Genomic DNA, 56,133 nt, shown 5'->3' with positions numbered 1-56,133 from the left:
GACGCCGGGCATACGCACGTCGAGGAGCAGGACGTCCGGCCGGCACTCCCGCACCCGCGCGAGCGCCTCCGCGCCGTCCGCGGCCTCGCCACACATCTCGAACCCGTCCTCGGTCTCCAGCAGCACCCGCAGCCCGGAACGGATCAGCGGCTGGTCGTCGGCGACCACGACCCGGATCGGGGTGCTCACCGGGTCGCTCCCGCCGACAGGGTGGCCTCGACGACGAACCCGTCGGCGGTCGGCTCCCAGTGCAGCGACCCGCCGTGTCCGGCCGCCAGCTCGGCGAGCCCGCGCAGGCCCTGCCCCGCGCGCGGCGGCGGCACCGGGGTGCCGTCGTCGGCCACCCGGACCCGCACCGACCCGTCGTCGTGCCGGTCGATCCCGACCTCGACGTCCGTCGCGTCCGGGGCGTGCCGCACGACGTTGGTGACGGCCTCGCGCACGATCCGCGCGATCGCGCCGTCCACCGCCGGATCGCCGATGGGCTCCCCGGTGCACCGGACCGTGAGGCCCGCCAGCGTCGCGACCCGGACGACGTCGTCGATCCCCGCCGGCGCCGGGGTGGCCGCGTCACCGTCGCGCAGCACCCGCAACGTGGCCCGCAGTTCGGTGAGCGCGGACGACGAGGCCGCACCGATCGCGCGGAGGGCGGCCGCCGCCTCGTCCGGACGCCGCTCGGCGACGTGCGCGCCGACCCCGGCCTGCACCGCGATCATGGAGAGGCTGTGGGAGACGATGTCGTGGACGTCGCGGGCGATCCGGAGCCGCTCGGCCTCCACCCGGCGGCGCAGGTCGTCCTCGGCACGCTGGGCCGCGACCTCCCGCACGGCGCCCACCGCGATCCCGCACGCGACGGTCCCGACGATCCAGAGATAGCCGTCCGCCGGTGGCAGGCCGGGTCCGTCCCACAGCCAGAGGCTGAGTCCGGCCCACGTCACGACGAGGACGGCGCCGATGCCGATCGCCCGGGTCCGGCCGGTACGGCTCGCGACGGTGTAGATCGCGACCGCCACGAGGAAGCCGGCGGGCCCGTCGGGCTGGGCGAGCCAGTAGTAGACCGCGACGGGCAGCACCACCGCGACCAGCACCGTCACCGGGGCCCGCCGGCGCCACACCAGGGCGACGGCGCCGAGCGCGATCAGCGCGATCCCGATGGCGTCCGGCCACCGGCCCGTCGTCAGCGGGGTGGCCCCGAGCGCCGCGAGGCCGGCGCCCAGCCCGACCAGCACGTCGCGGCGGGTGGGCGGGGCCATGGGGGCAGGCTAGGGCGCGGCGACCCGGTCGGCGTCCGCCTCTCGACGTAGACGGCGGCTACCGCACCGCCGCCACCGGCTCGGAGCGGGCCTGCTTCAGCGAGTCCTTGTACGGGTCCGGCGACAGGAACGCCGTCACGATCGTGATCAGCACCATCGCCGACATGTAGATCGCGATCCAGTCGTAGCCGCCCGTCGCGTCGAGCAGGGCGGTCGCGATGACCGGGGCCAGGCCGCCCGCGAACACGCTCGCGCCCTGGGCCCCGATCGAGGCGCCGCTGTAGCGGACCTCCGGCTCGAACAGCTCCGAGAAGTAGGCCGGCTGCGGGGCGTACACCGCGGAGTTCCCGACGTTCACCGCGATCACGGTCGCGAGGACGATCAGCGGCAGCGAGCGGGTGTCCAGCGCCCAGAAGTACGGCCAGCTCATCGCGAGCAGCACGAACGAGCCCCAGAGTACGACCGAGCGGCGGCCGAATCGGTCGGCGGCCCAGCCGTAGAAGGGGATCGTCAGCAACCCGATCGCGGAGGCGACGATCACCGCGATCAGCAGGTCGCCGCGCGCCATCCCGAGCACGACGGTGCCGTAGGTCAGGACGAACGTGGTGTGGATGTAGAAGGTGCTGTTCTCGGCGAAGCGCAGGCCCGCGGCCCGCAGGACGTTCAGCGGCTGCCGGCGCAGGACGGCGAGCACCGGCTGACGCTCGATCCGGCCCTCCTGTTTCGCCGCCTCGAACACCGGCGACTCGGCGACCTTGAGCCGGATCGCGATCCCGACGACGACCAGCACGATCGAGGCCAGGAACGGCACCCGCCAGCCCCACGACACGAAGGCAGCGTCGGACATCAGCGCCGACATCGCGAGCAGGGAGACGTTCGCGGTCAGCATCCCGGCCGGGACCCCGATCTGCGGGAAGCTGCCGAAGAACCCGCGCCGGTGCGGCGGCGCGTACTCGACGGCCATCACCGCGGCCGCGCCCCACTCCCCGCCGAGCCCGATGCCCTGGATGATCCGCAGCACCACCAGCAGGATCGGGGCCGCGACCCCGATCGCCTCGTAGGTCGGCAGCAGGCCGACGACGAACGTGCCGCCGCCCATCATCAGCACCGACAGCACGAGCATCGACTTGCGGCCGATCCGGTCGCCGAAGTGCGCGAACACCACGCCGCCGAAGGGCCGGGCGACGAAGCCGACCCCGAACGTCGAGAGCGCGAGCAGGGTCCCGGTGAGCGGGTTCGCCGTCGGGAAGAAGACCTTGTTGAACACGAGGGCGGCGGCCGCGCCGTAGACGAAGAAGTCGAACCACTCGATCGACGTCCCGATCAACGTCGCCGACGCGACGCGGCGGGTCTCCTTGGCCGTCGGCTCCGGTCGTGCGTTCGGGGCAGGGTGCATCGGCGAACTCCTGACCGTGAGGAGGCGGTGAGGTGTGACGCGCACCATAGGGAGCTTCCGCCCGAGAACGCCAGGTTCGTCCCGCTGGGTGGGAGGAGGATGGCCGGCATGGGCGGACGGGTGACGAGCGATCTGCTGCTGGTGGGCAGCCTGCCGACGCCGTCGGCGGACGAGGCGTTCCGGGCCGGCGCCGGCCTCGTCGGGGACCTCGTCCCTGCCCTTCCCGACGGCGAGTCCGGTCCGTTGGGCGCGTGGGTCGCCTTCGACCGGACCCGGTTGCTCGAGCCGCACCCGGACGTCGAGGTCCTGGAGCCGACCGCCTCCCCCACGGGCCGCGCGCGGCACGCCTACGAGACCGCGCGGCTGACCGTGCGCGACGGGGTGGAGGCCCTGCGGTTCGACTCCTGGCCGCGGGTGCCGGTGATGCTGGAGTCGTACGAGCTGTTCACGCGGCTGCGCGCCGAGGGCGTGATCCCCGGGCACCAGCGCTTCCAGGTCAACTTCCCGTTCCCGTCGAGCGTGTTCACCGGCGCGTTCAAGGACCACTACGCCCGCGACTGGGCGGTCGTCGGGCCGGCGCTCGAGGACCTGGTGCGGCGCTCGGTCGACGAGGTCCTGGCCGTGGTCCCGGCGCACGACCTGGCGCTGCAGTTCGACCTCGCCTACGAGGTGCTCGACAACGAGCAGGTCCTGGGCTGGACCGAGGGCGGCCCGGACGGCGCGTGGGACCGGTTCGCCGGGCCGTGGTCGCGGCTCGCCCCGCACGTGCCCGAGGAGGTCCTGCTCGGCCTGCACCTCTGCTACGGGACCTTCCCCGAGTGGCCGATGTTCGAGGCCCGCGACATGGGGCTGCTCGTGCGGATGGCGAACCACGCGGGCGCGCACGCCGGCCGGCCACTGGACTGGCTGCACCTCGCCGGCCCGCGCTACCTGCGCAGCGAGGACCAGGCGTTCTTCGCGCCGCTCGCGGACCTCCGCGTGCCCGACACCCGGGTGTTTCTCGGCATCGTCCTGCCGATCGACGGCCTGCCCGGCCTACGCCGTCGGCACGCGACGGCCTCGCGGTTCCTCTCGGACTTCGGCGTTGCCATGTACTGCGGGTTCGGCCGGCAGCCGGGCCAGGACCCGGCCGAGACCCTGCGCGAGCACGCCGAGGTGGTCACGGGTCTCGGGCGGTCCTGAGCTGCTCGTGCAGGGTCGGCTCCGTCGCCGGCAGATCAGGTCTGCGCGACCGTCTCGCCCTTCTGCTCCGCCGCGTACTTGTCGGTCCAGGCCTGGATGGCCGCGCCGTTCTTGGCGTCGAGCTCGCCGTGGCGGCTGCGGGCCCACGCCTGGGCTGCGAGCAGCCGGCGCTGGGAGGGCTGGAAGGCCGGGATGACGTGGCGGGCGAACAGCTCGTAGTGCCGCTGCGTCGCCTCCCAGTTGGCCCAGTCGTGCTGCATCATCATGTAGCAGCCGAACCCGCCGTCGCTCTGGTCCATCAGCCGCTGGATCTGCGTGATCGCCTGGTCCGGGGTCCCGATGACTCCCAGCCCGGTCTCGTTGATCCAGGCCACGCGCTCCTCGAAGGTCTCGCCCTCCGCGCGGAAGGTCGGCAGCGCGAGGGTGCGCTGGGTGTAGTCGCAGAAGGTGTCGAAGCCGTACCGGACGTCCTCGATCGCCTGCTCCTGGGTCTCGGCGATGTGCATGGGGCCCACGAGACGCCACGACGCGCGGTTCGTCGTCTGGCCGGCCTTGGCGGCCTCGGCCTCCACCACCTTCCAGTGGTGACCGAGGACGTCGAAGCCCTCTCGGGTCGTGGCGCCGAGCGAGAGCAGGCCGAGGCCGTGCTTGCCGGCCAGGATCGGGCCGGCGGGCGACACCGTCGCCGCGACCGCGATGTCGAACACCGGGTCCGAGTAGGGCGCGAGCTGGGTGGCGGCCTCGACGAGGTCGTAGCGATCGGTGTGGTGGGTGACCCGGCCGTCGCCGTGCAGGAGCCGCAGCAGCACCTCGAGGTCCTCGCCCAGGGCCGGGCGCAGCGCGCTCGGCTCCAGCCCGATCATCGCGGCGTCGGTGGGCAGCGAGCCCGGCCCGACACCGAGCATCAGCCGTCCGCGCAGCAGGTGGTCGACGAGGATCGCGCGGTCCGCGGTCCACAGCGGGTGGTGGTAGGGCAGCGAGACCACGCCCGTGCCCAGCTTGATGTTGCGGGTCACCGCACCGACGTGGGAGATGAAGGTCAGCGGGTCCGCGATGATCTCGGTGCCCGCGCTGTGGTGCTCGCCGACCCAGGCCTCGTCGTACCCGAGCCGGTCCATCAGCTGGATCGTCTCGATGTTGCGCTGCAGCGACGTCGTCGGGTTCTGCGTGGGCGGGGAGTTGAACGGCGGCATGAAGATGCCGAAGCGCAGCTTGTTGACGGGGTTGGACACGGTTCTCCTCCGGGGGTCGGGGACGGGGATCGTCAGAGGGCGCGGGAGGTGTCCGGCGCCCAGGCGATCCGGTAGCGGCGGAGCTTCTGGTAGAGCGTGGCCCGCGAGATCCCGAGCGTGGCCGCGGCGACGGACTTGTTGCCGTGGCACTCCGCGAGGGTCCGCGCGACCACGTCGGCCTCGGCGGCCTCCAGCGGGCTGAACTCAGGGGTCGGCGCTACCGCGGCCGAGGTCGGGTCCGGGTGCAGGGTCAGCAGGGCACCGTCGACCCCGTCCAGCGGATGCACGCGCGCCCGGAGGCCGTCGCGCACCACGACGTCCGCGGACGGGCCCGCGTGACGCACCAGCTCCCAGACGGTCCGGTGCTCGAGCCCCCACGCACCGGCGACGTCGTCGGCGAACATCAGGGTGCTGGTCACGGCCACGACGGGAGCCGTGGTGCGGACCCGGCCCGACACGAAGGCGTCGAGGAGCGCCCGCTCCTCCCGCGACCCGTGCTCGGCGATGCGGCTCGACACGGTGTCGGCGAGGGACCTGGTCAGGGCGCGCAGGAACTGGTTGGCGTCCTCGGCGAAGCAGGTGACGTTGACGGCGCCGTGCATCCGCCCGGTCACCGGGTGCACCACCGGCGCGGCCACGCAGGCCCAGCGGTGGAACGCCTCGACATAGTGGTCGGGGCCGAACACGGTGGCGAGCTCACGGCTCTCCAGCGACGTCCCGATGCCGTTCGTCCCGACCCGCTGCTCGGCGAAGATCGAGCCGTGCTGCATCCCCTGCGCATCGAGCGCCCGCCCGATGGCCGGCTCGGAGACCCACCTCCACACGACGTGGCCCTGCGCGTCGGCCAGAGCCAGGCAGGCCGGGCCACCGGTCAACGAGTCCGCCGCCCGCAGCACCACCGGCGAGGCGATCCGCACGAACTCGCTGTCGGTGTCCACGTCGACGATCGGGATCTCCGTGCGAGCGGGGTCGACACCGCTCCACCGCGAGCGCCGCCACGACGTCAGCACCTGGCCGGAGACCCCGACGGGCTCGTGGCCCGACTGGAACACCTCCCACGCACGCCGCGACCGCCTCATCGTCACCTCCCGCCGGGTCGCCTGTGACCACTGACGCGGCGAGTATGCAAGCCGACGTCGACCCGTGGACTGTTCAGTTCCTGAACACCGCGCGACGTCGACCGGGACACGGCTCCACGCTGCAGCGGGTGACCGCGACGCCTCCCCGATTCAGCTGGGACCAGACCCGAGCAGCACTGGAATGGTCAGCCCGCCGCTTGCGCGGCAGCCTCCTCCAACACCCGACCGGGCACCGACCCAGCGACGGGTTCGGCCTCGGCCGTCGTGACCAACGGACCGTCGATGTCGGACTGGTAGCGCTGCCCGGTGAGCGTGACACGGCGATCGAGCGGACGGATGCTGCCAGTGCCCGGCGAGTCCACGACCTCCTTCAGACCCTCGGCGTCCTCGACCGAGCCCATCTCGACCCAGGCCACCACGACGACCGCGCGGTCTCGCCCGTAGGACACGCTGAATGTCGCTCGCTGCAGCGCCTCGCAGCGGTGCTGGATCAAGTACTGCCGAACGGCGCCCGTCGCGAGGTCGGCGCAGTCACGGGTCTCTGCCTGTCCGGTCGCTTTCGCCGTTGGATTCTGCAACGCCAACCGGGCTCGGGTCCTGGTCGACTTCTGCCTCGCGCTCCGCGCCGAGCGGACACTGACCGACGCCTGCTCGGTCAGCGCGGTCTCCGCCCCAGTCGAACTCCCTGCACCCGTTCCGACTCCACCGGCACCGACTGCTGTCACTCCGATCGCGCCGACGAGAACGACGGGCCCCCACGTGCGGGCGAACCTGCCTCTCGAGTCCCTTGGCTGGGGCATCCGTCCTCATCGTGTGGCCGCACCCGACGCGTCTCCGCAAACGCTAGATCCCGCGAACACGATCGGGTGGCTGCACGATCAGTCGGTCGCAAGATCCCTCGGATGGCCCATCAGCTGCACCTGCCCACAGCCCGGCGTTCTCGAGCCCGGCTGTGGCCGTCGGACATCTGCAGAACTCGGCATTCCGATCGCGGTGCAGACCGCCGGAGTGCGAGGTGCTGACAGTGGTCGATGCCGGGCTCGGAGCCTCGCCGCGCCTACGTGCCCGGCGCGAGCAGCAACCGCGTCACCGCGGATCGGGCCACAGTGGCGAGGTCCTCGCGGTCCATCCCGGTCCGGCCGAGCGCGACGATGCCGAGCTGGGCGGCGAGCACGGCGCGGGCGGTCTCCCCGGCATCGACGGCCGGATCGAGGTCGCCCTCACGCCGGGCCCGTCCGAGCGCCGCGGCGAGGAGCTCGGTGATCGCCGCGTAGGTGCGGCGGGCCTCGGCGGCGACGTCGGGGGTACTGACGGCGAGCTCCGCGTTGCTGTTGGCGAGCAGGCAGCCCCGGCGCGCGGCCGCGCCGGTCGGGTCGTCGGCGGGCCCGAGGAGGAACTCGCGGACCAGGTCGATGCCCCGCTCGGCGTCGTCGAGCCGCTGTCGGAGCGCCTGCAGGTTGGCGTCGTCGTACTCCCGCAGGACCCGCAGGAACACGCTGCGCTTGTCGCCGAACGCGCCGTAGAGGCTGCCCTTGCCCAGGCCGCTCACCCGCAGCAGGTCGTCGGTCGACGTCGCCGCGTAGCCCTTGTCCCAGAACTCGTCCCGGATCGCGAGGACCACGCGGTCCTCGTCGAACTGCCGAGGGCGAGGCATGCCGCCACGATATCTGTTCTTGACCGATCGGTCCAGATGCGGCACGTTGTGGACCGTACGGTCAACAACGACGCACGGAGGAACTCATGGCAGCGCTCGACGGCAAGGTCGCGGTGATCACGGGAGGGAACTCGGGGATCGGGCTGGCGATCGCGCGGGCCTACCGCGCGGAGGGCGCGCGGGTGTTCGTCACCGGCCGTCGTCAGGAACAGCTCGACGCCGTCGAGGCCGAGCTCGGCCCCGAGGTGACCGGGGTCCGCACCGACGTGGGCCGGCTCGACGACCTCGACGCGCTGTACGCGACGGTCGCCGAGCAGGCGGGGCGGATCGACGTCCTCGTCGCCAACGCCGGCATCGGGATCGCGGCCCCGCTCGGCGAGATCACCGAGGAGCAGGTCGACGCGATGTTCACCACCAACGTCAAGGGCACGGTCTTCACCGTGCAGAAGGCGCTGCCGCTGCTCACCCCGGGGGCGTCGATCATCCTCACCGGCTCGACCGCGGCGTCGCTGCCCCAGACGGCCCTGCCCGTCTACGGGGCGACCAAGGCCGCGATCCACAACGTGGCCCGCGGATTCGCCCAGAGCGCCGGGGCGCGCGAGTTCCGGATCAACGTGCTCGCTCCCGGCGGCACCCGGACCCAGGGCCTGCTCGACCTCGTTCCCGCCGACGACCTCGCCGCCCTCGGGACCATGGTCCCCCTCGGGCGCCTCGCCGAGCCCGACGAGATCGCGACGGCGGCCGTCTTCCTCGCCTCGGACGCCTCCAGCTACGTCAACGGCACCGCCCTCGCCGTCGACGGCGGGGTCATCGCGGCCTGACACCGCTAGCGCGGGCGAGGGTGCACCACCAGGCGGTCGCGCAGCTCGGTGACCACCTCGTGCAGGGCCTGGGGCGCCGACCGGCAGACGCCGGGCAGGCTCAGGTAGCCGTGCGGCATCCCGACGTACTCGGTGAACCGCACCGGCACGCCGGCGGCCCGGAGCGCCTCGGCGTAGCGCGACCCGTCGTCGCGAATGGGATCGTGCTCCGCGACCTGGACGAGTGCCGGCGGCAGACCGGCGTGGTCCGTCGCGAGCAGCGGGGAGGCGCGGGGGTCACGGGCCGCGGACGCGTCGTCGCCGAGGTAGTGACCGCGGAAGGCGCGGACCTCGTCCGTGGAGAGGACCGGCTGGTCGGCGTTGCTCGTCAGGGACGGGCTCGACAGGGTCAGGTCGGTCGCGGGATAGATGAGGATCTGGCTCGCGATCGCCGGCCCGGAGCGGTCGCGGGCGAGCAGCGACACCACCGCCGCGAGGTTGCCGCCGGCGCTGTCGCCCATGACCGCGAGGGGCCCGGCGTCCCCGCCGAGCTCGTCGGCGTGCTCGGCCACCCACGACGTCGCCTCGTAGCAGTCCTCGACCGCGACCGGGAAGCGGTCTGCCGGGGCGAGGCGGTAGTCGACCGAGACCACCACCGCGTCCACGTCCGCGGCGACGTTCGAGCAGAGCCAGTCCCCGCCCTCGACCGAGCCGAGCACCCAGCCACCGCCGTGGAAGTTCACGACGACGGGTCGGTTCTCCCGGCTCGCAGCGCTCGGTCGGTAGACCCGGAGCCGTCGTCGGCCGCCGGGCAGGTCGACGACCCGGTCGTCGACCTCGACGCCTCGACGGCGACGCCCGAACAGCCGGCCCAGGACGGCGGGCGGAGCGCCCTGCTGCTGGGCCCGCTCGATGTCCTGCGGGCTCATCGACGAGATCGAGGCGGTCCGCCGCATCGCACGCCCGAGCAGCCGCACCCTGCGGTCCATCGCCACCATCGGCCCGCTCCCCACGTCATCGTGTGTCCGGACGCCACGATAGGCGGGCGCCGGAGCCCATCGTGCCGCCCACGAGCCGTCCTCGTGATACTTATGGGACGTGCGTCCCGAAAGGCTCGTCGGCCTGGTGCTCCTGGCGGCTTCCATCCTCTGCGAGGTCGGCGGCACGCTGCTGCTCCACGCCTCCCGGGGATTCACCGAGCCCCTGCCGTCGGTGGGGGTGCTGGCCGGGTACGCGACCTCGATCCTGCTGTTCTCCCGCGCCCTCGGGTACGGGCTGAGCCTGGGCATCGCGTACGGCACCCTGACCGGGTGCGGGCTGGTGGTGGCCACGGTCTCGAGTGCGGTGATCTTCGGGGACCCGCTCGCCGAGTGGCAGGCCGCCGGGCTCGCGCTGATCCTGCTCGGCGCCCTGACCCTGCAGTCCGGCCCGCGGGCCACTGCGGAGCCCCGGCCGTGATCGAGGCGCTCCTGCTGGCGGGCTCGGTGATCGCGCAGGGCCTCGGGATCGCGGCGACCCGCGCGTCCGACGGTCTACGACGACGCGGCTGGGTGGCCGCGGCGTTCCTCGGGATGGCCGTGTCGGTGGTGCTCATGTCCCAGGCGCTCGCGCGAGGGCTCTCCCTCGCGGTCGGCTACGGCGTCTGGAGTGGCTCGGGCATCGTGCTGGCCGCGGCGGCCGGCGTCCTGGTGTTCGGCGATCACCTCCCCCGCCGCCACGCCCTGGGGCTCGCGATGGTGCTCGTCGGGGTCGTCGTGGTCTACGGCGCCGCCCCGTGACCGCCCCAGGCGACGAGAGCGTCGAGAGCGTCGAGACCGACGGGCGCCGACGACGGGGCCTGCGACGGCGGGCCGCGCTGATCGAGGCGGTCCTCGCCGTCGTCGCCCGCGACGGCGTAGCCGGGGTGTCCCACGGGTCGGTCGCCGCCGAGGCCGGGCTCCCCCGGAGTGCGGTCTCGCACCACTTCGATTCCCTCGACGACCTCCTGGCCGCGGCGCTGCGCTCGGGGACGGAGCAGCTCGTCGCCGCCGTGCCGCTCGTCCCGGTCGGCAGCGACCTCACCTGGTTCGCGACGGAACTTGTCGGTCTCTTCGGAAGCAACCGGGGCCGGGTCGCCGCCGGCTACGAGCTCTACGCGCTCGCGTCGCGACGTCCTGCGCTGCGCGATGCGGTCGGGCTCTGGACCGGCCTGCTCGCCGACCTCGCCCACCACCACACCGACGACCCCGACCGGGTGCGCGGCTTCGCGGTCGCGGTCGACGGCTACTTCCTCCAGGCTCTCGCCACCGGGACGACGCCGCGGGCCGACCAGCTCGAGACCCTGCTGCGAGCCGCGCTCGGCTGGCTCGACACTCCCCCCTGAGCGAGTGGATGCAGAATGCATCATTGCCCCGTTCGGCCCTATATGTGATCTACCTCGCTCCTTAGCGTCGGTGGTGCGGGTCACCTGACCTTGCGCTCGACGATGAGAGGTGATCAACGGATGGCTCTCGACGACGCGACCACCGCCTTCCTGGCGACGATGGCCGAGAGCGGCATGCCGCCGTTGCACGAGATGAGCCCCGCCCAGGCCCGCGGTCTGGGATCGGCCCTGCTCGAGATGTACGGGCCCGGCCCCGAGGTCGGGCAGGTCGTCGACCACACCGTCCCGGTCGAGGGCGGCACGATCACCGTGCGGGCGTTCACCCCGCGCTCCGACCCCCGTGCCGTGATCGTCTACTACCACGGCGGCGGCTGGGTGATCGGTGCGCTGGACGAGTTCGACACGCTGGCCCGCCAGCTCGTGGACCGCACCGGGGCGACGGTGATGCTGGTGGACTACCGGCTGGCCCCGGAGCACCGCTACCCCACCGCCGCCGAGGACGCCTGGGCCGCGCTGCGCTGGGTCGAGGCGCAGACCGTCGAGCTCGGGGTCCCGCTCGTCGTCGCCGGCGACAGCGCAGGCGGCAACCTCTCCGCGATCGTGACCCAGCGGGCCAAGGCCGAGGGCGGCCCGTCGCTCGCCGCCCAGGTCCTGGTCTACCCCGTCACCGACGCCGACGTGGACAACGCCAGCTACACCGACCCGGCCAACCAGCTCATGCTCAGCCGCGAGTCGATGGTCTGGTTCTGGGACCACTACGCCCCCGACGCCACCACCCGCTCGAACGTCGACGCCTCCCCGCTGCAGGCCCCGGACCTGTCCGGGCTCCCGCCGGCGATCGTGCTGACCGCCGAGCACGACCCGCTGCGCGACGAGGGCGAGGCCTACGCCGAGAAGCTGCGCGCCGCCGGCGTCCCGACCGTGCACCGGCGCTTCGACGGCCAGATGCACGGCTTCTTCACCATGGTCACCCTGCTGCCCGGGGCCGCCGCCGGCATGGACTACGTCGTCGAGCAGCTCGAGCAGTACCTCCCGGCGCGCACCGGCGCAGCCGTCTGATCCCGGGGTCCGTCCCCACTCCCCCACCCATCCCTCGCTGCGAGGGCGCTGCCGCGCGCCCGGAAACGGAACGATCATGACCGACCCACGGACCGTCGACGCCGTCGTCGTCGGGGCCGGCTTCGCCGGGATGTACCAGCTCTACCGCCTGCGCGAGCTCGGCCTCACCACCCGCGTGTTCGAGGCCGGCGACGGCGTCGGCGGCACCTGGTACTGGAACCGCTACCCGGGCGCCCGCTGCGACGTCGAGAGCATGTCGTACTCCTACTCGTTCTCCCCCGAGCTCGAGCAGGAGTGGAACTGGACCGAGAAGTACCCGGCCCAGCCCGAGATCCTCCGCTACGCGGACCACGTCGCCGACCGCTTCGACCTGCGCCGCGACATCACCTTCGACACCCGCGTCACCGCCGCGGTCTACGACGAGGCCCGGGAGCGCTGGACGGTCACCACCGACGGCGGCGAGAGCGTCGACACGCAGTTCCTCATCATGGCCACCGGCTGCCTGTCGCACTCGAAGCTGCCCGAGGTCCCCGGACTCGAACGGTTCCAGGGCCCGACCTACCACACCGCGCACTGGCCGAAGGAGGGCGTGGACTTCACCGGTCAGCGGGTCGCCGTCATCGGGACCGGCTCGTCGGGCGTGCAGTCCATCCCGATCATCGCCTCGCAGGCCGCCGATCTCACCGTCTTCCAGCGCACCCCGGCCTACTCGCTCGCCGCCAACAACCGCCCGCTCGAGCAGGGCGAGATCGACGAGATGAAGGCCCACTACCGCGAGTGGCGCGACGCCCAGCGCACGTCCGGCTTCGGGGTCCCGATCGAGCCGGCCACCCGGTCCGCGCTCGAGGTCAGCGACGAGGAGCGCCGCGCCAAGTACCAGGGCGCCTGGGACACCGGCACGCTGACCGCGATCATCGGCGGCTACACCGACACGCTCTCCGACCGCGCCGCCAACGACACCGCCGCGGAGTTCGTCCGCGAGAAGATCCGCGAGCGGGTCACCGACCCCGAGGTCGCGGAGACGCTCTCGCCGCGCAGCTACCCCATCGGCACCAAGCGGCCGTGCCTGGACACCCGGTACTACGAGACCTACAACGAGCCCCACGTCCACCTCGTCGACCTGCGGAAGACCCCACTGGTCGGGCTCACCGAGACCGGGGTGCAGACCTCGGAGAACGCCTACGACGTGGACGCGGTGGTGTTCGCGACCGGGTTCGACGCCATGACCGGCGCCCTGAGCGCCATCGACATCCGCGGGCGGGGCGGGGTCGCGCTGAAGGACAAGTGGGGCGAGGGTCCGCGGTCCTACCTCGGCCTCGGCGTCGCCGGCTTCCCGAACCTGTTCACGATCACCGGTCCGTCGAGCCCCAGCGTGCTCTCGAACATGATCGTCTCGATCGAGCAGCACGTGGAGTGGATCACCGACGCGGTCGGGCACCTGCGCGAGCACGGCCTGACGACGATGGAGGCGACCGTCGAGGCCGAGGACGAGTGGGTCGCCCACGTCGCCGAGGTCGGCGACGCCACGCTCTACCCGCAGGCCGACTCCTGGTACATGGGCTCCAACGTGCCCGGCAAGCCACGCGTGTTCCTGGCCTACATCGGCGGCGTCGGCGCGTACCGCGAGCTGTGCACGCAGATCGCCCGGGACGGCTACCGCGGCTTCACGCTGCGCGGCGCGCTCACCCCGGCGTGACCCGAGGTCGGAGTGCGTGCTCCTGGCATCATCATGGGCCTCGCCAGTCAGGAGCACGGACCCGATGACCTACACCGTCCCGCCCAGCCGCCGGGAAGCCATCGTCCGCCAGCTCCGCGACGAGATCGTCACCGGCCTCCTCGCGCCCGGGACCGTGCTGAAGGACGCCGAGCTCGCCCGGCGCCTCGGCGTGAGCATCACCCCGGTCCGCGAGGCGGTCGCCCAGCTCACCACCGAGGGCCTGGTCGACCTCGCCCCCAACCGGATCCGCCGCGTCAGCGTGGTCACCCGCAAGAACGCCCTCGACCTCATGGACGTCATGGGCGTCCTCGCCTGCACCGGCGTCGCCTGGGGCGTCCCGCACCTCACCGACGCCGACCTCGCCCGCATGCGGACGCGGCTCGACGACGCGACGTCCGCTCTCGAGCGGGGCGACACCACCACCGCGGGCGCCGCCGGGGCCGACGTCAGCACCATCATGATCACCGCCGCCGGCAACGAGGAGCTCCAGGCCCACGTCGACCTCACGGTCACCCGCACCCTCCGGCTGCTCGCCCTCACCGCCGACGACGACCTCTGGCGCATCTGGAACGACGGGTACCGCGACATCATCGAGCTGCTCGGGATGGGCCGACCCGACGACGCGGTCGAGCGCTACCGGCGCATCTTCGTCGAGGCCCGCGCCTACGTCGCGCGCATGCCGTTCGACTCCTGACCTCCCGGCCGGGCACGCCGCCCGACACGAGCGGCCCGTCCGCTCAGCCGCGGGAGCCGACGACCGTGCTCGCTCCGACGACCGTGCGGTCGACCGTGACGTAGGCGCCGGGCGCCGGGACCCCGGCCGTCGGGTCGTCCTCGGGCGGAGGCCACGCCACGGGAGGCGCTGCGACGGGGACCCCGCTCGTGCCGTCGAGGAACGTCGGCGGGAGACCCCCGATCCCGACGACGTCGAAGCCGGGTACGGCGCCGACGGTGGGCGGCAGGGTGATCACCGGGACGGGCCCGAAGCGCCATCGCTCGTCTCCCGTCCGCCCGTCCAACCCGACGATCCGCCGCTCGAGACTCCGCGACCCGTCGTCCGGTCGGCAGTCCGACCAGGCGAGGACGGTGGTCGGCAGCCGCAGGTCGAGCGGGACCTCGCGGGTCGCGCGCATCCCGAGGCAGTCCCCGGCCCGGATGTCCGACTCGTCGGTCGGGGACCAGTCCCACCGGCGGGAGCCGTCGTGCAGGTCGTGGGCCACGAGGGTCTCCTGGGAGAGGTCCGTGCGGGGCTCCCGGACCACCAGCACGTCGTCGGTGACGTCGACGAGGGAGACGCCGTCGCCGACCGCGAGCTCGGTGCGGACCTCCCCGGTCCGGGCGTCGACGACGGACAGCAGATCGGGGCGACCGAGCGAGCGGGACCCGGTGGGGATGGTCTGGGAGATCACCACGGTGCCACCGTCGGGCGAGACGTCCTGGAGGCTGAACGCCACGCCGGGGTGGATGAAGGTCCACCGCACGGCACCGGTGGCTCCGTCCAGCGCGACCGTCTCGTCGCCGTCCTCGGTGTCCCGGTCCAGCACCACACCCCCGACGATCGGCTGGACGTACCCCACGTTGCCGCCGGCCGCCCACCGCCATCCGACGGCCCCCGGGCGGGTCACCACCGGGAGGTCGGAGACGGGCCCGCCCGACACGTTCGTCCGCGGCGCCCGGGCCCAGGCCGTGGCGGTCACCGTCAGGACGATCATCCCGACGACCGCCGCCCCGAGGACGACCCAGCGACCGATGCGGCCGAGACGGACCCGTGGGAGCGCGTGCTGGACGGCGATCAGCACGGTGCCGGCGACCGCGACCAGCGCGCCGAGGACCGTCGTCATCAGGGCCGGCGCCACGAGGCCGTCCTCCACCGCCGGGACCACGAAGAGGAGACCCAGGCCGCAGCCGGCGACACCCATGACGACGGTGCCCACCCGGAACGCGACGCTCCGGTAGCCGACGAAGGACGCCACCAGCGCGCCCAGCACACCCAACAGCACCAGCGAGGCGGGCCGTGCCGACGACAGCGTCTCGTAGGGCCAGACGAGGAGCCCGGTGGGGCCGAGCACGATACCGACGATCATGACGACGAGCCCCAGCACGGCCGGGACGTACCGGAGCCGGACGGCGGCGAGGCCCCGGAGCAGGCGGCCGATGCGCCGGCCGAACGCGGTGTCCCGGGCCCACGTCGTCCTCACCCCCGGAGTGTCCCCCGCCGCGCGGGCGCCGCGCGCTCGAGTCGGACGCCGTCGTCACGAGGATGACGAGGACGTGCTCCGGTGCAGCGTGGGCCGGTAGACGAGCTCCTGGATGTTGCCGTCGAGGGTCCGCTGCTCGAGCAGCTCGAGGTCGAGGTCGGCGTCCACCGCGAGCACCGGGTCCGTCCCGCTCCGGCCCGTGAGCACGGGGAAGACCGTCACCTGGAGGCGGTCGACGAGCCCGGCGGCCAGCAGCGCCCAGTTCACCGACAGGCTGCCGTGCGAGCGCAGCGGGACGTCCGACTCCTCCTTGAGCCGGGCGACGACGTCCACGGCGTCACCGGACACGACCGTCGCGTCCGGCCAGTCGAGCGGGCCCTCGAGGGACGACGAGAGCACCGTCATCGGCATCTCCCGCATCCGTGAGACCCACGGGTCCCGGACGTCGGCGCCCTCGTCGCTCTCCGCCAGCATGTCCACGAACTGCCGGAACGTGGTGGCGCCGAAGACCATCCGCTGCTCGGTGTCGAAGGAGCGGAGGCGGTGCCCGAGCAGCTCGGGGCCCTGCTTGCCCCAGTAGCCGCCCCAGTCGCCGTCCCCGCCGTAGGAGCCGTAGCCGTCGAGGCTGGCGAAGACGTCGAAGGTGTACGTGGCGGTCATGGCGGTCTCCCGTCGGACGGTGGGCCGGTCCGTCGCCGGCCCCTCATTCCGACGACGAACGGGACCGGTCCCGTTTCGACATCCCGGGGACGCGCCGGCCCGTCAGAGGGTGAGCAGGTCGCCCTCGGCGTGCCAGGGCAGCACCGCGATGACGACGTCGGGGAGGTCCGCGACGTCGAACTCGAGCCGGCGCCACTCGGCCTGCCCGTGCGCCGCACCGGCCTCGAGGTACGGGCCGTAGCAGTCGCCGTGACCGGTCACCGGGTCGACCACCAGCACCACGAACCCGTCGGCGTCGTCGTCGAGCCCGTCCTCGGCGGACGGTCTCGCACCGTCCCCGCCCAGCGTCATCGCGGTCTCCCTCCTCGTCGCGACGGACCGTCCGGCCCGCCACGACGAGGGTCGTCCCCGGAGCTGCTCCGCGGTGTCCGCCGGTCGGAGGGGAACCGGGAGGACGTCCGTGTCCCCCGGTCGCCGGACGCCGTCCGCTCAGCCGCGGCGCGGCACCGGGTCACCTCGCCTCGACGTCATCGGTCGGCGAGTTCTTGGGCGAGGCGGTCGCGGTAGGCGCGGACGGCCTCGGAGAAGGTCCACCCGGCGGTCCAGCCGAGGTCGCGGGCGGTGGCCGTCGGGTCGAGCGGCCCGGGCCATCCGGCCGCGGCCGCGGGGTCCGCCGGGGCGAGCTCCGCGTCGACCCGCGGCTCCACGGCGCGCACCGCGTCGACGATCTCCGCGGCGGTCGACCGGCCGCCCCCGGTGATGTTGTAGGCGCCGACGCTCTCCGGGTGCCCGATCGCCGCCACGACCGCGTCCGCCGCGTCGTCGACGTACACGTACTGCTGCGGCGCGTCCGCCGGGAGCCCGGTCCGTGTCCGCCGACCCTCGGCGGCGTCGACGAGCAGCGTGCGGATCAGACAGTCCGTGCTCCGCCGCGGGCCGAACACCGCGACCAGGCGCAGCGCCACCGTCGGGAGGCCGAACTGGTGCCGGTAGGCCTCGAGCAGCTGCTCCCCGGCGGCCTTCGTCGCCCCGTAGACGTTCGTGGGATGCAGCGGGGTCTCCTCGACGACCGGGCCGTCCCCCGCGATCCGCCCGTAGGCCGCGACCGAGGAGCAGTACACGACCCGGCCCACGCCGTGCCGTCGGGCGGCGTCGAGCAGGTTGGCGGTGCCGTCCACGTTGACCCGCACGATCCCGACCGGGTCGTCGGTGCGCACCATCGGGCCGGAGACGCCGCCGGCGTGCACGACGACGTCCGGGCGGGTCGCGGAGAACACCTCCTCCAGCCGGTCGGTGTCGAGCAGGTCGGCCGCGACCTGCTCGACGCCGTCCCCGCTGCGCGCCACCACGTCGAGGGGTACCACCGGCGTGCCCGAGGCCTCGAGCCGGCGGCGGACCGCGTGCCCGACCAGCCCGGCGGACCCGGTGACCAGCACCGTCACCGGCGGTCGCCCCGGGGGACGACCCAGTCGGACGCCACCGCGAGGTCGTGCTCCGCGCGGGCGATCCGCTCGTGGTCCACCCGGGCCCGACTCGCGGCGAGGACGGGGTCGGTGACCCCCGCGTGGCAGGTCAGGGACTCCACCGACCAGCCCGCACGGGACGCGCCGGCGCGGTAGGCGCTCTCGTAGAACCCCAGGACCGTCGCGCGCGGGTCCGCCGTCGCCCGGGCCGCCTCGTAGGTCAGCACTGCCAGGTGCGAGCCGTTCTGCTCCTGCCAGCGCGCCTGTCCCGGGTGCAGGGGCGACTCGGCGAGGCCGGCCGGTTCGGGCGCGGTGTAGGAGTAGAAGGCCGGCTCGGGCGTCGTCGGGTCGCCGAACCAGAACCCGAAGCTGACCACCTCCCGGGAGTACGCCTCGCGGGTCACCGGGTCCGTGCCCTCGTCGTGCGGGACGGACCGGTCGGAGAAGCGGGTGAGCGCGATGTCGAAGGTGTGCCAGAAGTGGTGTACCGGGCTGGTCTTGCCGCTGTAGCGCCCCGCGAACTCCTCGAGCAGCAGGTTGACCTGCCCCAGGATTCGCCAGTAGCGGGTGACGGCGTCGCGGTCGTACGACGCGTGCTCGGTGTCGGCGGCGAACGGGCGGTCGCGGTCGGGGAGGTCGAACGGCCGCGGGTCGGCGACGACGACGGGCAGGTCGAGTGCGACGAGACCGGCCGTCAGGTCGGCGTGGAACGCGGCCACCGAGCGGTCCGCGAGCCCGAAGGACCAGCGCCCGCCGTCGGAGGTCGTCAGGTCGAGGCGGTGGTCGAGCAGGTCGAGGTCGATGCAGAACGATCGCGCGCCGTCGACGCTCATCGGCCGCGTCGTCAGGCCCCGCCCGGACAGGTGCAGGGGCACGTTCCACCAGTGGTTGCGGCGCGGGCTGGCCGCGAGCCGGATCTTCCCCACGATCTGCCAGAACCGGTGCACCGTGTCGCGCGTCGGGCGCCAGTCCTCGTAGCGCAGCTCGGGGAACAGCTCGGTCATGCGGGGCCTCCCGGGGTCGCGGCGTCCGGTGCGCCATCATCCGATCCCGGACGGGGTAGCACCACCGTCAGCCCGGCTCGCGACGCGCCAGGCAGCGGAGCGTGATCCGTCGACCACGATCGGCAACCTCCGGCTCGGCACCGTGCCCGAGAACCGATTCCGGCGGAATCGGTTCTCCGGCATGTGCGGAGGTCGGAGCTCACGCCGCGCGACACCGGTTCCGCCGAAACCCTCCGACCACGGCTCGGGATGGGGCAGAGTGCCCTCCCGGGGGGCGACAGGTCCGGTCGACCACGGGATCCACGGGGGGCGTGCATGTCGGCAGAACTCCTCGCGTTCGTGCTGGTCGCCCTCGTCGTCGTCGCTCTGGTCGTGTGGCGCTCGGCAGTCGCGGACCGACCGCTGCGACCGCTCGCCGACGACCGGCTCCGTCCGTCGCGGGACACCGTCCGCCGCATCCGGGAGCGCTCCGCCGCGCGCCGCCCCGGGACACCCCACGTCCACCGCCTGCGCGAACGTCTGCGGCTCGAGCACCACCTCCACGACGACGAGATCGATCGGCGCGTGGCCGTCGTGCTGACGTGGTGGACCACCGAGCTGGCGGTGCTCGAGGACGGCGAACGCACGGTCGCGACCCTGGTCGCCGCCGCGAAGGAGGCCCGGGCCGTCGGAGCCGCGACGGCACCCGCGCCGATGACCTCCTCGGTCCTGCTGGACCCGCCCGAGCTCGCGACGGCCGTCCGGGGCGTGGTCGACGACGTGCTCGACGAGCGCAGCGCCGTTCCCACCGGCTACGCAGCCGGCTTCGCCGACGGCCACCGCGCGGTCGGCGACCTGCTGCGGGCCCGGTGCGAGCTCGTGGCCGAGCGTCGTCGGGAGGCCGAGAAGGGCGTCGTCACCCGCCTCGAGGCGATCGAGCGGTTCAACGCGCGCCGCGCGGCGGCGAAGGATGCCGGGGAGCGGGCCGTCGAGTCGGCCTCCTCGGTCGCGGCGACCCTCGCGGACGTGCATCCCCGTCCGGCCGCGAGCTCTCCGCGGACCGGCTCCGACGGCGTGCCCGCCGAGCTCCGGGAACACGACCTGTACGCCGTCTCGGTCAGCTGGATCACGCGCGAGCTGAGCAGCGTGGACGACACCGTGAGCCGGTGGCGCGACAACCTCACCCGGGCCCTCGCGCGTCTCCCCGAGCGGATCCCGGAGCCCCGACGCGACGTCCGTCCCCTGGAGCGGACCCTCGTGCGCGACCTCGACGAGGTCGCCGTCCACCCGTCCGTGCCCGGCGGCTCGGGGGACTACCTCAACGCCTACGACTTCGCCTACCGCGGCGTCCTCGACCGCCTGCGGAAGCGGATCGAGGCCCTCGAGAGCCGATCCACGCGCTGATCCGGACAGGAGGACCGACCCATGGCCCGAGTCGTCATGCAGGCGGTCGTGTCGGTCGACGGTTTCGTCGCCGATCCCGACGACCAGGTCGGCCCGCTGTTCGACTGGTACGGCAACGGCGACACCGAGCTGCTCGCCCGGCCCAGCGGGTGGCGGTTCTCCGTCTCGGCCGCCTCCGCCGGATACGCGCAGCCGTTCTGGGACGCCATCGACGTCCAGGTGATCGGCCGGCACCTGTTCGACCTCACGAACGGCTGGGACGGCAAGGCCGCCGCGGCCGAGCAGCTCGTCGTCGTCACCCACCGGCCGTTGCCCGACGAGTGGCTCGCGGCGCACCCGGACGCGCCCGTCCACGTCGCCGACTCCGTGGAGGCCGGGATCGGCCGGGCCCGCGAGCTCGCCGGCGACGGCCTCGTCTGCGTCAGCGCCGGCGACCTCGGCGGGCAGGCCTTCACCGCCGGGCTCGTCGACGAGGTGGCCATGGACGTGGCCCCCGTCGTTCTCGGACGCGGCAAGCGCTTCTTCGGCGAGCACGCCGGAACGGTCCTGCTGGACGACCCCGACCGGGTGGTGCCGGGCGACCGGGTCCTGCACCTGCACTTCACCGTGCGGAGGTGACCGCCGTCGCGGCGCCTTGACCGTGCCGCCACGGCACGGTGTCGGCTGCTCCTCGTCACCGCACGACGACCCCTGGAGCACCGAGAGATGACCAGCACGGGCAAGCACCGCGAGGGCACGAAGCGGCCCCTCGTCCGCTGGCGCAGCGAGCACTACACCGCCGAGGAGCGCGCGGAGGCGCGGGAGGCCCTGCGCAAGGTCGTCCCGTGGGACGGTCCGATGCGCGGCGGGGACTGGTTCCTCATCATCGCGACCTTCGGCATCGTCGCGCTCAACCTCGCCTCGATGCCGTTCCGGCCGTTCCTGATCGCCTCGCACCCCGTATCGCTGGCGGCCGTGACCGGCAGCCTCTCGGCGGTCGGGACGGGAGCGGCGTTCGCGCGGATCGGCGAGACCTCGCTGTGGCTCGTCGTCGCGGCCGGCGTGTTCGGGATGATCAAGTTCGACTGGCTGTTCTGGCTGGCCGGACGCCGCTGGGGCGAGAAGATCATCCAGCTGTGGGCGCCCGGGGAGACCGCGGGACGCTTCGTCACCTGGGTGCGCTCGGCCCCGCGCTGGGTGCTGGCGCTGGCGGTCGTCGCCGCCGCCCTGCCCGGCGTCCCCGCCCCGGCCGTGTACGCCGTGGCCGGGCTGGGCCGGGTGCGCCTGCTGCCGTTCATGGTCCTCGACGCGATCGGCGCCGCGATCACGGCCGGCCTGGTGGCCGGGCTCGGGTTCGCGGTCGGCCAGCACGCCGTCGACGCCGTGCTCGTCGTCGAGAAGTACGCGCTGTGGATCACGCTGAGCCTCGTCATGGTGATCGCCGTCCGGGCGAGCATGCAGGCCCGGCGGGAGCAGAAGGCACGGGAGGCGGCGCGGGTTTCGGAGGAGGAGGCGGCGGCGACGTGACGGCCCGCCGCTCCACGACGGCGAGGACCGCGGCGACCAGGCCCGCGGCCACCGCCGCCGCGACCAGCAACCCCCAGCCCGCCTGCACCGAGCCGAACTCCTCGGGCCGCCCGGTCGTGTGGGCGCCGATCACCGACACCAGCAGGGCGACCCCGAGCACGGAGCCCACCTGGCGGGCGGTGTTGATCAACGACGATCCCGACCCCCACTGCGCGGCCGGCAGCGCGGATCCGACGACCGAGGACAGCGTGGGCAGGATGAGCCCGACGCCGAGCCCGGTCAGCAGCTGGCCCGGCAGCATGCCGGCGGCGTAGTCCGGGGTCGGCCCGAGCCGGAGGAGCCACCAGGTGGGCCCGGCGGCGAAGGCCAGGGCGCCGAGGGCCGCGGTGGCTCCGATCCCGATCCGCGCCGACAGGTGTCCCGCGAGCCGCGACACGACTACCACGACGGCCGGCCCCGGGGCGAGCGCGAGCCCCGCCAGCGGCGCCGGGAAGCCCCACGTGCCGGTGAGATAGAGGACGTTGACGACGAGCATCCCGGCGAACCCGCAGGTGAAGGCCACCATCGTGGCCGCGGCGAGGCCGACGGCGGGAACCCGGACGACGGCGAGGTCGAGCGCGGGGACCGGGTGGCGTCGGGATCGGAGGACGACGGCGACGAGACCGCCGACGGCGACCGCGAAGCCGACCAGGACCTCCGTCGAGACCCACCCGACGTCGGGGGCCCGCACCAGGGCGAACGCCAGGGCGCCGACGCCGACGATCAGGGTGACGGCGCCCAGCAGGTCCGGGATCCCGGTGCGGGCGACGTCGGACTCGCGCAGCAGCACCGCACCCGCCACGAGGGCGACCAGGCCGACGGGGACGTTGACCAGGAACACCCAGTGCCACGAGAGCTCCACCAGGAGACCGCCCAGCGGCGGGCCGAGCGCGGCGGCGACCGCGCCGATCGAGGCCCAGGCACCGACGGCGTGGCTCCGCCGCTCCGCGGGGTAGGCCGCGAGCAGCAGCGAGAGCGAGGTCGGCATGACGAGCGCCGCGCCGAGCGCCTGCACGGCGCGAGCGGCGACGAGCAGCCAGACCGTCGGGGCGCCGGCGCACGCCGCGGACGCCGCGGTGAAGACGGCCAGCCCGACGAGGAAGACCCGCTTGTGCCCGACGCGATCGGCGAGCCGGCCCGCCAGCGCCAGGAAGGCCGCGAAGACCACGGTGTAGCCGTTGAGGATCCACGACATCTGGCCGAGGTCGGTCCCGGGGAAGTCCGCGCGGATGTCGGGGAACGCGATGTTGACGATGAACAGGTCGAGGCTGGACAGGAACGCCGCGGCCGACGTGATCGTCAGGACCACGCCTGGGGACGGTGTGCGCACCATGGCGCCACCGTAGCGGACCGATCGGTCCGGGACCAGGTCAGGCGAACCCGTTGGCCGCGACCCACTCCGCGAGCAGGGCCCGGTCGCCGGTGACCGTGAGCGGCCTCTCGTCGGCGCGGCGGTAGAGGTACAGCAGCAGGTCGGGCGCCGGGCCGTCCACGGTCACCGCGACCTCGTCGTCGGGACGGGCCTGCCGGTGCACCATGACCTCGCCGGTGAGGTCGACGAACCACTCCCCCACCCGCAGCGTCCGTCCCGGGCCGAGGAGCTCGCGCCGGTGCGGATGGAACACGAGCATCTCGGGCAGGCCCCCGAGCTCCATCCACTCCGCGAGGGCGTCCCGAGCGACCTCGGGCGCGATCACCACGGTCGCCCCGAGCGGCAGGGCCGCGTCGGTCCGGTGCATCAGGGTCTCGTGGGCGAAGCGCCGCGCGAAGAAGGCCACCGTGCCGGGCATCGTCGGGAGCGGATTCCACATCGACGCGTCCGGCCCCGCCTCGCGCAGTGCCTCGACCAAGGACGACGCGTTCCCGACGATCCACGCCCCGGTCTCGGCGCCCGACCGCGGGGTGGTGGGCGCGAGATCGCGCATGGCGGTGTCGTCGGCCATCGCCGAGGCCCGCGAGCGCACCATCCCGTCCAGCCAGATCAGCTCCTCGCCCACGTGCTGGGTGAGCTACGCGAGGTTCCACCCCGGGCACGAGGGGACGTCGACGGACAGGTCGGCGCCATCGAGGGCGGCGGCGAGCAGGGCGGCCTGGTCCTCGATCTGCGCGCAGTACTGCGCGTGGGTCAGAGTCACGCGGCTGACGATGTGGCCTGTCTGGCGTCCAGTGCAAGCAGCGACGCATTGCCGGCACCGCGAGGTGCCGTCCTCCCGCCGTATCCAACGGTATAGCGGACCCGGGGGCTTGCCACAAGACCCGTCACCTGCTCCACACTCTCCCCTCGCAATCCGCTGACCAGCGGGAACGACGAGGGGGACCGTGAGCAGAGAGCACGAGCTGGCGGCCGAGCGCGAGCACCTGGCCGAGCTGTACGGGCGGCTCGACACCGAACGCGGGAGGGTGCAGGACGAGTACACGGCCGCGCTGCGCGGAGAGGACGGCGAGGCCGCGATGGACCGGGACGTGCGCGTGCGCGAGACCGCCGTCCGGATGCGCCGTCTCGACGTCGCCGACCAGGGGCTGTGCTTCGGCCGGCTCGACGACGTCGCCGGCGAGCGCTCCTACGTCGGCCGGATCGGGCTGCGCGACCGCGACACCGACGAGCCGGTGCTGATCGACTGGCGGGCCCCGGCCGCGCGGCCGTTCTACGTCGCCACCGGCGCGCACCCGGAGGGCGTCCACCGGCGGCGACAGTTCCACGCACGGGGACGGCGGCTGGTCGACTTCACCGACGAGGTCCTGGATGGTACCGGCGAGCCCGGGTCGGACGCGGCCCTGCTCGCGGCGGTCGACGCGCCCCGTGGTGAGGGCATGCGGGACATCGTCGCGACGATCCAGGCCGAGCAGGACGAGATCATCCGGCTCGACCACGGCGGCGTGGTCGTGATCGAGGGCGGCCCGGCACGGGCAAGACCGTCGTCGCGCTGCACCGCGTCGCCTACCTGCTCTACACCCACCGCGAGCGCATCGAGCGCCACGGCGTGCTCGTCGTCGGGCCGAACCGGGCCTTCGTCCGCCACGTCGAGGCGGTCCTGCCCGCGCTCGGCGAGTCCGACGTCGTCTTCGCGACGCCGGGCGGTCTCGTCCCGGGCCTGGACGTCACCCGGGAGGACACCGCCGCGGCGGCGGTCGCGAAGGGGTCGCTCGCGATCCTCGACGTGCTCGCGGCCGCGGTCGCCGACCGGCAGCGCCTGCCCGACGAGCCGGTGCCGGTCGAGCTGACCGACACCACGGTGCACCTCGGCGCGGACGTCGTCGGGTGGGCCCGCGACGAGGCGCGGACGAGCGGCCGACCGCACAACGAGGCCCGGGAGGTGTTCGTCGAGATCGTGGCCTGGGCGCTCACCGAGCGGGCGGTCAGCCGCATCGGGCGGGGCACGCTCACTGCGGCCGACCGGGCGCCGCTGCGGGTCGACGTCGCCGCGGAGATCGCGGCGCACGAGGACCTGGCCCGCGTGGTCGACGACCTGTGGCCGGTGCTGACGCCCGAACAGCTGCTCGCGGGGTTCTACGCGTCGACCGACGATCCGGTGCTGCACCGCGACGACGGCGCGGCGTGGACGGTGTCCGACGTGCCGCTGCTCGACGAGCTCGTCGACCTGCTCGGCCGCGACCCGCGCGCCGAGCGCGCCGCCGAGGCCACCCGCCGTCGGGAAGAGCAGGCGGACCGGGAGTACGCGGCAGGCGTGATGGAGGTGATGACCCTCGACCGCGAGGAGCTCGACGAGGACCTGGGTGTGACGGTCCAGGACCTCACCGACGCCGGGGTGCTGGCCGACCGGTTCGTCGAGCGGGACACCCGCGAGCTCGCCGAACGCGCGGCGGCCGACCGCGACTGGACCTACCGGCACGTCGTGGTCGACGAGGCGCAGGAGCTCTCGGCGATGGACTGGCGGGTGCTGATGCGGCGGTGTCCGAACCGGTCGTTCACGGTGGTCGGGGACCTCGCGCAGCGCCGCTCCCCCGCCGGCGCCCGGACGTGGGGCGCGATGCTGGACCCGTACGTGCCGGGGCGCTGGGCCTACCGGGCGCTGACGGTCAACTACCGCACCCCGGCCGAGATCATGGCGGTGGCGGCGGAGGTGCTCGCGGGGTTCGCGCCGGAGGTGGTGCCGCCGGAGTCGGTCCGCTCGACCGGCGTGGCGCCGTGGGCGGCGCCCGTCGGGAACCTCGCGGCGCAGGTCGCCGCCTTCCGGGCCGACGAGGACAGCCGGGAGGGCACCAGCACCGTGATCGGCCCGGTGGGCGTGCCCGGCACGGTGCGCGCGGCGGAGACCAAGGGCCTGGAGTTCGACGCGGTGCTCGTCGTCGACCCCGACCGCATCCTCGCCGAGAGCCCGGCGGACCTCTACGTGGCGCTGACCCGCGCCACGCAGCGGCTCGGGGTGCTGTACTCCGGCCCGGTGCCCGCCTACCTCTCGCGGGCGGAGGCGAGGACGACCGCGAGCGCCACCAGCCCGACGACGGGGGCGAGGACGGTCCAGGGCGCGCGCTCGAGGTAGCCCTGGGCGGCGGCGAGCATGGCGCCCCACTCCGGGGAGTCGGGCGCCGCGCCGAGGCCGAGGAAGGAGAGCGCGGCGAGGGCGAGCGCGGCGTGCGGGACGCGGGCGAGCGCGTGGCGGGTCACCGGGCCGAGGACCGCGGGCAGCACGTGCCGCCGCGCGACCCGCCACCGCGACGCCCCGACCAGCTCCGCGGCCCGCACGTACCCGGACGCGCGGGCCTCGGCGGCGAGGGTCCGGGCGTGCACCGCGAGCGGCACCCAGCCCACCAGCGCCACCGCGACCGCCGCCCCGACCAGCCCGGGCCCGGCGACCGCGGCGACCAGCAGCCCGACGAACACCGGTGGCAGTGCGTTGAGCACGTCGGCGGCCCCGGCCCGGGCCGAGCGCGCGCCGACACCGACGGCCAGGCCGACGACGAGGCAGACCGCCACGACCACGACCGCGCTCCCCACGGTGAGCAGGGCGCCGTGCGCGAACCGGGCGTAGAGGTCGCGGCCGTTCGGGTCGGCCCCGAACGGCAGCGCGAGCGACGGCGGGGCCAGGCGCCGGGCCTCGTTCCCCGACGACGGGTCACGGGGCAGCCCGGCGGCGACGGCGACGAGCAGGAGCACGGCCACGACGACCGAGGTGCGGGAGGCCGGCCGCGAGGCAGTCTCCGCGGCACCGGTCAGTTCGCGGCCGCTCAGGGCCGGTCCGAGCAGCGCCCGGTGGACGAGCACTCCGAGTCCGCCGAGCGCGAGGCCGAGCAGCACGAGCAGGGTGACCGCGGCCTGCACGGTGGGGAGGTCCTGCGCCAGCACCGCGCCGCGGGCGACCGAGCCGATGCCGGGGATGGTGAACAGCTGCTCGACGGCTACCGCGGAGCCGAGCAGCCCGACGACGAGCAACGCGATCTGCGGCACCGCGACCGCGACCGCCCGGCGCGTGACGCCGAGGGCGAGCGTGGGCACGCCGAGGCCGAGGGACCGCCAGGTGCGCACCCACCCCTCGGCCACCGTCGCCTCGACCGAGGCCGAGAGGATCCGGGCGAGCATCCCGCCGGCAGGGGCACCGAGGGCGAGCGCCGGCAGCACGAGGTTGGCCGGCCCCGTGAACCCGGAGCTCGGCAGCAGCCGCCAGCCCACGGCGACGACGAGCACGAGCACGCTGCCGAGCACGATCTCCGGGAGGGCGGCCAGCACGGCGGCCGCGACGGCGGCACCCCGCCCCGGCGCTCGGCCGCGGACGCCCGCGAGCAGGCCGGGCAGGAGCAGCAGGGCGGCCACGACGGCGGCGACGAGCGTCGCGGCGAGGGCGAGGGTCAGCGAGATCCCGAGGGCGCCGAGCACCTCCGGCGCGACCGGGGCGCGCGTGACCCACGAGGTCCCCAGGTCGCCGCGCAGCAGCCCACCGAGCCACTCCGCGGCGCCGAGGACGGGGTTCGACGGCAGGTCCAGCTCGCGGCGCAGCGCGTCGAGCGTTGCCGGGTCGACACCCCGCTCCGGGTAGCGCGCCCGCAGCACCGTCGCCGCCGGGTCGGAGTCCCACAGCCACGGCAGGGCGGCGACGAGCACGGCGAGGACCACGACCGTCCCCGCCGCGCCCGCGACGGGCCGCAGGAGGCCCCGCGTCACGACCGCGCGGTGGTGGCCGTGATCAGCGTCTGCTCGTTCGGGTCCTCGGCCACGCCGGTGACACCGCCCGCCACGCCGATCCGCGCGCGTTCGGTGACCTGCGGGACGACGGCGTCGGCGGAGAGGACCCGCGCCTCGGCGTCGAGGGCGGCCTGCCGTCGCGCTGCCAGGTCCGTCGTCGCGCCACCCTGCGCGAGGACGGCGTCGGTGGCCGGGTCGCAGTAGCGGGCCCAGTTGTAGCCGCCGGCGCACCCGAAGTCACTGGCCAGGTAGCTGACCGGGTCGCCGGTGTCGAGCTGCTGGGACCGGCTCAGGACGACGGCGTCGTAGGCCCCGGTGCCGAGCTGGGCCTCGAGGGCGGAGCTGTCCAGCACGGTCACGTCGACGGTGAAGCCGGCCCGGCGCAGCGCGTCGGCGTCGGCGGTGGCGACCTCGGGGAGCTCGGCGCGGTCGGAGTAGGTGGCGAGCCGGATGCGGGTGCCCGGCGGGACCGGGCCGGCCGGGGTCTGGACGCGGGGCGGCCGGGTCGCCGCCCACGGCGAGGCCGGTCCGAAGAGGCCGGCGGCCGGGTCGGCGCGGCCCTCGTAGATCGACCCCGCGACGTCGAGCGGCCGGACGGCCTGGCGCACCGCGGCGCGCACCCCGGGGTCGGCGAACACCGGGGAACGCTGGTCGAGGTAGAGCGACACGCTGCGCGGCAGCGGGACCCCGACGACCTGCGCCGGCGCGGCGATCGACGCCGCCTGCGACGCCGGGATCGCCTCGGCGACGTCGAGCTCCCCCGCCCGGACGCCGTTGGCGCGGGCGGCGCTGTCGGCGAGGAAACGGGCGTCGATGCCGGGAGCGGAGACGGGGCCGCGCCAGTACGACGGGTTGCGGTCCAGGCTCGCGCCGCTGGAGCCCTGCACCGCGGTGAGCACGAACGGGCCGGTGCCGGCGCGGACCGGGCTCGGGCGGGTCGGGTCCGCGTAGGCTCCGCCGGCGAGGACCACCAGCTCGGGCGAGGCGAGGCGGGCGGGCAGGACCGGGTCGGGGAGGGGGGTCGTGACGACGACGGCGTCGCCCTCCGGGGCGACCGCCAGCGGCGTGCCTGCCTCCTCGACGGGTCCAGCTCCGCTCCGCTGCGTGTCCTTCTTCAGCGAGGAGAGCGCCCGCGGGACCGGCGTCGCGGCTGCGGCGCGGTTCAGCGAGTCGGCGACGGCGGCCGGGGACAGGGGCGACCCGTCGTGGAACGTCACGCCCGGACGGACGGTGAAGCGCCAGGTGGTCGGCGTGGTCTGAGTCCAGGCGGTGGCCAGCACCGGTTGCGCCTCCCCGCCGACGAGCGCGGTCAGCGACTCGGTGACGCCGAGCCGGGTCGCGAGGGTGGCCTCGTTGCCGTAGGGCGACAGGCCCGCCGTCGGGGGGAACGACAGCCCGACGCGGAGCCGGCCGGCGCCGTCGTCGGATCCTCCTCCACCGCTGAAGCAGCCGGCGAGCAGCAGGGCCGCGGCGAGGAGGACGGGTACCAGGCGCTTCACGCGGGCGTCCCTTCGGTGGTGAGGGCAGGGGTGCGGCGGGTCAGGACGAGGAGCGCGAGCGCGCTGAGCGCGGGCAGGACCGCGGTGGCGAGCCACGGGAGGGCCGGGGGCAGCGCCGGGTCGACCAGGGCACCGAGCCCGATGCCGCCGAGCAGCACGACCACCCCGCCGGCGGTGGCGAGGACGCCGAAGTAGGTGCCGAGGCGGCGCTCCCCCGCGAGGCGGCCCACCGCATCCTGCGCGAGCGGCACCACGGTCATCTGGCCCAGGGTCAGTAGCACGACGAAGCCCACCGCGGGCGCGACGCGCCACCACCCGTCGAGCGGCGGGGCGAGGGTGAGCAGGCCGGTCAGCCCGAAGGCGACGGCGAGGACGACGAACCCCCCGGGCAGGGCGCGGTCGACCCCGGCCCGCCGGGCGACGTCGGCCCAGGGCAGCTGGGCGAGGATCACCATGAGCGCCGACAGCACGAACATGACGCCGAGCGCGCCGATCGCGTCCACGCGCGTGAGCTCGACCGGGAGCAGCAGGTAGAGCTGGTTGTAGGACAGCAGCCACGTCGAGTACGCCGCCGCGAACGCGAGGAACGTCCGGTCCCGCACGACATCGCGCCACCCGGCGAACACCGGGTCGCCCGCGTGGGCGCCCGGTTCGCGGGGCATGACGACGACGAAGGTGACCAGCACGACGACGAAGACCGCGGCCGCCGTCAGGGTGGTGACGGCGAAGTCGACCGCGAGCAGCGCCGACCCCAGGACGGGCCCGACGACCACCCCGATCTGGCCGCAGACCGCGAACATCGCGAACACCTCCGCGCGCGGGAGCGGTGAGTCCGCGGCCCGGCGGGCGAGCTCGGCCTCGACGGCCGGCGAGAACAGCGCCGCGGCGAACCCGACCGCGACCGTGCCCAGGACCAGCAGCGGCAGGCCGTCGGCCAGGGCGAGCAGCACGAACCCGGCGATGCGCACGACGAACCCGGTCACGGCGACCTGCTTGGTGCCGTAGCGGTCCGCCAGGGCCCCGCCGAGCGCGAAGAGACCCTGCTGGCTGAACGTCCGCAGCCCGAGCAGGAGCCCGATCGCGGCGCCGGAGAGGCCGAGGTCGCGGCCCAGGTGCACCGCGAAGAACGGGAGCACGAGGTAGAAGCCGAGGTTGAAGGCGAGCTGCCCCAGCACGATCAGGCGCATCGGGCCGGGGAGCTCACCGAGCCGGGAGACGACCGACCACCTCCGCAGGGCCGCCGTCACCGGGTGGCCTCCGGGGTGGGCAGGCGCCCGACCGCCCCGAGCAGATCCTGTGCTGCGGCCGAGCGGGGACGGGCGAACACCTCGGCGATCGGCCCCGCCTCGGCGACCCGCCCGTGGGCGAGGACGACGACGTCGTCGCAGAGCCGGTCGGCGACCCCGAGGTCGTGGGTGACCAGCAGGAGCTGGATCCCCGAGCGCTCGGCGAGGACGCGGAGCAGGTCGACGAGTCGTGCGCGGGTGGCGGGGTCGACGGCGCTGAACGGCTCGTCGACGACGAGCAGGGCCGGGTTCGCGATCAGGGCACGGGCCAGCGCGATCCGCTGGCGCTGGCCGCCGGAGAAGGCCCCGGGACGGCGGTCGACGGTCTCGGGGTCGAGCCCGACGGCGGCCATGAGCTCGAGGACGCGCGCGTCGTGGTCGGCGTCGACGTCCAGGCACTCGAGGGGTTCGCGCAGGCTCGCACGGACCTGGAGCCGGGGGTCGAGGGAGCTCCCGGCGTCCTGGACGACGACGCCGACCTCGCGGCGCAGCCGCTCCGGGCTGACCGGCGCGCCCCGGAACCGCACCGACCCGGCGTCGGGAACCTCCAGCGCGAGGAGGATCCGCAGCAGCGTGGACTTGCCGGCGCCGGACTCGCCGACGAGGGCGAGCGACCGCCCGGGCTGCAGGGCGAGGTCGACGTCGTCGAGCGCCGTCAGGTCCCGGCGTCGCCACGGCCGGGTGCCGGGGACGCGGTAGACGCGGCGGACCCCGGCCGCCTCGAGGACGGGGGTCATGCGGGGAGGGTCCGCGGGACGAGGGAGCGAGCGGCGTCGACGAGGGCGCGGGTGCGCTCGTGCTGCGGGTCGGTGAGGAGGTCGTGCACCGTGCCGCGCTCGACGACGCGGCCGTGGTCGAGCACCGCGACGTGGTCGCACACCGCGTTCAGCGCGGTCAGGTCGTGGGTGACGAGGAGGAGGGCCTGCTCGTGCTGCCGGAGGGACCGGTCGAGCTGGGCGAGCAGGTCGCGGGCGACCGTGGGGTCGAGGGCCGCGGTGGGTTCGTCGGCGACGAGCAGGCCGGCGCCGCAGGCGAGCGCGGCGGCCAGGGCGACGCGCTGGCGCTGACCGCCGGAGAGCTGGGGCGGGCGGACGCGGGCCGTGCCGTCGGACAGGCCGACGTCGGCGAGGAGGTCCTCGGCCCTCGTCGTCGCGGCGCGCCGGGTCAGACCGTGGAGCCGGCGCAGCGGCGCCGCGACCTGGCGCCCGACCGGGACCAGGGGGTGGAGCGCCGTAGCGGAGTCCTGGGCGACGAGCGTGACGGCGCGGCCGCGGACGGTTCGGAGCACGTCCTCGTCCGCGCCGACGAGCTCGGTGTCGCCGACCCGGATGCTCCCGGTGGCGTGCGCGGCGGCCGGGAGGAGGCCCGCGACCGCACCCGCCGTCAGGGACTTGCCGGCGCCGGACGCCCCGATCAGTCCCCAGCGCTCGCCCTCCCCGACCACGAGGTCGACCCCGTCGACGGCGTGGTGGCCGTCGGCGACGACGTGCAGGTCGCGGAGCTCGAGGGCGGACATCGGCGGAACCCTAGGTGACAATGATCGTCGTTGTCCCTTCCGGGTGATCCTGCCCGCAGCGAATCCCTGCCAGTCGCACAGGTTCGCCAGATGCCGTGGATGTGCAAGAGTGCGGACATGACCGTAGCCCTCGAACGTCCGACCACGGCCCCTCCGGTCCGGGAGTTCGCGGTGGCGGACCTGGGTGCCGTCGAGGCCCACATGCGCGCGATGCTGCCCGAGGTCGGGGGCTACGACCCGCGGCTGCACGCGGACGTCGACGACGTCGTCGGGACCTACCTCGACCGGCCCGACCGAGTGCTCCTGGTCTCCGCCGACCCCGACGGCACGGTGCTCGGGACGGCGTCGGTGCGCCCGGGCGGTCCGAACCCGGCGTACGTGCCGGCGTGGCTGACCGAGCGCTACGCCGCACGGTCGGTCGGCCAGGTCTGCCGGGTGTGGGTGGCACCGGCGGCCCGGCGACGGGGTGTGGGGCAGGCTTTGGCGCGGGCGGCCGTCACGTGGGCGTGGTCGCGCTTCGACGTCGTCTGCCTGCACACCAACGCCTCGGTGCCGGGCGCCCTGGCGTTCTGGCGGGCGTTCCCGGGCGTCGTCGAGGTGTTCGACGCCCGCCCGGACCCGTACTCGACGGTGCACTTCGAGGTGGCTTCGCCTCGTGAGTAGTTGTGGCGGTCATGACCGCCACAACTGCTCACAGGCGCGCAGCGCACCTCCGGGCCAGCGGCTCCCACCGGGGCACGTGGCGGACCTCGGTGCCCACCGCCTCCAGCTGCTCCGTGCCGCTCGGGGCGGCGACGAACTCCGGCGGTTCCCGCCAGGCGTGGACGACCCGCGGGATGCCGGCGCGGGCGATGAGCGCCGCGCACGGGTCGGGGCGCGACGCCCGGGCGCCGCAGGGTTCGAGCGAGCTGTAGAGGGTCGCGCGGCGCAGGCGCGGGTCGTTGCCGAGGGCGCGCAGCACCCCCTCCTCGGCGTGGTCGAGCGGGTGGTCGCGGCGTGACCACCCGGAGCCAAGCACGGTCCCGTCGTCGGCCACCACCACGCAGCCCACGCTGAACGCGGTCGCGGACGGCGGGCAGTTCTCGGCGAGCACGCAGGCCTCGGCGAGGTGCCGGTCGTCGGCGTCCCCGAAGCGGTGTCGCAGCAGGACGTCCTCGCCGATCGTGCGGGTGTCGACCAGGTGCGGAGCACGCCCGCCGCCGGTGAACCGGGGCCCCTCGCCGACCAGCTGGGGCGCCAGGACCAGCTGCAGCTCGTCGACCGCACCCGCCGTCAGGAACTCGCGCAGCACGGACGCGCCACCCTCGACCATCAGCCGGACGACGCCCCGGCACCCGAGCTCGTCCAGGACCTCGCCGGGCGTCCCGGTGAGCGTGATCGTCTCGGCCGGCCCGGACCGGACCCGGGCGTCGTCGGGCAGGGCCGAGTTCGTCAGGACGACCCGCAGCGGGCTCTCCGGCAGGCCGCGGGCGGTGCGCGCGGCCCGGCGCTCGGGGGCGCGGACCAGCAGCCGCGGGTCGTCGGCGCGGACGGTGCCCGCCCCGACGAGGATCGCGTCCACCTTCGAGCGCTCCTCGTCGACCCGGTCCAGATCGGCCGGGCCGGAGAGGATCCGGCGCTGCGGGGTCGCGTCGTCGAGGAACCCGTCGAGCGACACCGCGCAGCTCGCGAGGACGTGCGGCCTCACGGGAGGGTCAGGATCTCGCTGCCCGTGTCGGTGACCAGGATCGTGTGCTCGAACTGGGCGGTGCGCGACTTGTCCTTCGTCGTCACCGTCCACCCGTCGTCCCAGATGTCGTAGTCGATCGCGCCGAGCGTGATCATCGGCTCGATCGTGAACGTCATGCCGGGCTCGAGCATCTCGTGGCGGTCCGGGTCGTCGTAGTGCACCACGACCAGGCCGCTGTGGAAGGTCCGTCCGATGCCGTGGCCGGTGAAGTCGCGGACGACCCCGTAGCCGAACCGATTGGCGTACGACTCGATCACGCGCCCGACGACGTTCAGCTCACGACCCGGCTTGACGGCCTTGATCGCGCGCATCGTCGCCTCGTGGGTGCGCTCGACGAGGAGCCGGTCCTCCTCGGAGACGTTCCCGGCGAGAAAGGTCGCGTTCGTGTCGCCGTGCACGCCGTCGATGAAGGCGGTGACGTCGATGTTGACGATGTCGCCGTCCTCGATGACCGTCGAGTCCGGGATGCCGTGGCAGATGACCTCGTTGAGCGAGGTGCAGCACGACTTCGGGAAGCCCCGGTAGCCCAGCGTCGAGGGGTAGGCGCCGTGGTCGACGAGGAACTCGTGGATGACGCGGTCGACCTCGTCGGTCGTGTTCCCCGGCCGCACCGCCTCGCCGCCGACCTGCAGCGACTGCGCCGCGATCCGGCTGGCGTGCCGCATCTTCTCGATGACCTCGGGGTCCTGCACCCACGGGTCCGTCGAGCGGGCGGGGGCCCGCTTCCCGACGTACTCGGGCTGCGGGATGGACGAGGGCACCGGGCGCAGGGGCGTCTGCTGCCCGGGGCGCAGGGGGGCACGCACCGGCATGCCCCCACACTAGGCGTCCTGGCGTTCCTGCCTGCGACGCAGCGCCATGATCCCGCGCACCGCCCCGCGCCAGCCCAGGACCAGCACCGCGAGCGCGATCGTGGCGACGACGGCGAAGCTGACCGGGAGGCGTTCGTAGAGGACCGCCCGCAGGGCCAGCCCGACCACGACGGCGCCCAGCCAGACGCCGACGCCGCTGCGCCACGACAGCGGGTCGCGCCAGGACCTCGCCACCAGGGCGCCGACGACCGCGCCGAGCAGGAACGGCGCCGCCGTCGTCAGGACCCCGAGGAGCGCGCCGTCCTCGTCGTGGGAGCGCCGCCCGATCGCGGCGAACACCAGCACGGCGAGCACGTCGACCAGGGCCAGGGCGCGGTGCTTCACGCCGTCGAGGGTAGGCGCGGCCCACGAGATCTCGTTCCGCCGCGCGGAGTGGGGCGGGGACCGATCGGTCCGCGCGGTCCTTCGGGATCCCGTTCCCGACGGCGGGTCCGGCCGTCCCCGAGTGCGTCACCACGCATCCGCGCGGGCCCCGGAACCTGCGCCATGTCGCACTCGGCGCACTCGTCGCCGGAGCCGGGGGAGGTGCCTAGAACAGCACCGTCGCAAAGCTCGCCACCTGCCGGAAGCCGACGCGGGCGTACGCGGCGCGGGCGGGGGTGTTGAAGGCGTTGACGTAGAGCGAGGCGATCCGCCCGGCGCGCACGAGGTGGTCGACCACCGCGGCGGTGCCCGCCTGGCCGAGGCCGCGACCGCGCCAGTCCGGGTGCACCCACACGCCCTGGATCTGGCCGACCCGGGTCGAGAGCGCCCCGACCTCGGCCTTGAACACGACCTCGCCGCCCTCGAACCGCACGAACGCGCGGCCCGAGGAGATCAGCTCGGACACCCGAGCGCGGTAGCCGGCCCCGCCGTCGCCGAGGCGGGGGTCGACCCCGACCTCCTCCAGGAACATCGAGATCGCGGCGGGCAGGTAGCGCTCGAGGTCGTCCGGGCGGGCCTGGCGGACCGCGCGGTCGGGGACGACGTCCGGGTTCGCGTCCGTGGCCATCAGCGGCTGGTCGGGCCGGACCTCGCGGGCGGCCCCCCAGTGCTCGGAGAGTTCCTCCCACAGCGGCAGGACCAGCTCGCGCCGCCCGACCAGCGACGAGCAGGTGCGCCGCCCGCGCCGCGCGCGGTCGGCGAACGCCCGCACCGCCGCCCGCTCGCCACGGAGCGGCACGAGGTTCGCGCCGGAGAAGCACAGCCCGTCGAGCCGGCCGCCGACGCCCCAGAGCTCGCCGCCGAGCCGCCACGGCTCGACGCCGACGGTCTCCACCCGCGACGCGACCATGCAGGTCGCGACCGGATCAGCATCGAGCACACCGCGCACCCTCGACCGGTCACGGTCGTCGAGGAGCCGCGCACCGGCGGTACGGAGCACGTAGCAAGAGTGCCACACCGGGGCCGCCACGAACCGTGCACGGTGCGTACACCTGGCGCGGGTTGCTTCACCGCATCGTCATGATCGCCACAGTGTCAGGACATGACCTGCACAGCCGATCCGTGGACCCTGGAGCGCATGAACGAGACCGCCACGAATCAGGCCGACACCGAGGCCACCGAGGTCGCCTCCGTCCTCGAGGCGCTCGCGCGTCAGGGCAGCGTCGCGAACCCGCGCCGCACCCGCCGCTGAGGCCTCCCCCGTCCCCCGAGACTCCCCAGCTCCCCCGCTGCTCCCCTGCTGCTCCCTCACGCCCGCCGCGACGATGCGGCGGGCGTTCGTCCGTCTACACCAGCTCCGGGCGGGCCCAGTCCTCGCCGAGCACGTGGTGGGCCAGGAACGCGAACACCGTCGAGTACCAGACCTTCACGTCACCCGGCTTGAGCACCCAGTGGTTCTCGTCGGGGAAGTAGAGGAACTGCGACTCGACACCCCGGCGCTGCAGGTCGTACCAGAGCCGCAGGCCCTCCCCGATCGGCACGCGGTAGTCCTTGTCGCCGTGGATCACCAGCATCGGCGTGGTGATCGACGACGCCCACCGGTGCGGCGAGTGCTCGTCGTAGCGCTCGCGGTCGGCGATCGGGTCGCCCCACTGCCGGGTCCAGTGGTAGGAGCCGTCGGTGGTCCCGACGAAGCCGTCGAGGTGCCAGATCGAGGCGTGCGTGACGATCGCGTCGAAGCGGTCCGTGTGCCCCGCGACCCAGTTCGCCATGTAGCCGCCGAACGAGCCGCCCATGGCGGCAGTGCGCGACGCGTCGAGGTCGTCCCGGGCCAGCGCGGCGTCCGTCAGCGCCATGAGGTCCGTGTACGGCAGCCCGCCCCAGGCCCCGGTCGAGACGTCCATGAACTCCTGCCCGTAGCCGGTCGACAGCCGCGGGTCGGGCAGCAGCACCGCGTAGCCGCGCGCGGTCGCCGTCCACGGGTTCCACCGCCAGGTCCACGCGTTCCACGAGCCGAAGGGCCCGCCGTGGATCCACACCAGCAGCGGGTGCGGGCCGTCTCCCTCGGGCAGCGCGAGCCACGCGCGCAGCGGTGCACCGTCCTCGCCGGACGCCGTGACCTCGGTCATCGACCCCGGCAGCGCGTCGACGGACGTGGCGCCCGGCAGGAGCGTCGGGTCCTGGTCGGCGGCGTAGGGGTCCAGGCGGACCGCGGTCGGCGGGGAGTCCGGCGCGGAGCGCAGCGCGTACAGCGCGCCGCCCTCGGGGGTCGCGACGACGTCGGTGTAGGCCCCGGAGCGCGTCAGCCGGGTGATCTCGCCGGTCGTCACCGACACCCGGAACACCGGCGCGTGGCCCTGCTCGTCGGCGGTGACGTACACGGCGTCCGGGTCCGCCGCCCCGACCACCGACTGCAGCGTCAGCCGGCCCTCGTCGAGCACGGTCACCACGTCGCCGGAGCCGTCGAGCGTGCGCGCCAGCAGCGTGTGTGCCGGCGCCCGACCCGGGCGGGCGTGCCGCTCCCGGATCCACAGCAGCCAGCGGCCGTCCGGGGTGATCGTGGGCCGCTCGTGGTCGACGTCGGGTTCGTCGGCGACGACCTCGTGCTGATCCCCGCGCCGCAGCTCCAGCCGGATCCGCACCGCCGCCGGATCGTCGGGGTCGCGCACGTCGACCGCCACGGCGACCGCCGAGCCGTCCGGGGCGACCGCGTACTCCCGCAGCCGCTGCCCCGGCTCGAGGGGATCGATCACGACGGCGGGTGGTGCGAGCCGGTCCGCCGCGAGCGGGTCGTGGACCCGGATCTGCGGGCGTCCCGGACCGAGGTCGTGGTCCCAGAAGCGCACCGGGTAGCGCGTGTGCAGGCGCGCCGAGACGCCGGCCTTCGTCCGCGCCGCCCGCAGCGCGCCGGCGGGGTCGACGTCCTCCTCGGACCCGTCCTCGGGCTCCGGCGCCTCGCCCACGGGCACCGTCGTCGCCACCACCACGTGCCCCGAATCCCGCGCGACCGCGAAGGCCGCGACCCCCTCACCCGCCGTCAGGACCTGCCGGGACTCCCCGCCGTGCCGGGGCAGCACCCACAGGGCCGCCGGCTCGTCCTCGGCGGCCTCCGCCGAGGGGTCCGGGCGGCCGGAGGTGAAGTACAGGTCGCCGTCGGGCGCGAACGCCGCCGACGACTCGCCCTGCGACGACCGCGTCAGCCGCCGCGCCGGCTCCTCGCCCCGCGGGTCGATCTCCCAGATCGCGGTGACGTACCGCGTCGCGTCCGGGGAGAGCTCCGCGACCGTGGTGACGAGCCGGGACCCGTCCGGCGAGAGCGCGAGCCCGGCCTGACGGCGGGTGGCGACGAAGGTGTCGAGGTCGTCGAAGGTGCTCATCACCCGCGATCACACCACGACGGCGGGCCCCTGTCCGGGTCGAGCTCCGCTGCGCTCCGTCTCCTGCCTAGCCGACCGTGACCGTCGGTGCCCCGCCCGCCGTGCCGCCGGCCAGCTCGTCCTCGCCGGCCTCCTCGGCGAGGCGCATGGCCTCCTCGATGAGGGTCTCGACGATCAGCGCCTCGGGGACCGTCTTGATGACCTCGCCCTTGACGAAGATCTGGCCCTTGCCGTTGCCGGAGGCCACCCCGAGGTCGGCGTCGCGCGCCTCGCCCGGGCCGTTGACGACGCAGCCCATGACGGCCACGCGCAGCGGGACCTCCATGCCCTCGAGCCCGGCGGTCACCTCGTCGGCGAGCTTGTAGACGTCGACCTGCGCCCGGCCGCACGAGGGGCAGGACACGATCTCGAGCTTGCGCGGCCGCAGGTTCAGCGACTCCAGGATCGACAGCCCGACGCGGACCTCCTCGATCGGCGGCGCCGAGAGCGAGACGCGGATCGTGTCGCCGATGCCCCGGGAGAGCAGCGCGCCGAACGCCGTCGCGGACTTGATCGTGCCCTGGAACGTCGGGCCGGCCTCGGTGACGCCGAGGTGCAGCGGGTAGTCGCACTGCTCGGCCAGCTGCTCGTAGGCCCGGACCATGGTCACCGGGTCGTGGTGCTTGACCGAGATCTTGATGTCGTGGAAGTCGTGCTCGGCGAACAGCGAGGCCTCCCACAGCGCCGACTCGACCAGCGCCTCGGGCGTCGCCTTGCCGTGCTTGGCCATGATCGACGGCTCGAGCGACCCGGCGTTGACCCCGATCCGGATCGGCGTGCCCGCGTCCTTCGCGGCCTTCGCGATCTCGCCGACCTTGTCGTCGAACTTCTTGATGTTGCCCGGGTTCACGCGCACCGCGGCGCAGCCGGCGTCGATCGCGGCGAACACGTACTTCGGCTGGAAGTGGATGTCGGCGATCACCGGGATGCCGGACTTCCTCGCGATCGCCGGGAGCGCCTCGGCGTCGTCCGCGCTGGGCACGGCGACCCGCACGATGTCGCAGCCCGCCGCCGTGAGCTCCGCGATCTGCTGCAGGGTGGCGTTGATGTCCGCGGTGAGCGTGGTCGTCATGGACTGCACCGAGACCGGGTGGTCGCTGCCCACGCCGACGCCGCCGACGTCGAGCTGACGGGTCTTGCGCCGCGGCGCGAGCACCGGGGGCGCCTCGGGCATGCCCAGGTCGATCTGCATGACTCCAGTCTGCCCGAGCGTTCCCGACGATGCCGGGGTCCGCGACGTGACCCCGGCATCTGTTCACCTACAGGTTGAGTTTGATGGGGTTCACGATGTCGGCGAGGATCACGAGCCCGCCGTAGAGCATGATCACCAGCGCGAAGCCGTACGCGATCGGCATGAGCCGGGCCATGTCGACCGGCCCCGGGTCGGGCCGCCCGCGCAGCCGGGCGATCCGCTTCTTCACCGCCTCCCACACCGCCGGGAGGATGTGCCCGCCGTCGAGCGGCAGGATCGGCAGCAGGTTCAGCAGGAACAGCGAGACGTTCACGGCCGCCAGCAGCTGCAGCATCATCGCGATCTCGTCGGCCACCGCGTTGTCCGAGGCCAGCACCTCGCCGCCGAGCACGGACACCCCGACCACGCTGACCGGCCCGTTCACGTCCCGCTGCTCACCGAGGAAGACCGCGCCGAACAGGGCCGGGACCTTCGTCGGGAGCGCCAGGATGCTGTTCACGGCGCGGATGCCCATGTCGCCGACGTAGTCCACGACCTGCCCCGGGGTCTGCCGGGTGGTCGGCTGGATCGGGCTCAGCCCGAGGAACGAGCCGGTGACGTACTGCGGCTCGCCCGTGGAGCGGGCGGAGTCCAGGTCGAGCAGCTGGGTCTGGATGAGCTGCGGGAAGAGCGTGAGGGTCTGCGGGGCGCCGCCGCCGGGCTCCGTGCGCTCGACGACCACGGGGACCGTGCCCGACGCCGCGCGGATGGCCAGCTGCATGTCCTCCCACGAGCCGTAGGTCCGGCCGTCGAAGCTCACGATGCGGTCGCCGGCCTGGAAGCCCGCCTGCGCCGCCGGCGTCAGCGGGGCGCCCGGCGGGCAGTCGGTCGTCGTCGTCGCCTGGGAGGCGGGCACCACGCACTTGCTCACCGACGCGACCACGGGCTGGGCGGTCGGGATCCCGAAGCCCATCAGGACGACGAGGAAGAGCGCCAGCGCCAGGATCAGGTTCATGAACGGCCCGGCGAACATCACGACGATGCGCTGCCACGGCTTGCGGGTCCAGAGCTGGCGGTCCTCGTCGCCGGGACGGATGTCCTTGACCGAGTCGGCGCGGACGTCGTCGATGAGCCCCTGGAACGGGCCGGAGCGGCGGCTGCGACCGAAGCGCTCGCCCGGCGCCGGCGGGATCATCCCGATCATGCGGATGTAGCCGCCGAGCGGGACCGCCTTGATCCCGAACAGGGTCTCGCCGCGCTGGCGGGCGAACACCGTCGGCCCGAAGCCGACCATGAACTCCGGCACGCGCACGCCGAAGTGGCGGGCGGCCGTGAAGTGGCCGAGCTCGTGCCAGGCGATGGAGAGCATCAGGCCCAGCGCGAACAGCACGACCCCGAGAACGAGCATCACGGAGCGCCACGGTAGCGGGCGGCCCCGTGTCCTCTCCGTGGGGCGGTGCCCTCACGCGGGCCTCAGCCGAGCAGTTCCCCCGCCCGGGCCCGGGCCCACTCCTCGGCGGCGTACACGTCCGCGACGTCGCGGGGGTCGGCGGCCCAGTCCGAGGCGGAGGACAGGACGTCGGCGACGGTGTCCACGATGCCGAGCCAGGTGCCGCGCCCGGCGAGGAAGCCGCGGACGGCCTCCTCGTTGGCGGCGTTGAACACCGCGGGCAGGCAGCCGCCGGCGGTCCCGGCCGCGCGGGCGAGGTCGACGGCGGGGAACGCGGTCGTGTCGAGCGGCTCGAACGTCCAGGCCTGCGCGGCGGCGAACGTCTCGCGCGAGGAGGCGCCGGGCAGGCGGTCCGGGAAGGCGAGGGCGAGCCCGATCGGCAGGTGCATGTCGGGCGGGCTGGCCTGGGCGATCGTGGCCCCGTCGGTGAACGTCACCATCGAGTGGATCATCGACTGGGGGTGCACGACGACGTCGATCCGCTCGTAGGGCACCCCGAACAGCAGGTGCGCCTCGATCAGCTCCAGGCCCTTGTTCACCAGGGTCGACGAGTTCAGCGTGATCACCGGACCCATGGCCCACGTCGGGTGCGCGAGCGCGTCGTCGAGCGCGACCTCCGCCAGCTGCGCCCGCGACCGGCCCCGGAACGGGCCCCCGCTCGCCGTCAGGACGATGCGGTCGACCTCACCGGCCGAGCCGGAGCGCAGGCACTGCGCGATCGCGGAGTGCTCGGAGTCGACCGGCAGGATCTGGCCCGGCGTCGCCGCCCGGGTCACCAGCGGCCCGCCCGCGACCAGGGACTCCTTGTTGGCGAGCGCGAGCGTCGCGCCCGACCGCAGCGCGGCCAGCGTCGGGGCCAGCCCCCGGGACCCGTCGACGGCGTTCAGCACGACCGTCTCCGGTCCCCCGCCCCCGGCCAGGTCGGCCATCGCGACCGGCCCCGCGAGCACCCCGGCCGACGACCCCGCCGCGCGCAGCGCCTCGCCCAGCGGCGCCGCGGCCGCCGGATCCGCCACGGCCACCGTCGGGACCGAGAACTCCGCGGCCTGCGCGGCCAGCTCCCCGACCCGGCCGCCGCCCGCCGCGAGCCCGGTCACGGTGAAGCGGTCCGGGTGGGCGCGGACGAGGTCGAGCGCCTGGGTGCCGATCGATCCCGTGGAACCGAGCAGCACCACCCGGCGCGGGTCTGCGGTGCTCATCGCCGCCCATCCTGGCCCGGCTCGTCCCCATCGGCGCGATCACACGCCCCACGGATCGCCCGGGCCCGCGGGAGCCGATAGGTTGGGCCCGCAGCAGCACGACTCGACCTGGAGGAACCCGTGGCCAGCACGAGCCCCGCCCGTCGGGCCGCGTCCGACGCCGCCCACGGCGGACACGAGCACAAGGCCGTCGTCGTCAACGGCGTCTCCTCCGACGACGAGCCCTCGGTCGAGTGGGGCTGGCACGCGCACTACCCGAAGGTCGCGCGGTTCTCCGGGTTCCTGGTCGCCGCGATCTGCCTGATCATGCTGTGGGGCAACCACGAGGGGCAGCAGGAGAACATCTGGCTGGTCGTGATCGCGGTCGCCTTCTTCGCGCTGTCGCTCGGAGCGGTCATCCGCGCGCGCACCTCCTGGCGCCGCTGACCCGACTCGCGGCGCGGGCACGGCCCGCGCCTGCCAGCATGCGCGCGTGACGCTGACACCGACGCGGCCGGCCACGCCCGGCCCGGTGCGACGCTGGCTGCTCGAGGGGCTCGTCGACCGCTCCGCGCGGCACAGCGGCCCGGGCGCCCGGGGCGACGAGCCGACCGAGGGCAAGCCGTGGTGGCGCGTCATGTGCCTCACCGGGGTCGACTACTTCTCCACCCTGGGCTATCAACCCGCCGTCGCGATCTCCGCCGCCGGCCTGGTGTCGCCGCTCGCGACGCTGGTGCTCGTCGCGCTGACCCTGCTGGGCGCGCTGCCGATCTACCGGCGCGTGGCCCGCGAGTCCTCGCACGGCGAGGGCTCGGTCGCGATGCTGGAGCGGCTGCTGTCCTACTGGTGGTCCAAGCTGCTCGTGCTGGTCCTGCTCGGCTTCGCCGCCACCGACTTCGTCATCACCATCACCCTCTCCGCGGCGGACGCGTCGGCGCACGCGATCGAGAACCCGGTGGTCGGCGGCGCGCTGGACGGCTGGGGGGTGCCGCTGACGATCGGCCTCATCCTGCTGCTCGGCGCGGTGTTCCTGGCGGGGTTCCACGAGGCGATCGGGATCGCGGTCGTCATCGTCGGGGTGTTCCTCGCGATGAACCTGCTGGTGGTGGTCGGCGCGCTGTGGCGGATCGCGACGGCGCCGGAGGTCGTCGTCGACTGGGGCGCGGCCCTGACGCAGCAGAACGGCAACCCGCTGGTGATCGCGGCGATCGCCCTGGTCGTCTTCCCCAAGCTCGCCCTGGGGCTGTCCGGCTTCGAGACCGGCGTGACGGTGATGCCCCTGATCAAGGGCCGCCCGGGCGACACCGAGGCGGACCCGGCCGGCCGCATCGCCGGCGCCCGCAAGCTCCTGACGACGGCGGCGCTGATCATGAGCGCCTTCCTGGTCACCTCGAGCTTCGCGTGCACGGTGCTGATCCCGCTGTCGGAGTTCGCCCCGGGCGGCGCCGCGAACGGCCGCGCGCTGGCCTACCTGGCGCACGAGCAGTTCGGCGACGTGCTCGGCTCGGTCTACGACGTCTCCACGATCGTCATCCTGTGGTTCGCGGGCGCGTCGGCGATGGCGGGCCTGCTCAACCTGGTCCCCCGCTACCTGCCCCGCTACGGGATGGCGCCCGCGTGGGCCCGGGCGGTGCGGCCCATGGTCATCGTGTTCACGCTCGTCGGGATCCTGGTGACGGTCATCTTCGACGCATCCGTGGACGCCCAGTCCGGCGCGTACGCGACCGGCGTCCTGGTGCTGATCACGTCGGCGTCGGTAGCGGTGACGCTCTCGGCGCGCAAGCACGGCCAGCGGGCCGCGTTCGTCGGGTTCGCCGTGGTCAGCGTGGTGTTCGTGTACACGACGGTGGCCAACATGATCGAGCGGCCGGAGGGCCTGAAGATCGGCCTGATCTTCGTCGTCGCGATCTTCGTGGTGTCGTTCGCGTCGCGGGCCGCGCGCTCGTTCGAGCTGCGGATCACGGCGGTGCACCTGGACGACACCGCCCGCGAGATCGTGCGCGAGGCGCACACCGCGGACCCGGAGTCGGCGATCCGGCTGATCGCCAACGAGCCGGACCGCCGCGACCGGGCGGAGTACCACGACAAGGAGCTCGAGGAGCGCTACGACCACCACATCCCGTCCGGCGACGCGCTGATCTTCGTCGAGATCACGGTGGGCGACCCCTCGGACTTCGAGGAGGAGCTCCACGTGCACGGCGAGTACCGGCACGGCTACCGCATCCTGCGGGCGCGGTCGGCGACGGTGCCGAACGCCATCGCGGCGCTGCTGCTCGAGCTGCGGCAGGAGACCGGGCGGGTGCCGCACGTCTACTTCGAGTGGACCGAGGGCAACCCGGCGCTCAACCTGCTGCGGTACCTGCTGTTCGGGGTCGGCGAGGTGGCGCCGGTGGCCCGTGAGGTGCTCCGCGAGGCCGAACCGGATCCGGCCCGGCGCCCGGCGGTGCATGTGGGCTGACGCCCGGGTGGCTACGCCGCACCCCGTGGAATGTCCGCCTCCACCGCCTTCGCGCCCTTGCGGGCGGCCACCAGCACGGCGTCCCACGTCGGCGAGAACGGCGGGGCGTAGGAGAGGTCCATGAACGTCATCTCCTCGACGCTCATCGAGTTCCAGATGGCCGCCGCGAACACGTCGATGCGCTTCGCGGAGTTGGCGCGCCCCACGATCTGCGCGCCCAGCAGCCGCCCGGAACGCTCCTCGGCGATCACCTTCACGGTCATCATCTCCGCGCCCGGGAAGTAGCCCGCGACGTTGGACGACTCGATCGTCGCCGTCACGAACCCGAACCCGGCCGCGGTGGCCTCGGCCTCCCCCAGCCCCGTCCGGCCGATCTCCAGCGAGCAGACCTTGGAGATCGCCGTCCCGATGACGCCCGGGAAGGTGCCGTAGCCGCCCGCGAGGTTCGTGCCGATGATCCGGCCGTGCTTGTTGGCGTGCGTGCCGAGCGCGATCGCGACGCCCTGCCCGGAGAGCCGGTGGTGCACCTCGCAGCAGTCGCCGCCCGCCCAGACGTGCTCGTGGCCGACGCAGCGCTGCCGCACGTCGACCGCGATCCCGCCGGACTCCCCGATCGTCAGCCCGGCCTCCTGCGCGAGCGTCACGTTCGGCTTCACGCCGAGCCCGAGCACGACGATGTCCGCCGCGATCGCGCCGTCCGCGGTGCGCACCGCGGCCACCCGGCCGTCCTCGCGGGTGTCGAAGCCCTCGACGGCGGTGGAGGTGAGCACGGTGATGCCCATGTCCTCCATCGCGGTCCGCACGATCGATCCCATGTCCGGGTCCACCTGCGTGAACGGCTCCGGCGCCTGGTCGAGGATCGTCACCTGCAGGCCGCGCTGCAGCATCGCCTCGGCCATCTCGACGCCGATGTACCCGGCTCCGACGACGACGGCCTGCTTCGCCTGCGACGCGTCGAGGTCCTTGACGACCTGCTCGCCCTGCTCGAGCGACTGCACGCCGTGGATGCCCTCGGCGTCGATCCCGTCGAGCGGCGGGAAGACCGGCACGGCGCCGGTGGCGAACACGAGGTCGTCGTAGGCGAGCTCGCCCTCCGACCCGTCGCCGTCCACCGCCCGGAAGCGCACGACCTGCTTCTCGAGGTCGACCGACGTCGCCTCGGTGCGCATCCGCACGTCGATCCCGGCCTCGCGGTGCTCCTCGGGCGAGCGGGCGATCAGGTCGTCGCGCTCGGGCACGTCGCCCGCGATCCAGTACGGGATGCCGCAGGCGGAGTACGACGTGTAGTGGCCGCGCTCGAGCACGACCACCTCCGGCGTCCCGCCGTCGTCCGCCGCCGTGTGGCGCAGCACGGTGTTGGCCGCGCTCATCCCGGTGGCGTCGCCGCCGATCACGACGATCCGGCGCGTCATGTGGGTCCCCTCCGCTAACGTGCGCTCGTGGCAGAAGCCGCCGAGCTCGAGGTCGCCGGCCGCACGGTGCGGCTCACCAACCCGGACAGGGTGTATTTCTCCGCGCGCGGGGAGACGAAACTCGACCTCGCGCACTACTACCTGGCCGTCGGCGAGGGGATCGTCACCGCGCTGCGGAACCGGCCGTGCATGATGCACCGCTTCCCGACCGGGGTGGACGGCGACAAGGTCCACCAGAAGCGCCTGCCCAAGGGCGCGCCGGACTGGGTGCCGACCGTGCGGGTGCGCTTCCCGCGCTACAACCGCACGGCCGACGAGCTGTGCGTGTCCTCGCTGGCCGACGTCGTGTGGGCGGTCCAGATGTCGACCGTCGAGTTCCACCCCTGGAACTCCCGCGCCGCCGACGTCGAGTCGCCCGACGAGTGGCGCATCGACCTCGACCCGATGGAGGGCGTCGGCTTCGACACCGTGCGGGAGGTCGCGGCGGTGGTGCACGAGGTGCTCGACGAGCTCGGCGCCGTCGGCTACCCGAAGACCTCCGGCGGCAAGGGGTTGCACGTCTACGTGCGGATCGCGCCGGAGCACTCGTTCTCCGAGGTCCGCCGGGCGGCGTGGGCGTTCGCGCGGGAGGTGGAGCGGCGGGCCCCGCAGCTGGTGACGACGGCGTGGTGGCGCAAGGACCGCGAACCCGGGACGGTGTTCGTGGACTACAACCAGAACACCCGCGACCACACCATCGCCAGCGCCTACTCGGTGCGCGGCACGCCGTTGGGCATCGTCTCGGCGCCGGTGACGTGGGACGAGATCGGGCAGGTCGAGCCGGCCGACTTCACCATCGCGACGATGCCCGCGCGCTACGCCGAGCTCGGCGACCTGCACGCGGGCATCGACGACACCGTGTTCGACCTGGCGCCGCTGCTGGATTGGGCCGACCGCGACGATGCCGACGAGCCCGAGGGTCCGGAGGTCTGACCGTCCTGACGCCGGGTCCGGGCGCGCCCCCCGCGCGCGCCCGGACCCGGCGTCGGGAAGGGGAGATCAGCTGCCGGACAGGGCGTCGAGCGCCGAGAGGTCCGGGGTGAGGTCCTCGGGGCTCAGGCCCTCGGAGAGGTCCTCCGCGGTCGGGAGGCCCTCGGTGAGGAGTTCGGAGAACGCCTCCGGGTCCGAGAGGTCGGTGAGCGAGGACAGGTCGGTGAGGTCGCTCGCCGACGGGATCGCGTCCAGGCCCTGCGAGAGACCCGGGATGTCGCTGACGGACTGGAACGGCGGGACGGCGTCCAGGCCCGGGATGTCCACGCCGGCGACGTTCTTGGCCACCGTGGCGGCGGCGTTCGCGGCGGACAGCCCGGCCTGGGCGCCGGCGAGCCCGGCCTGCGTCCCGGCCTGCGCGGCGGCGTCGGCGGCGGCGATCGCCCCGTTCACCCCGGGCACGGACGGCGCGGCGGACGCGACCCCGGCGGTGGACGCCAGGCCGGCACCCAGCACTGCGGCACCGACGACGGCACGGCGGATCATCGACATGCGGAACTTCCCCCTTGCGCTGCGTGACCCGGCCACGTAGTGCAACCGGGTGTGACTCAGCGTCTAACGGAGAGATCACGGCGCTGGTACGCCCCCGACCCGGTCATGCTCTGATCGAGTGAGGAACCGGCGGCTGGACATGCCGCGGGCCCGGCCCCGCTCGCGAGGAGCGGGACCGGGCCCGTGGGGTGGGTGGAGGGCTTACAGGATGCCGGCGTCGACGTCGATCAGGTCGCCGTCGGAGCCGGAGTCGCCCGAGTCGGAGTCGTCGCCGCCCAGGACGTCCACGTCGGCGTCGACCAGGTCGCCGTCGTCCGACGAGCCCGAGTCGCTGTCGTCGCCGTCCAGGACGTCCACGTCCGCGTCCACGAGGTCGGAGTCCGACCCGGAGGAGCTGTCGGAGTCGTCGCCGTCCAGGGCGTCGATGTCGGCGTCGACGAGGTCGTTGTCGTCGCCGGACGAGGAGGTCGAGTCCTCGTCGTCGCCGTTCAGGGCGTCGAGGTCGACGTCGGCGAGGTCGTTGTCGTCCCCGCTGCCGCTGGAGGCGTCGTTGTCGCCGCCGATCGGCAGGTCGACGTCCGCGACGTCGTTGTCGTCCCCGCCGCCGGTGGTGGACTCGTCGTCCCCGAGCACCGGCACGTCCGCGTCGACGAGGTCGTTGTCCGACCCGCCGTCGGTGTCGGAGCCGCTGTCGCCGCCGACCGGGAGGTCGACGTCGACCAGGTCGCCGTCGTCGCCGCCACCGGTGCCGTCGTCGGAGTCCCCGCCGATCGGGAGGTCGACGTCCACGCCGTCGTCGTCGGAGCCGCCGCCGGTGCCGGGCCCGTCGCCGAGCTCGTCGCCGAGGTCGATCCCACCGTCGTCGGTGCCGGTGCCGTCGCCGGTGCCGTCACCCGTTCCGTCGTCGCTCCCCGTGCCGTCGTCGGCGCCGTCGCCCGTGCCGTCGTCGGTGCCGGTCCCGTCGTCGGTACCCGTGCCGTCGTCGGTGCCCGTGCCGCCGCCCCCGGTGCCCGGGAAGCCGCCGTCACCGAACGGGAAGCCGGGCCCGAACGGCGACCCGCCCGGGCCGAACGGGAAGTCCTCGCCGAACGGCGAGCCCCCGGGGCCGAAGGGGAAGTCGTCGCCGAAGACGTCGTCGATGGCGGAGCCGCCACCGCCGCCCGACCCGGTCCCCGGGAAGCTCGGGAACGCCCCGACCCCGCCGTTGCGGTAGAAGTCCCGCAGCGCGTCCGCGTAGACACGGGCGGCGTCTGCCTGCTCGGCGGCCCGGGCCCGGGCGTCGTCGATGGCGTCCTGCACCTGGGACGCGAAGTCCGCCGCCGAGAAGCCCGAGGACGGGATCGTGACGGTGCTCGCGAGGTCCTCCGCGACCGCCGAGTCGGTCGTCGAGGTGCTGGTCGACGTGCTGGTGGAGGTGTTGGTGATCGTCGTGGTGTCGCCGTTGACGATCGTCCCGCCGAGAGCGACGTTGTTGCCGCTGAGGATACGGTTGCCGTTGGCGATGTCCGACGTGTTGGTCGCCGTGATCGTGATGTCCCCGCCGGTGGTGTCCCCCAGACCGTTGCCCACGGTCGTGTTGGACGCCGAGATGCGATTCTGCGCATCAGCGGAGGCGAGTCCGGTCGTGGTTCCCAGGCCGGTGACGACGATCGCGGCGGCCGCCACTGCGCGGCGTGCGGCGTTCATGGATTCGACTCCTTGGATCGCTGGCGTTGCGACTCCCCGCAGTCGCTTCGTGACAGAGAGCTAATCCCCGAACGGCCTAACCGCGCACCCCGCTCCGCACGGGACGAACCGAGTGGGTGACGCGAACGGGCGACACGCCGTCCGACAAAGGAGTTAGATCTCGGTCCGGCAACAATCGGACAGCGACGGAATCGCGGACGAGAAGCTCAGAAGCGGGTGCCGTTCCAGGGCACCGTCGGCGGGGCGAGCATCCGGGCCAGGCGGCCGGCCGCGCCCGCCGACCGTTCGTCCAGCCGACCGGCGCGGACCAGCAGCCGGGGGTCGACCCCGCCCAGCACCACGGAGCCGAGCGAGGTCGCCGGCAGCACCACGTCCGGCTCCCCGCTCGCGGCCGTGACGGCGGGGGCGACCCGGTCGTGGGTGTCGAGCCGCCACCGGCCCCGGGCGTGGCCCAGCGGGTCGTCGACCTCGACGACGAGGGCGTCCTCGGCGGGGTAGCGCCGGGCGGCCAGCAGCCCCGGCACGTCGAGCACCCGCAGCCACAGCATCGCGTCGTCCTCCCCCGACACCGCTGCGCGCGGGTCGGTGAGCAGCCACGACAGCGGCTCGTCGGTCGAGGCGCCCGACCACCGCACGGTGCCGACCAGGTCCTGCGAGCACAGGTGGCGCCACAGCTCGAGGTAGGCGCTCGGGGTGAGGGCCTGCAGGTCGACCACGCCGAGGGTGGCCGCACCGGTCGCGTACCAGCTCTCCTCGACGCGGTGCACGACGTAGCCCGCGGGGCGCCCGTCGTCGTCGCGCCAGATCACCACGTGCCGCTGCCGGTCGACCTCGAAGCCGTTCCACGGCCCCGCCCCGACGACGACGGAGTCCCACTGCGACGCGAGGCGCTCCAGGGCCCCGGGGTGGCGACGGCGGGCGCGCTCGTGGATCGGCCGCGCGAGGGCCAGGGCCGCGTCCGGGCGCTCGACGATCTCCAATGACCCGCGGACGACCGGGTCGCGGAACCGGGCCCGCGCCGTATCGACGGTGAGCGGGCGGGTGCGGGTGGCCAGACCGAAGCCCCAGCGCTCGTAGAGCGCGCCCTGGGTCGAGGTCAGCACCGCGGCCGCGGCGCCCGCCCGGGCGGCGGCGCCGAGGTCCTCGGTGAGCAGACGGTCGGTCAGGCCGCGGCGGCGGTGAGTGGACCGGACCCCGATCCCGGTGATCACGTCGGCGCGGACCGTGCCGCCCGGCACCGTCAGCTCCGCGTCCCAGGAGCGCAGGGTCGCGACCGGCGTCGGGTCGGGGTCGACGTACGCACCCCGCAGGCGGTTCCCCTCGAACGCCGCGCCCGCCCGGGCCAGGTGCTCGGGGTCCAGGCGGGCCCCGAGGAAGGCGGACATCTGCGCCCGGGTCCAGGCGACGGTGCCCGCGTCCGCGGACCCCTCGGTCACCCGTGGGCCGAACGTCCGCACCTCCGGTGTCACCACCGGACGATCATCCCCCGGTGGCGGCCAGCTGCCCACACGCGGCGGCGATCTCGCGGCCCCGGGTGTCGCGCACCGTGCACGCGACCCCGCCGTCGCGGACCCGCCGGACGAACTCGGCCTGCACCGGCGCGGGGCTCGCGTCCCACTTCGAGCCCGGCGTCGGGTTGAGCGGGATGAGGTTGACGTGCACGAGCCGGCCGAGGTGCTTGGAGGCCAGCTTGGCGAGCAGGTCCGCCCGCCACGGCTGGTCGTTCACGTCGCGGATGAGCGCGTACTCGATCGACACGCGGCGACCGGTGACGTCGGCGTAGTGCCGGGTGGCCTCGAAGACCTCGCGCACCGGCCAGCGGGTGTTGACCGGGACGAGCGTGTCGCGCAGCTCGTCGTCGGGCGTGTGCAGGCTGACCGCGAGGGTGACCTGCAGGCCCTCGTCGGCGAGGCGGTGGATCGCCGGGACCAGGCCGACCGTCGACACCGTCACCGAGCGCTGGCTGATCCCCATCCCGGCCGATGGGGCGTCGCAGATGCGGTGGACGGCGTCGACCACGCGGCGGTAGTTGGCGAGCGGCTCGCCCATGCCCATGAACACGACGTTGGACAGCCGGGCGGGGATCCCGTCGCCCATCGCACCGTCGCGCGCCGAGGCCGCCGCCGAGCGCACCTGCTCGACGATCTCCGCCGTCGACATGTTGCGCTGCAGCCCGCCCTGGCCGGTGGCGCAGAACGGGCAGGCCATCCCGCAGCCGGCCTGGCTGGAGATGCACACCGTGGCGCGGTCGGAGTAGCCCATGAGCACGCTCTCGACCAGCGCGCCGTCGGCGGCCCGCCACAGCGTCTTGCGGGTGGCCCCGCCGTCGCAGTCCACCACCGACGCGGGCTCGAACAGCGGCGGGAACAGACCGGCCGCGGCCTCGCGCGCGGCGATCGGCAGGTCGGTCATCGCCGCCGGGTCGGCCTCCAGGCGGGCGAAGTACTGGCGGGCGATCTGGTCGGCGCGGAAGCCCGGCAGGCCCAGCTCGGTGACGGCGTCCTTGCGGGCGTCGGGCGCGAGGTCGGCGAAGTGCCGCGGCGGCCGCGTACGACGGGTCCCGGTGCCGGACAGCGACAGGACGGGCAGGTCCCCCTCGATGGTCGAGCTCCGCTGCGCTGCGTCTCCCGAAGAGGTCACCGGAACCGGTCCCGCAGCGTCTCCAGCAGCCCGATCCGGTCGGCGGCGCTGACCAGGACGAGCACGCCGACCAGCAGGCCGAGCACCCCCTGGGAGACGACCCCGGACGCCTCCTGCGTGCTGATCAGCGCGGCCAGCACACCGAGGACGGCCACGACCGCCCCGAGCCACTGCGTCGGCCGCTGCCCGGTCGAGCGCGACAGGGCCACGAACGCCGCGCCGGTGATCACCGCGGCCACGCCGGGCGCCGCCTCGGACCACGAGATCAGCCCGAGCAGCACGGACTCGACGACGATCGCCCCGACCGCGATGCCGCCGTAGCGCAGCAGGTCCCCGGAGCGCCGGCCGTCGAACGGGTGCGAGCCCCGGCGCCGGTTCTCCACCAGGATCACCACGACGACCGCGATCCCGACGGCGAGCAGCAGCGTGCCCGCCCCGTCCGCGCCGATCCCGAGGGTGCCGACCGTCAACCACGCCACCCCGATCAGGCTCTCGACGAGCACCGGGTCCAGCCAGACCGAGCGCCCGCCCGGCGCCCGGCCGCTCGACGGCGGGCGTCCGCGGGACGGGCCCTGCGGCGGGCCGTACCCGCCGCGCTGGAAGGCCGGGCCGCCCGGAGCGCGGCCGCGGTACGGATCACCGGGCCGGCGGCCGGGCTGGGGGAACGACACGCCCTCCACGGTATAGGTGGCTCCGCCCTGTGAGCACTAAAGGGGGCTATAGCACCACTTAGTGCTCACATGCGGAGCACATGCCGCCGCACGTGGATCCGGTACGCCACCGGCAGCGCCAGGCCCGGCGTGCCGTCCACCGCCCGGTCCGCCACGGCGGGGGTGAACTCGATGCGCAGGACCGCGGCCATGGTCGCGCGGTCGGGGAACCGCCACAGGGTGTCCACCCGCCGCGTCGAGAAGCCCTGGTCGGTGAAGAACCGCTCGGCCGCGCGCGGGTCGTAGCCCGGCGCGGAGGCCCGCATCCAGGCGCCGTAGGAGTGCCGGGTGGCGTCCAGGTCGACGATCACCAGGGCGCCGCCGGGCCGCAGGACCCGTCCCGCCTCGGCCAGCCCGGGCTCGCACCCCGGGCCGAAGAAGTAGGCGGTGCGCGCGTGCACCACGTCGGCGGACCGGTCCGGGACGGGCAGGGAGGCAGCGCTGCCGGGCAGCACGGACACCGACGGCAGGTCGGCGCACCGGGCGCGGGCCCGGGCGACCAGCGGGGGGTGCGGTTCGACGCCGGTCACCGTCCGCGCCGTCGTCGCGAACCGGGGCAGGTGGTAGCCGTCCCCGCACCCGACGTCGAGGACGTCCCCGGAGAGGTCGACCAGCTCGGTCAGGGCCTCCCACAGCGCGCCGGTGGCGTCCTGCGCGGCGTTCTCGGCCTCGTACACGTCGGGCCAGCGCCAGATGTTGGGGCTCTCCGCGACTCCGGGGAAGGTCATCACGTGGGGTAGGGCAGGAACACGAAGAGCAGCAGCCAGGCGACCGGGGCCGAGGTCACCAGCGAGTCCAGCCGCTCCATGAGCCCGCCGTGCCCGGGGATGGTCTGGCCCATGTCCTTGATCCCGAGGTCCCGCTTGACCAGGGACTCGACGAGGTCGCCGATCACCGCGGTGCACACCAGCAGCGGGCCGAGGACCAGCCCGTACCACCAGGTCGAGTCGAGCAGGAACGCGACGCAGAGGGACGCCCCCGCCGCGCCCGCGACCATCGAACCGGCGAGGCCCTCCCAGGACTTCTTCGGGCTGACCTTCGGCGCCATCGGGTGCTTGCCGAACAGCACCCCGGCCGCGTAGCCGCCGGTGTCGGAGCAGATGACGATGATCAGGAACGTCAGCACCCGTGCGGTGCCGTCCTCGGGGACGACGAGCATCGCGCCGAACGCCATGCACATCGGGATCCAGACGAGCACGAGCATCGAGGCGCCGACGTCGCGCACGAAGCCGCCCGCCCCGAGGCGCATCCGCCAGACGAAGCACCCGAGCACCGTCACGACGAGCGCGCCGAGGATGCCCTCGGTGCCGAACGGCCACGACAGCCAGATCATCGCCTGGCCGCCGATGAGCACCGGCACGCGGGAGAACCGGATCCCGGCCGCGCGGTTGAGCGCGCCGAACACCTCCCAGATGCCGATCGCCGCGCACACCGCGACGATCGCGATCCAGGTCTGCCGGACGGTCAGCAGGGACAGCAGGATGACCGCGCCCATGGCGAGGCCGACCCCGATGGCCAGCGGGAGGTTGCGACCGGCGCGGGAGGTCGGGCCGGGAGCGCCGGACGCCGGCACCGCCACGTCCTCCGCCATCGTCGACCTCCCTGCGCCCGCCGGGCGTCAGACCTCGAGCAGCTCGGCTTCCTTGGACTTGACCATGTCCTCGATCTTCGCGATGTAGGTCGCGGTCGTCGCCTCGAGCTCCTTCTCGGCGCGGGACACCTCGTCCTCGCCGGCTTCGCCGTCCTTCGCGATGCGCTGCAGCTCGGTCATCGCGGTGCGGCGGACGCTGCGGATGGACACGCGCGCGTCCTCGCCCTTGCCGCGGGCGACCTTGACCATGTCGCGGCGGCGCTCCTCGGACAGCTCCGGGAACACCACGCGGATGATCGTGCCGTCGTTGGACGGATTGACCCCCAGGTCGGAGTCGCGGATCGCGCGCTCCATGACACCGAGCGAGCTGGCGTCGTAGGGCTTGATGACCGCCATCCGGGCCTCGGGCACCGCCACCGACGCGAGCTGCGGCAGCGGGGTGTACGCGCCGTAATACTCGACCTGGATGCGGTTGAACATCGCCGGGCTGGCCCGCCCGGTGCGCACGCCCTGCAGGTCCTCGCGGGCCGCCAGGACGGACTTCTCCATCTTCTCCTCGGCGTCGAGGAGGGTCTCGTCGATCATCTCCGGGCTCCTCTGCTGCGTCGGGGGTGCTCAGGCGGGCGTGTGGACCAGCGTGCCGATCCTCTCACCCCGGACCGCCCGCGCGATGTTCCCCTCGACCAGCAGGTTGAACACCATGATCGGCATCTGGTTGTCCATGCACAGGCTGAACGCGGTGGCGTCGGCGACCTTGAGGCCCTTCTCCAGGACCTCGCGGTGGGTGATCTCGGTGTACATGGTCGCCGTCGGGTCGACCTTGGGGTCGGCGGTGAACACCCCGTCGACGCCCTTGGCCAGCAGCACCATCTCGCACTCGATCTCGAGGGCGCGCTGCGCGGCGGTGGTGTCGGTGGAGAAGTAGGGCATCCCGACGCCGGCGCCGAAGATGACGACGCGGCCCTTCTCGAGGTGGCGCATCGCACGCCGCGGGATGTAGGCCTCGGCGACCTGGCCCATCGTGATGGCGGTCTGCACGCGGGTGTCGATGTGGTGCTCGCGCTCGAGGAAGTCCTGCAGCGCGAGGCAGTTCATGACGGTGCCGAGCATGCCCATGTAGTCGCTGCGCTGGCGCTGCATCCCGGCCTGGGAGAGCTCCTCGCCGCGGAAGAAGTTGCCGCCGCCGATCACGACGGCGATCTCCACGCCGGAGCGGACGACCTCGGCGATCTGGCGGGCCACCGTGCGCACCACGGTCGGGTCCACCCCGACGCCCCCGCCGCCGAACATCTCGCCGCCGAGCTTGAGCAGGACCCGGCGTGTGGGCACGGCGGTCCGGTCGGCGCGCTCGGCCTCGGTGTCGGACCCGGTGTCGGCCTCGACGGTGTCGGTCACGGCGGAACTCCCCCTCGTGCGCGGCGGTGGACCGGGCCGACGCCGGGCGGGGGGGGGGGGGGGGGGGGGGGGGCCCCCCCCCCCCCCCCCCCCCCCCCCCCCGCGGGGACAACC

The 56,133-nt window shown here is 74.1% G+C and carries 55 protein-coding genes and 1 pseudogene (1 of these 56 only partly in view); 17 read left to right on the top strand and 39 right to left on the bottom strand.

Annotation, left to right across the window (positions count from 1 at the left end; all coding sequences use genetic code 11):
* The 3 genes in view from WCD74_RS08095 to WCD74_RS08085 are tightly spaced (at most 58 nt apart) and all read right to left on the bottom strand, a layout consistent with a single transcriptional unit that may run on beyond the window.
* Positions 1 to 189, bottom strand: partial view of a response regulator gene (locus WCD74_RS08095; protein WP_337694331.1) — the start only. 474 nt of this gene lie to the left of the window's left edge; the window shows 189 of its 663 coding nt (coding positions 1–189); its start codon is at positions 187 to 189; its stop codon lies beyond the left edge, outside the window.
* The gene (locus tag WCD74_RS08090) at positions 186 to 1,253 is read right to left on the bottom strand and encodes a sensor histidine kinase (protein WP_337694330.1); all 1,068 of its coding nucleotides are present in this window, start codon (positions 1,251 to 1,253) and stop codon (positions 186 to 188) included. Before WCD74_RS08090 ends, WCD74_RS08095 begins: the two co-directional genes overlap by 4 nt.
* A 58-nt stretch (positions 1,254 to 1,311) precedes the next feature.
* Positions 1,312 to 2,649, bottom strand: a complete 1,338-nt coding sequence (locus WCD74_RS08085; protein ID WP_337694329.1) for an MFS transporter — start codon at positions 2,647 to 2,649, stop codon at positions 1,312 to 1,314.
* A 108-nt stretch (positions 2,650 to 2,757) separates the two neighbouring features.
* On the opposite strand from WCD74_RS08085, the gene WCD74_RS08080 reads away from it, so the two are divergent.
* Positions 2,758 to 3,831, top strand: coding sequence for a hypothetical protein (locus tag WCD74_RS08080; RefSeq protein ID WP_337694328.1), 1,074 nt, complete (start codon positions 2,758 to 2,760; stop codon positions 3,829 to 3,831).
* A gap of 35 nt (positions 3,832 to 3,866) precedes the next feature.
* Here WCD74_RS08080 and WCD74_RS08075 read toward each other — a convergent pair whose 3' ends face one another.
* From WCD74_RS08075 to WCD74_RS08060, 4 genes are all read right to left on the bottom strand, one after another.
* Positions 3,867 to 5,063 (bottom strand): LLM class flavin-dependent oxidoreductase, encoded by a 1,197-nt coding sequence (locus WCD74_RS08075; RefSeq protein WP_337694327.1) that lies wholly within the window; start codon positions 5,061 to 5,063, stop codon positions 3,867 to 3,869.
* A 32-nt stretch (positions 5,064 to 5,095) separates the two neighbouring features.
* Positions 5,096 to 6,142 (bottom strand): helix-turn-helix domain-containing protein, encoded by a 1,047-nt coding sequence (locus tag WCD74_RS08070; protein WP_337694326.1) that lies wholly within the window; start codon positions 6,140 to 6,142, stop codon positions 5,096 to 5,098.
* A 185-nt stretch (positions 6,143 to 6,327) separates the two neighbouring features.
* On the bottom strand, positions 6,328 to 6,726 hold the full coding sequence (locus tag WCD74_RS08065) for a hypothetical protein (protein WP_337694325.1): 399 nt from the start codon (positions 6,724 to 6,726) through the stop codon (positions 6,328 to 6,330).
* 473 nt (positions 6,727 to 7,199) lie between these two features.
* Positions 7,200 to 7,796 (bottom strand): TetR/AcrR family transcriptional regulator, encoded by a 597-nt coding sequence (locus WCD74_RS08060; protein WP_337694324.1) that lies wholly within the window; start codon positions 7,794 to 7,796, stop codon positions 7,200 to 7,202.
* 86 nt (positions 7,797 to 7,882) lie between these two features.
* Between WCD74_RS08060 and WCD74_RS08055 the strand changes: the two genes are divergently transcribed.
* Complete coding sequence (locus WCD74_RS08055) at positions 7,883 to 8,617, top strand: SDR family NAD(P)-dependent oxidoreductase (protein WP_337694323.1); 735 nt, start codon at positions 7,883 to 7,885, stop codon at positions 8,615 to 8,617.
* A gap of 5 nt (positions 8,618 to 8,622) precedes the next feature.
* Here the strand turns inward: WCD74_RS08055 and WCD74_RS08050 are convergent, their stop codons facing one another.
* Complete coding sequence (locus WCD74_RS08050) at positions 8,623 to 9,585, bottom strand: alpha/beta hydrolase (protein ID WP_337694322.1); 963 nt, start codon at positions 9,583 to 9,585, stop codon at positions 8,623 to 8,625.
* A gap of 109 nt (positions 9,586 to 9,694) precedes the next feature.
* Here WCD74_RS08050 and WCD74_RS08045 point away from each other — a divergent pair, with 109 nt between their 5' ends.
* From WCD74_RS08045 to WCD74_RS08020, 6 genes are all read left to right on the top strand, one after another.
* Positions 9,695 to 10,054: a DMT family transporter gene (locus WCD74_RS08045; RefSeq protein WP_337694321.1), complete on the top strand. Its 360-nt coding sequence runs from the start codon at positions 9,695 to 9,697 to the stop codon at positions 10,052 to 10,054.
* Positions 10,051 to 10,374, top strand: coding sequence for a DMT family transporter (locus tag WCD74_RS08040; RefSeq protein WP_337694320.1), 324 nt, complete (start codon positions 10,051 to 10,053; stop codon positions 10,372 to 10,374). The genes WCD74_RS08045 and WCD74_RS08040 overlap by 4 nt, the downstream gene beginning before the upstream one ends.
* A complete protein-coding gene (locus WCD74_RS08035; RefSeq protein ID WP_337694319.1) occupies positions 10,371 to 10,958 on the top strand; it encodes a TetR/AcrR family transcriptional regulator in 588 nt (195 codons plus the stop codon). Before WCD74_RS08040 ends, WCD74_RS08035 begins: the two co-directional genes overlap by 4 nt.
* 120 nt (positions 10,959 to 11,078) lie before the next feature.
* Positions 11,079 to 12,017 carry a LipP1 family hormone-sensitive lipase gene (lipP1, locus tag WCD74_RS08030; protein ID WP_337694318.1) on the top strand — a complete coding sequence of 313 codons (939 nt, stop codon included), beginning with the start codon at positions 11,079 to 11,081 and terminating at the stop codon, positions 12,015 to 12,017.
* 76 nt (positions 12,018 to 12,093) lie between these two features.
* The gene (locus WCD74_RS08025) at positions 12,094 to 13,713 is read left to right on the top strand and encodes a flavin-containing monooxygenase (protein WP_337694317.1); all 1,620 of its coding nucleotides are present in this window, start codon (positions 12,094 to 12,096) and stop codon (positions 13,711 to 13,713) included.
* Between the two features lie 64 nt (positions 13,714 to 13,777).
* A complete protein-coding gene (locus WCD74_RS08020) occupies positions 13,778 to 14,428 on the top strand; it encodes a GntR family transcriptional regulator (protein ID WP_337694316.1) in 651 nt (216 codons plus the stop codon).
* A gap of 43 nt (positions 14,429 to 14,471) precedes the next feature.
* Here WCD74_RS08020 and WCD74_RS08015 read toward each other — a convergent pair whose 3' ends face one another.
* From WCD74_RS08015 to WCD74_RS07995, 5 genes are all read right to left on the bottom strand, one after another.
* On the bottom strand, positions 14,472 to 15,932 hold the full coding sequence (locus tag WCD74_RS08015) for a hypothetical protein (RefSeq protein ID WP_337694315.1): 1,461 nt from the start codon (positions 15,930 to 15,932) through the stop codon (positions 14,472 to 14,474).
* Between the two features lie 54 nt (positions 15,933 to 15,986).
* Complete coding sequence (locus WCD74_RS08010) at positions 15,987 to 16,592, bottom strand: dihydrofolate reductase family protein (RefSeq protein ID WP_337694314.1); 606 nt, start codon at positions 16,590 to 16,592, stop codon at positions 15,987 to 15,989.
* Positions 16,593 to 16,694: 102 nt separating this feature from the next.
* Positions 16,695 to 16,943 carry a hypothetical protein gene (locus tag WCD74_RS08005; protein WP_337694313.1) on the bottom strand — a complete coding sequence of 83 codons (249 nt, stop codon included), beginning with the start codon at positions 16,941 to 16,943 and terminating at the stop codon, positions 16,695 to 16,697.
* Between the two features lie 176 nt (positions 16,944 to 17,119).
* The gene (locus WCD74_RS08000; protein WP_337694312.1) at positions 17,120 to 18,034 is read right to left on the bottom strand and encodes an NAD-dependent epimerase/dehydratase family protein; all 915 of its coding nucleotides are present in this window, start codon (positions 18,032 to 18,034) and stop codon (positions 17,120 to 17,122) included.
* Complete coding sequence (locus tag WCD74_RS07995; protein ID WP_337694311.1) at positions 18,031 to 19,059, bottom strand: DUF5996 family protein; 1,029 nt, start codon at positions 19,057 to 19,059, stop codon at positions 18,031 to 18,033. The genes WCD74_RS08000 and WCD74_RS07995 overlap by 4 nt, the downstream gene beginning before the upstream one ends.
* A gap of 315 nt (positions 19,060 to 19,374) precedes the next feature.
* Here WCD74_RS07995 and WCD74_RS07990 point away from each other — a divergent pair, with 315 nt between their 5' ends.
* The 3 genes from WCD74_RS07990 to WCD74_RS07980 all read left to right on the top strand — a co-directional run bounded on the left by WCD74_RS07990 (position 19,375) and on the right by WCD74_RS07980 (position 21,948).
* Positions 19,375 to 20,442, top strand: a complete 1,068-nt coding sequence (locus WCD74_RS07990; protein WP_337694310.1) for a hypothetical protein — start codon at positions 19,375 to 19,377, stop codon at positions 20,440 to 20,442.
* Between the two features lie 21 nt (positions 20,443 to 20,463).
* The gene (locus WCD74_RS07985; protein ID WP_337694309.1) at positions 20,464 to 21,060 is read left to right on the top strand and encodes a dihydrofolate reductase family protein; all 597 of its coding nucleotides are present in this window, start codon (positions 20,464 to 20,466) and stop codon (positions 21,058 to 21,060) included.
* Positions 21,061 to 21,147: 87 nt separating this feature from the next.
* The gene (locus WCD74_RS07980; RefSeq protein ID WP_337694308.1) at positions 21,148 to 21,948 is read left to right on the top strand and encodes a DedA family protein; all 801 of its coding nucleotides are present in this window, start codon (positions 21,148 to 21,150) and stop codon (positions 21,946 to 21,948) included.
* Here WCD74_RS07980 and WCD74_RS07975 read toward each other — a convergent pair.
* From WCD74_RS07975 to WCD74_RS07965, 3 genes are all read right to left on the bottom strand, one after another.
* The gene (locus WCD74_RS07975) at positions 21,851 to 23,296 is read right to left on the bottom strand and encodes an MFS transporter (RefSeq protein WP_337694307.1); all 1,446 of its coding nucleotides are present in this window, start codon (positions 23,294 to 23,296) and stop codon (positions 21,851 to 21,853) included. The genes WCD74_RS07980 and WCD74_RS07975 overlap by 98 nt on opposite strands.
* A gap of 61 nt (positions 23,297 to 23,357) precedes the next feature.
* Positions 23,358 to 23,984, bottom strand: coding sequence for a maleylpyruvate isomerase family mycothiol-dependent enzyme (locus WCD74_RS07970; RefSeq protein ID WP_337694306.1), 627 nt, complete (start codon positions 23,982 to 23,984; stop codon positions 23,358 to 23,360).
* A 12-nt stretch (positions 23,985 to 23,996) separates the two neighbouring features.
* Positions 23,997 to 24,122, bottom strand: coding sequence for a hypothetical protein (locus tag WCD74_RS07965; RefSeq protein WP_337694305.1), 126 nt, complete (start codon positions 24,120 to 24,122; stop codon positions 23,997 to 23,999).
* Between the two features lie 184 nt (positions 24,123 to 24,306).
* Here WCD74_RS07965 and helR point away from each other — a divergent pair.
* Positions 24,307 to 26,489, top strand: a pseudogene (helR, locus tag WCD74_RS07960) (RNA polymerase recycling motor ATPase HelR).
* Here the strand turns inward: helR and WCD74_RS07955 are convergent.
* The 5 genes from WCD74_RS07955 to WCD74_RS07935 are packed head-to-tail and all read right to left on the bottom strand — an operon-like array spanning position 26,399 to position 32,427.
* Entirely contained in the window at positions 26,399 to 28,105 is a 1,707-nt protein-coding gene (locus WCD74_RS07955) for an ABC transporter permease subunit (protein WP_337694304.1), read from the bottom strand. The pseudogene helR and the gene WCD74_RS07955 sit on opposite strands and share 91 nt — an antisense overlap.
* A complete protein-coding gene (locus WCD74_RS07950; RefSeq protein WP_337694303.1) occupies positions 28,102 to 29,625 on the bottom strand; it encodes an ABC transporter substrate-binding protein in 1,524 nt (507 codons plus the stop codon). Before WCD74_RS07950 ends, WCD74_RS07955 begins: the two co-directional genes overlap by 4 nt.
* The gene (locus tag WCD74_RS07945; protein ID WP_337694302.1) at positions 29,622 to 30,872 is read right to left on the bottom strand and encodes an MFS transporter; all 1,251 of its coding nucleotides are present in this window, start codon (positions 30,870 to 30,872) and stop codon (positions 29,622 to 29,624) included. Before WCD74_RS07945 ends, WCD74_RS07950 begins: the two co-directional genes overlap by 4 nt.
* A complete protein-coding gene (locus WCD74_RS07940; protein ID WP_337694301.1) occupies positions 30,869 to 31,648 on the bottom strand; it encodes an ABC transporter ATP-binding protein in 780 nt (259 codons plus the stop codon). Before WCD74_RS07940 ends, WCD74_RS07945 begins: the two co-directional genes overlap by 4 nt.
* Positions 31,645 to 32,427, bottom strand: a complete 783-nt coding sequence (locus tag WCD74_RS07935; protein ID WP_337694300.1) for an ATP-binding cassette domain-containing protein — start codon at positions 32,425 to 32,427, stop codon at positions 31,645 to 31,647. Before WCD74_RS07935 ends, WCD74_RS07940 begins: the two co-directional genes overlap by 4 nt.
* Before the next feature lie 117 nt (positions 32,428 to 32,544).
* Between WCD74_RS07935 and WCD74_RS07930 the strand changes: the two genes are divergently transcribed.
* Complete coding sequence (locus tag WCD74_RS07930; protein ID WP_337694299.1) at positions 32,545 to 33,090, top strand: GNAT family N-acetyltransferase; 546 nt, start codon at positions 32,545 to 32,547, stop codon at positions 33,088 to 33,090.
* A gap of 28 nt (positions 33,091 to 33,118) precedes the next feature.
* Here the strand turns inward: WCD74_RS07930 and WCD74_RS07925 are convergent, their stop codons facing one another.
* The 4 genes from WCD74_RS07925 to WCD74_RS07910 all read right to left on the bottom strand — a co-directional run bounded on the left by WCD74_RS07925 (position 33,119) and on the right by WCD74_RS07910 (position 36,391).
* A complete protein-coding gene (locus WCD74_RS07925) occupies positions 33,119 to 34,114 on the bottom strand; it encodes a dihydrofolate reductase family protein (protein WP_337694298.1) in 996 nt (331 codons plus the stop codon).
* Positions 34,111 to 34,968: a type I methionyl aminopeptidase gene (gene map, locus WCD74_RS07920; RefSeq protein WP_337694297.1), complete on the bottom strand. Its 858-nt coding sequence runs from the start codon at positions 34,966 to 34,968 to the stop codon at positions 34,111 to 34,113. The genes WCD74_RS07925 and map overlap by 4 nt, the downstream gene beginning before the upstream one ends.
* A 9-nt stretch (positions 34,969 to 34,977) precedes the next feature.
* On the bottom strand, positions 34,978 to 35,352 hold the full coding sequence (locus WCD74_RS07915; protein ID WP_337694296.1) for a DUF3054 domain-containing protein: 375 nt from the start codon (positions 35,350 to 35,352) through the stop codon (positions 34,978 to 34,980).
* A gap of 205 nt (positions 35,353 to 35,557) precedes the next feature.
* Complete coding sequence (locus WCD74_RS07910; RefSeq protein ID WP_337694295.1) at positions 35,558 to 36,391, bottom strand: GNAT family N-acetyltransferase; 834 nt, start codon at positions 36,389 to 36,391, stop codon at positions 35,558 to 35,560.
* Positions 36,392 to 36,493: 102 nt separating this feature from the next.
* On the opposite strand from WCD74_RS07910, the gene WCD74_RS07905 reads away from it, so the two are divergent.
* Positions 36,494 to 36,643: a hypothetical protein gene (locus WCD74_RS07905; protein WP_337694294.1), complete on the top strand. Its 150-nt coding sequence runs from the start codon at positions 36,494 to 36,496 to the stop codon at positions 36,641 to 36,643.
* A 94-nt stretch (positions 36,644 to 36,737) separates the two neighbouring features.
* On the opposite strand, the gene WCD74_RS07900 is transcribed toward WCD74_RS07905, so the two are convergent.
* The 4 genes from WCD74_RS07900 to dxr form a co-directional block, all read right to left on the bottom strand.
* Complete coding sequence (locus WCD74_RS07900; protein ID WP_337694293.1) at positions 36,738 to 38,768, bottom strand: S9 family peptidase; 2,031 nt, start codon at positions 38,766 to 38,768, stop codon at positions 36,738 to 36,740.
* Positions 38,769 to 38,835: 67 nt separating this feature from the next.
* Positions 38,836 to 39,999, bottom strand: coding sequence for a flavodoxin-dependent (E)-4-hydroxy-3-methylbut-2-enyl-diphosphate synthase (ispG, locus tag WCD74_RS07895; RefSeq protein ID WP_337694292.1), 1,164 nt, complete (start codon positions 39,997 to 39,999; stop codon positions 38,836 to 38,838).
* Positions 40,000 to 40,066: 67 nt separating this feature from the next.
* Positions 40,067 to 41,386: a M50 family metallopeptidase gene (locus tag WCD74_RS07890; RefSeq protein WP_337694775.1), complete on the bottom strand. Its 1,320-nt coding sequence runs from the start codon at positions 41,384 to 41,386 to the stop codon at positions 40,067 to 40,069.
* Positions 41,387 to 41,451: 65 nt separating this feature from the next.
* Positions 41,452 to 42,627, bottom strand: coding sequence for a 1-deoxy-D-xylulose-5-phosphate reductoisomerase (gene dxr, locus WCD74_RS07885; RefSeq protein ID WP_337694291.1), 1,176 nt, complete (start codon positions 42,625 to 42,627; stop codon positions 41,452 to 41,454).
* A 120-nt stretch (positions 42,628 to 42,747) separates the two neighbouring features.
* Here dxr and WCD74_RS07880 point away from each other — a divergent pair, with 120 nt between their 5' ends.
* Positions 42,748 to 43,053: a DUF2631 domain-containing protein gene (locus tag WCD74_RS07880; protein ID WP_337694290.1), complete on the top strand. Its 306-nt coding sequence runs from the start codon at positions 42,748 to 42,750 to the stop codon at positions 43,051 to 43,053.
* Positions 43,054 to 43,099: 46 nt separating this feature from the next.
* A complete protein-coding gene (locus tag WCD74_RS07875; RefSeq protein ID WP_337694289.1) occupies positions 43,100 to 45,064 on the top strand; it encodes an APC family permease in 1,965 nt (654 codons plus the stop codon).
* Between the two features lie 11 nt (positions 45,065 to 45,075).
* Here WCD74_RS07875 and WCD74_RS07870 read toward each other — a convergent pair whose 3' ends face one another.
* The gene (locus WCD74_RS07870) at positions 45,076 to 46,476 is read right to left on the bottom strand and encodes an FAD-dependent oxidoreductase (protein ID WP_337694288.1); all 1,401 of its coding nucleotides are present in this window, start codon (positions 46,474 to 46,476) and stop codon (positions 45,076 to 45,078) included.
* Between the two features lie 27 nt (positions 46,477 to 46,503).
* On the opposite strand from WCD74_RS07870, the gene ligD reads away from it, so the two are divergent.
* Positions 46,504 to 47,448 (top strand): non-homologous end-joining DNA ligase, encoded by a 945-nt coding sequence (gene ligD / locus WCD74_RS07865; RefSeq protein ID WP_337694287.1) that lies wholly within the window; start codon positions 46,504 to 46,506, stop codon positions 47,446 to 47,448.
* Between the two features lie 66 nt (positions 47,449 to 47,514).
* Here the strand turns inward: ligD and WCD74_RS07860 are convergent, their stop codons facing one another.
* The 9 genes from WCD74_RS07860 to pyrH all read right to left on the bottom strand — a co-directional run bounded on the left by WCD74_RS07860 (position 47,515) and on the right by pyrH (position 55,953).
* Positions 47,515 to 47,997 (bottom strand): hypothetical protein, encoded by a 483-nt coding sequence (locus tag WCD74_RS07860; RefSeq protein ID WP_337694286.1) that lies wholly within the window; start codon positions 47,995 to 47,997, stop codon positions 47,515 to 47,517.
* 201 nt (positions 47,998 to 48,198) lie between these two features.
* Positions 48,199 to 49,683 carry a hypothetical protein gene (locus WCD74_RS07855; RefSeq protein WP_337694285.1) on the bottom strand — a complete coding sequence of 495 codons (1,485 nt, stop codon included), beginning with the start codon at positions 49,681 to 49,683 and terminating at the stop codon, positions 48,199 to 48,201.
* A gap of 206 nt (positions 49,684 to 49,889) precedes the next feature.
* Positions 49,890 to 51,155 carry a GNAT family N-acetyltransferase gene (locus WCD74_RS07850; protein WP_337694284.1) on the bottom strand — a complete coding sequence of 422 codons (1,266 nt, stop codon included), beginning with the start codon at positions 51,153 to 51,155 and terminating at the stop codon, positions 49,890 to 49,892.
* Between the two features lie 7 nt (positions 51,156 to 51,162).
* Positions 51,163 to 52,272: a dual-specificity RNA methyltransferase RlmN gene (rlmN, locus tag WCD74_RS07845; protein WP_337694774.1), complete on the bottom strand. Its 1,110-nt coding sequence runs from the start codon at positions 52,270 to 52,272 to the stop codon at positions 51,163 to 51,165.
* 47 nt (positions 52,273 to 52,319) lie between these two features.
* Positions 52,320 to 52,994: a hypothetical protein gene (locus WCD74_RS07840; protein WP_337694283.1), complete on the bottom strand. Its 675-nt coding sequence runs from the start codon at positions 52,992 to 52,994 to the stop codon at positions 52,320 to 52,322.
* A 65-nt stretch (positions 52,995 to 53,059) separates the two neighbouring features.
* Positions 53,060 to 53,761, bottom strand: coding sequence for a class I SAM-dependent methyltransferase (locus WCD74_RS07835; RefSeq protein ID WP_337694282.1), 702 nt, complete (start codon positions 53,759 to 53,761; stop codon positions 53,060 to 53,062).
* A complete protein-coding gene (locus WCD74_RS07830; protein ID WP_337694281.1) occupies positions 53,761 to 54,624 on the bottom strand; it encodes a phosphatidate cytidylyltransferase in 864 nt (287 codons plus the stop codon). The genes WCD74_RS07835 and WCD74_RS07830 overlap by 1 nt, the downstream gene beginning before the upstream one ends.
* A 27-nt stretch (positions 54,625 to 54,651) precedes the next feature.
* Complete coding sequence (gene frr / locus WCD74_RS07825) at positions 54,652 to 55,209, bottom strand: ribosome recycling factor (protein WP_337694280.1); 558 nt, start codon at positions 55,207 to 55,209, stop codon at positions 54,652 to 54,654.
* Between the two features lie 30 nt (positions 55,210 to 55,239).
* Entirely contained in the window at positions 55,240 to 55,953 is a 714-nt protein-coding gene (gene pyrH / locus WCD74_RS07820) for a UMP kinase (RefSeq protein ID WP_337694773.1), read from the bottom strand.
* Positions 55,954 to 56,133 lie beyond the last annotated feature (180 nt).

Origin of the sequence: Actinomycetospora aurantiaca (assembly GCF_037401875.1) — a bacterium.
Taxonomy (GTDB): Bacteria; Actinomycetota; Actinomycetes; order Mycobacteriales; family Pseudonocardiaceae; genus Actinomycetospora; species Actinomycetospora aurantiaca.
The sequence above is the reverse complement of the archived record's forward strand: the minus strand, read 5'-3'. Positions and strand labels throughout refer to the sequence as shown.

Bases quoted from the DNA above. Each gene is read 5' to 3' on its own strand.
- WCD74_RS08010 (WP_337694314.1), bottom strand. From the start codon at position 16,592: ATGACCGCCACGTACACCTTCGACGTCTTCGCCAGCCTCGACGGCTAC.
- WCD74_RS07980 (WP_337694308.1), top strand. From the start codon at position 21,148: ATGACCAGCACGGGCAAGCACCGCGAGGGCACGAAGCGGCCCCTCGTC.
- WCD74_RS07935 (WP_337694300.1), bottom strand. From the start codon at position 32,427: ATGTCCGCCCTCGAGCTCCGCGACCTGCACGTCGTCGCCGACGGCCAC.
- ispG (WP_337694292.1), bottom strand. From the start codon at position 39,999: ATGCAGATCGACCTGGGCATGCCCGAGGCGCCCCCGGTGCTCGCGCCG.
- WCD74_RS08060 (WP_337694324.1), bottom strand. From the start codon at position 7,796: ATGCCTCGCCCTCGGCAGTTCGACGAGGACCGCGTGGTCCTCGCGATC.
- frr (WP_337694280.1), bottom strand. From the start codon at position 55,209: ATGATCGACGAGACCCTCCTCGACGCCGAGGAGAAGATGGAGAAGTCC.
- WCD74_RS08090 (WP_337694330.1), bottom strand. From the start codon at position 1,253: ATGGCCCCGCCCACCCGCCGCGACGTGCTGGTCGGGCTGGGCGCCGGC.
- WCD74_RS08070 (WP_337694326.1), bottom strand. From the start codon at position 6,142: ATGAGGCGGTCGCGGCGTGCGTGGGAGGTGTTCCAGTCGGGCCACGAG.
- lipP1 (WP_337694318.1), top strand. From the start codon at position 11,079: ATGGCTCTCGACGACGCGACCACCGCCTTCCTGGCGACGATGGCCGAG.
- WCD74_RS07855 (WP_337694285.1), bottom strand. From the start codon at position 49,683: ATGAACGCCGCACGCCGCGCAGTGGCGGCCGCCGCGATCGTCGTCACC.
- WCD74_RS07830 (WP_337694281.1), bottom strand. From the start codon at position 54,624: ATGGCGGAGGACGTGGCGGTGCCGGCGTCCGGCGCTCCCGGCCCGACC.
- WCD74_RS07835 (WP_337694282.1), bottom strand. From the start codon at position 53,761: ATGACCTTCCCCGGAGTCGCGGAGAGCCCCAACATCTGGCGCTGGCCC.
- WCD74_RS07930 (WP_337694299.1), top strand. From the start codon at position 32,545: ATGACCGTAGCCCTCGAACGTCCGACCACGGCCCCTCCGGTCCGGGAG.
- WCD74_RS07990 (WP_337694310.1), top strand. From the start codon at position 19,375: ATGTCGGCAGAACTCCTCGCGTTCGTGCTGGTCGCCCTCGTCGTCGTC.
- WCD74_RS08050 (WP_337694322.1), bottom strand. From the start codon at position 9,585: ATGGACCGCAGGGTGCGGCTGCTCGGGCGTGCGATGCGGCGGACCGCC.
- WCD74_RS07890 (WP_337694775.1), bottom strand. From the start codon at position 41,386: ATGCTCGTTCTCGGGGTCGTGCTGTTCGCGCTGGGCCTGATGCTCTCC.
- WCD74_RS07995 (WP_337694311.1), bottom strand. From the start codon at position 19,059: ATGACCGAGCTGTTCCCCGAGCTGCGCTACGAGGACTGGCGCCCGACG.
- WCD74_RS07940 (WP_337694301.1), bottom strand. From the start codon at position 31,648: ATGACCCCCGTCCTCGAGGCGGCCGGGGTCCGCCGCGTCTACCGCGTC.
- WCD74_RS07860 (WP_337694286.1), bottom strand. From the start codon at position 47,997: ATGTCGATGATCCGCCGTGCCGTCGTCGGTGCCGCAGTGCTGGGTGCC.
- map (WP_337694297.1), bottom strand. From the start codon at position 34,968: ATGCCGGTGCGTGCCCCCCTGCGCCCCGGGCAGCAGACGCCCCTGCGC.
- WCD74_RS08080 (WP_337694328.1), top strand. From the start codon at position 2,758: ATGGGCGGACGGGTGACGAGCGATCTGCTGCTGGTGGGCAGCCTGCCG.
- WCD74_RS08020 (WP_337694316.1), top strand. From the start codon at position 13,778: ATGACCTACACCGTCCCGCCCAGCCGCCGGGAAGCCATCGTCCGCCAG.
- WCD74_RS08005 (WP_337694313.1), bottom strand. From the start codon at position 16,943: ATGACGCTGGGCGGGGACGGTGCGAGACCGTCCGCCGAGGACGGGCTC.
- WCD74_RS08025 (WP_337694317.1), top strand. From the start codon at position 12,094: ATGACCGACCCACGGACCGTCGACGCCGTCGTCGTCGGGGCCGGCTTC.
- WCD74_RS07870 (WP_337694288.1), bottom strand. From the start codon at position 46,476: ATGACGCGCCGGATCGTCGTGATCGGCGGCGACGCCACCGGGATGAGC.
- WCD74_RS08055 (WP_337694323.1), top strand. From the start codon at position 7,883: ATGGCAGCGCTCGACGGCAAGGTCGCGGTGATCACGGGAGGGAACTCG.
- WCD74_RS08085 (WP_337694329.1), bottom strand. From the start codon at position 2,649: ATGCACCCTGCCCCGAACGCACGACCGGAGCCGACGGCCAAGGAGACC.
- WCD74_RS07905 (WP_337694294.1), top strand. From the start codon at position 36,494: ATGACCTGCACAGCCGATCCGTGGACCCTGGAGCGCATGAACGAGACC.
- WCD74_RS07985 (WP_337694309.1), top strand. From the start codon at position 20,464: ATGGCCCGAGTCGTCATGCAGGCGGTCGTGTCGGTCGACGGTTTCGTC.
- WCD74_RS07900 (WP_337694293.1), bottom strand. From the start codon at position 38,768: ATGAGCACCTTCGACGACCTCGACACCTTCGTCGCCACCCGCCGTCAG.
- dxr (WP_337694291.1), bottom strand. From the start codon at position 42,627: ATGAGCACCGCAGACCCGCGCCGGGTGGTGCTGCTCGGTTCCACGGGA.